The following is a 41915-nucleotide window of genomic DNA, read 5'->3' as shown; positions in this document are numbered from 1 at the left end:
GGATTAAACAATTTTGTTTTGTTAGGAGATAAAGGCTACTTGTCAAAAACGCATCAATTAGATTTATTCACTTCCTGTAATATTAACCTTGCAACTCCCAATAGAAACAACCAGCATATCAAAGAACACTATCCATTTATTTTTAAACGATTCAGAAAAAGAATAGAAACTATTTTCTCTCAGCTCTGCGATCAGTTTATGCTTAAACGTAATTATGTTAAATCGTTCGCTGGACTCACTATTCGGATCCTTTCTAAAATCGCTGCTCTTACATGATTACAATTTATTAATTTTCAAAACAATAAACCCATTAATCATCTTAAATTTGCTCTCGCATGTTAATAGCACAACGGGTTTAAACTATTTATGTTATAAAAAAATCATTTCTTCCTTAACCCTTATCATTTTGATTTTATTTGCCGGTTCAGCAATAGCTCAGCAAACTTCCGCATCAAGTTTACCAACACTGGCAGGAGCTAAAGCATTGATTAACGGAACGAACGGTGGTGAAATCACCATCTCCGAACTGAATGAAGCTACCATCAGCATTGACATTCCGGGCTATAATATTACCTCATTTACAGTAACACTTAATGTAGGTGATGACCTTTGCAATGTAGTGCAAACAGAAGGCAACACCTTGAATAAAAGGCAAACTACCCTGGTTGACAAACAAAACGCCGGAGATAAAGTATATGTTGAAGATATAGTTTGTAAAAATCAACAAGGGCAGGAATTTACGGTATCGTCAATAACCCTGAAAATAAAAAACTAAGGCAATTTAATATCCGGCCTCAGGCGGAAGTTTTGCATAAACTTTCGTATTGCCTTGATGTCTTTTGATTTGGTGCTGTCTTCAGCAAAAGCCGGCACAATTTCTCTGAGTTTATTGTAAATATGCCTGCTGAAACCCGAAAGCCTTTCCTGATATTTCAGATAATCCACGGCCTGTATTAATGTTATCAGTTCGATAGCAAGGACATCATAAGTATTGCCAATCACACGTTTGGCTATCCACGCCGAATTGGTTCCCATGCTCACAATATCCTGATTGTCGTTGTTGCATGAAATACTGTGCACATAATTTGGAAATGAAAGTGTCTGATTTTCTGCCACGCTTGAAGTAGCCGTAAATTGAACACCCTGCATCCCGAAATTCAACCCCAATGTGCCCAGGTTGACAAAGGGCGGAAGCAGCTCGTTGAGGCGGGGGTTCAGCAAATAATTCAGCTGGCGCTCGGCAAGCATGGAAAGTTTTGTGATAACCGTTTTTATTTTATCCATTTCCAGCGAAACATAATCCCCGTGGAAATTTCCACCATGAAAAATGTTTTCGTTTTCCATGTCAATCACGGGATTGTCATTCACTGAATTAAATTCATACACCAGAATTTCTTCGCTGTTTACCAGGGTGTCGTACACAGGCCCAAGTATCTGCGGCACACAACGCAACGAATAATACTCCTGCACCTTATCCGCAAGTATTTCTTCCTTAAACTCCCTGCCGTAAAGATGCTCCTGGCGTTTGCGTATCAGCTTGCTGTCGGAAAGGACATTCCTCATATAACCGGCAATTTTTTCCTGGCCTTTGTGGCGCTTCACCTTATTCAGTTCCTCAGAATAATGGTCGTCAAACGAACATACTATTTCATTGATAAGGCATGAAGCAAACACTGACCAGTTCATCAGGTTGTATGCGTTCATAAGGTTTATCACACCGATTCCCGTCATAACAGAAGTGCCGTTTATCAATGACAAACCTTCCCTGATATGCATAGATACGGGTTTGATTTTTTCAGCCGCAAAAACTTCATGTGTAGACATGATTTTACCTTTATACCAGACGTCTCCTTCTCCGATAAGCATCAATGCAAGGTGCGCTAATTGAACCAGATCACCGCTGGCTCCAACACCACCATGTTCGGGAATGACTGGAGAAATATTTCTGTTAATCAGTAAAGTAAGCAGTTCGATTACTTCAGGGTGTATGCCTGAATATCCACGAAGCTGGGTATTAAGGCGCGACAACATAGCCGCTTTGGCATATTTGTCAGGCAAAGGCTCTCCACATCCGGAGCAATGGCTGCGTATAGCATTATACTGCAACTTCTGGCGGTTTTCTTTTTCTATCTTATACGGAGCCATGGGTCCTAAACCGGTGTTAATGCCGTATATCACCTTATCCTCGCTGAATTCTTTAAGAAAATCATGACAGTCGCTGACTTTTTTCAATGATTCTTCGCTAACGTTTATTTCTTCTTTGTGAAAAACAATACGGTATATTTCTTCCAGCGTGAGATCATGTGAACCTAGTGTAATCATACTTCCGAATATTAAGTTTTAAGGGTTTGTTCTAAGCGAAAACATCTGCAAATTTCGTAAAAAAACGCTTACAAGCAATTTTTTATTTAAAAGACTTTACTTTATAATGGTGAGTGAACCTTTCATGGCTTTCGGGGTTCTGATTATGCCCGCCCTGTCTTCTGTATAAAAAACCACCCAATTGTACACACTTTCTTCTACTATCTTGCCTTTATATTTACCATCCCATTGCTGATAAATATCTTCTGAATGAAATATTAATTCCCCCCAGCGATTATACAAATAAAATTCATAATCCATTATATTCTGGCCAAGTGCAAAAAAGTAATCATTAATTCCGTCACCATTGGGTGTAAAAGAGTTCGGTATAAATAAAGTTATTTTGTCTAAAACAATTATCATCTTACTTATGGTATCCTTGCAACCCTCCTTGTTAGATATTTGCAAAACAACTTTGTATTTCCCTGTATCAGCATAAGTATGAAATGCATCTTTACCATCACTGCCGGTGCCATCCCCAAAATTCCAGTGCCAGTCATTTATCACTCCAAAAGACCAATCCTCAAAACGAAAGGAAGGATTATCAATGGTTGTTACCGGGGGATAGGTTTTAAAATCGGCTTCCGGCCCGGGAATAAGAGGAATATTGAAAGGAACTAACACTTGGCAAAGGCTGTCGGTAACTGTCAAGGAATAATTTCCTTCGTTCAGGCAAGACACAGCAGTTCCATAAATAGAATCGGAAACACTCCAATGATATTGGTAAGGAGGAAAACCACCTAATACCACTACAGATGCAGCTCCTGTTTGTTTATGACAGGTATCGGGATAAATATATTCAAAAAAAACAATAGGCGGCGGAGTATTTGTTATTTCTGCCTGCGCTGTGGCTGTGCATCCGTTAATATCTGTTACCAATACTGAATAATTTCCGGCATGTACACCTGTAAGGTTTTGGCTGTTTTGATTAGACGGAGTCCACAAATAAGAATAAGGAGGGCTGCCTGCTATGGCATGAATGTATATAGCGCCATTGGAATAACTGCACATTTCATTAAGCACACTGTCAATAAATACTTCCGGGTTTGAAGTACCTGTCACAGTTATTGTATCGTAAACAATAAAACAATCGTAAGCATCTACAACCTGAACTATGTACGTACCGGGAGCCAGTCCTTCAATAGTTGGCGAATGCAACCCTGCCGGCTGTAACCAATTGATGGTGTATGGCCCTGTATGCCCGTCCTGTATATAAATAGTGATACTTCCGTCATTTCCCTGGCAACCGGTATTTTGAACGCTAAAGGTAAGTATTGGCGGTCCTGTGCAATTGCTGTTACATACGTGAGGTGTTGGTATCTGCGGGCCAGAAGCCCATTCATCTGAGCCATCATAGGTACGCTGAAACGAAACATTCGTACCTGACTGGCATGCTCCAAGAAATTCAATGTCAGGAATGTTTCGTGCTGCTGCAAGTGATTGTGTTCCGCTACATGAAGTTTGAGTAACCACATTTTGCTGATACTCCGGTTGGAAATTAATATTTGACGGGTTGCCATAAGCATCCCAGTAAACCGCATCGATAACGCTGCCGTCAGGAGCATACAATGCCAACCAACCATATTCATCGCGCAGAAACCATCTGGTTGGGTCACCATCAAGATATTGAACACCGAAAGAATTCTGCCGGTAATAGTTCAGGTTGAAATCCAGTAAGGGCACCTGCGAATTATTGCCTCCCACAATAATGAAACCTAAAGGAGGAATCACAGTGCCAGCCGGAAATGTGAAAGCTCCCCAATTCGGAGTAGTACCGGTGGTTGTTTGCTGAAGCATATTCCCTGCAAGTGTGTAACAACTGATATCGGCACTATTGCAAGGGTGATCATTATATAATTCAATCCATTCTCGGTTATAAGGCGGCTGCTCATCAACCATGATATTATACAAAGAATTAGCATTTATTGTAGAGCCATAAATACCGGGTGCAGGGCTGGTACATATCTCGTTGATGACAACAAACTGTGCCATGACTGTTGATAAAGATATTCTGAGAAAAATGCAGAAAATTACTAAAGGAAATAATTTTTTCAGCATTGGCGCATGAATATTGAATACAAATTTATAATTTTAGCAAATATTAAGGATGAATCTTTTTCATGATATTTTCTGATTACAAAGTAGTAATAAATCTTATACTGCTTTTTATTTTCATTTGTGTAGCCATAGGCAACATACTGGGCTGTGGATTACATAAAATCAAATGGGTGCATATCACAAAACCTTTACTTATGCCCCTATTGCTCATTTATTACCTCTTAAACGCCCCCCAGGCGGAGAGTTATCTTATCATAGCATTAATATTTGCTTTTCTTGGAGATGTTTTTCTTTTATGGCCTCATAAAAAAGCATTTTTCACTTTCGGGCTGGTGTTTTTTCTTGCCATGCAGGTGTTATACCTGATTTTTATCATCACCCATCAGATTGACTTCAGCAAGTCAAACCAGCTTATGATATGGGCTGCAATATTATTCATGATATTGGCATTCATTATCTATGCAAAACTATTTAAACACCTACGTAAAATGAAAATCCCTTTACTGGTGTATACGTTAGTGATTATCGCCGTGGCTTATTTTTGCTTTCTCAATTTTGCAGCAACAATGAATGTAGTTTTTGCACTACAATTTGCCGGAGCTGTATTTTTTATAATTTCCGACACAATTCTTGCTTTCGACAGCTTCAAAAAACCTCTGCACTTTGCTAATGTATGGATAATGTCTACCTACATCACAGCACAACTTTTACTTTTTATAGGATTTATGAATTCATAGAAAATGGAGCAAAATAATTTCACAATAAGTAGCGAAGACAATATACAATTATTTGTTTATTCGTGGCTACCTGATGACATGACGAGTGTAAAAGGTGTTTTTCAGATAGTGCACGGCAAAGCCGAACATGCCGGGCGTTATCATGATTTTGCCTCTTATCTTACAAATCATAGCTTCGCTGTTTTTGCCGGCGACCTCCGCGGACACGGAAAAACCGCAGGTAACGTTGAAAACACCGGCTTTATTGCTAAAAAAAATGGATGGAAATTGATTCTCAGCGACCTGTTAGTTATCAACAATCATATTCAAAACGCTTACCCCGGGAAGCCTCTGATATTGCTCGGGCATAGTATGGGTTCCTTTTACAGCCGTGCTTATACTGACTTGCATCCCGATACTGTATCGGCAGTTATTTTATCAGGCACAGCATGGCAACCCTTATGGCTGCTTAACTTTGGTTTGCTCGTTGCCAAACTTCAAATTATTTTCAAAGGCCACAGAAACCGCAGCCGGCTGCTGGAGTTTTTATCTACAGGAAAACTGAATAACAGGTTCAAGCCCGTACAAACCCCATTCGACTGGTTATGCAGCAACCCTGAAACCTGTAAAAAATACAAATCTGACCCTTATTGTGGTTATGACTGTACCTCATCTCTTTTCACAGATTTGTTTCATGTTCTGAAATACATTCAAAAGCCGTCTTTATACTCAAAAACACAAAAAAACATTCCCATACTGATTTTTTCAGGGGCTATGGACGGTGTGGGAGATTTTTCAAAAGGACCGATAAAATTCAGTAACTTCCTGAAAGAAAAAAATTTCTCAAATGTTACATTGAAACTATATCCTGATGGAAGGCACGAGATGCTGAACGAAAAAAACAAAGAAGAAGTTTATTCTGATGTTGTTACGTGGACAGACACAAACATATCTTCGCACAAATAAACATGATACAAGCATTAGTTTTCGATTGGGGAGATACCATCATGCGCGACTTCCCTGAGAAGCCCGGCCCCATGTATTTATGGGATAAGGTGGAATGGGTACCCGGAGCAGAAGAAGCACTAAAATCTCTTTACAAAAAATACATTATGATTATTGCCACCAATGCCGGAGCATCCAATACTCAGGATATGATAAAAGCTTTGCAAAGGCTGGGGGCCGATAAATATTTTAATTATTTTTTTTCATCAAAAGATTTAGGTTATAGCAAACCTGATGTGCGTTTTTTCAAATCGATTTCTAAAAAAACAGGAATTGCTCCGGAAAAGTGTATTATGATTGGCAATGTTTATGAAAAAGATATTATCGGAGCTAAAAAATCAGGTATGAAGACTGTTTTTTTTAATGAACTTATAATTAAAAGAGATTTTCCAAAGGCAGACAAGATTATTAATAATTTGAATGAACTAGTTTATTCTATAGATTACTTCTGCTAAAATAAACTGACATTATTTTATAAATGTCAGTTGATTTCCTAATTATCAGTTTTTACATAACATATACCTTTTTATATACTAAATATAAAAGGTGTTGAGTTTGCCTGAAATTAATAGTATAATAAACTGCCCTGATATAAGTGTAAAACTTGCAATAGCTTTACAACCCTGATTGTAACATAAACTGTGAAAATTTGCCTTTAAGAATTTCGTTCGAAGAGTATTTTAAAATCGTGGATTGATATAATTCAAGAGCTTCAATATATAAATGATTTTGTTCATAGAATTGGCATAAAAAAATAGCATTGTAGTCTTCTCCGTAATTTAAAGAATTCCTAAAATCACTTAACCTGGCATTTAATTCGTTATAATTTTCAGGAGAACAAATTTCAAACGAATATCTATCGATATCATCAATAAGGTTTTGGTCATGAGTGACTAACCAGGTATAATTCTCACCTGATTTCATTCCACTGGATAAAAGAAATATGGTAACAGAAGTGTCGTTTGTTAAGATTTTGATTACTTCTTTGTTATCCTTGTCTAAGATTATGAAAAACACAGGTTTGTTTTCTGCAATTTTTTGCCAGCAAAAAGTAACAGATGGATTTATTATCAGGCTCGAATCCAAGGGCAGAAGAAGATATTCGTTATCGCTCCTGCCTCTCGAAACTACGCCTTTACCTTTGTTAATTTCTTCATCATGTCCTTTCAAAATTTCCTTTTTGCAGTACTCCAGAAAGTAAGAAGTCACTTTTGGTTTGGCATCATCGGCAAGTTGGTTCAATTTTGAAAAATTATAGATACCTGATGTTTTTACAGTTACAGGTACTCCATCGTTTTGCCTGAAAAGTATCACAGAGGCATTTTCTTTTACTACCAAAATATGGGGGTATTCTATCACATCTTTTCTGACAAGTTGTTTTTCTGTTTTACTGGTTTTTGTATATGCGAATCCGCTTACATCAAACACAAAAAATCCCTGAGCTATAAGCTGGTTAAAAAAAATCAGGAAGCTGATGAGAAAAAATATTCGTTTTAGCATATTTATCAATGTTTTGAAAAATGAGACTTAATTTTAGTTTTCTTTTTCAGGTAGGCAATAATGCCTTCATAAAAATACAAAATGTCAACTGAAAGAATTATTGCAACAATAGCCGGCAGCATATCTATCTTGTAATTATAATATTGAAAAACAAGAAACTCAATCCACAACAGTAATACTGACGTGGTAAGCTGAATGATCTTTGCAACGAGGTGCATCCATTTTGTTTTTTCATTAAAGTAAAATGCAAAAATTATCATGTGCAGGTAACACAGAATAAAGGCCAGCACCCATGCCAGCCAGGGAGACATTATTTTTATATAATCGTCAGCAAGCATTATCGATAGTATGTTGGCGTGAATATAAACCCCATACATATCCGGGTATGATTTCCCGCTGACCTCCGGATTCATAGGTGTGAAATGTGCATCTTCAAGGTCAACGACTTCGCCAAAAGAGGAGCCAGCATATCCCATTAAAATAATTTTATCTTTTAAAAGGCTTAAATCGCTGTTAGTGTCAAAAATTTCTGCAGGGGTATAAGTTCTAAATTTGTCGTGACCGCCTCTGAAATGAATGAACTCGGTTTGTTTTTTACGAGCTGTGAGATTTTTTAATTTATCCGTATCGGCGAAAGATAATATCCTTGCAGTAAAAGAAGTGTCAGTATTACCTTTTTTGTCTGTAAAAGGGCAAAAGCTCCTTGTAGTTGAAGAGCTGTTTTCACCATTAAAATTGATATAACCTTTTGCATACTTACCAAAGTATTAAGCCATGCCGTTGCCATTAATATCACTTGCAACAACAAGGCAAGAGGTTTGCTTGAGGGCTTGTTTTAAAACAGAATCAGATTTTTTTTCTTTTTGTTCAGCAATAAAAATATCAAACCCGATAATTTTCGGACTTTGTTCGTTTATTTTTTGTAACATCAAACCGATAGAATCCCTTTTTAAATGTCCTACGTTAACCACGACAATATTTGTATCCAGCGTTCCCTGATGGGTTCTGATTTTCGAATAATAAATATTCATAAAATCAAAGTCTTTAAAGGCCTTTACAAAGGGATTGAATGCTGAGATGTTAATTACCAGCAAACCCAACAGGCCTATTACAATAAATGTAAATATTGTTGCCAGCAGCGTATCTTTACTGAAAACGTATTTTTTCATAGAAAATAACTTCAGGTTTATATTTTATAAAGTAGGAGCAAATAAAGTAAATATTTCAATACAATAGCGTCCACTTTAAACTAAAAGAGCTTCAGTTGATTATAATTTAGTTCTTTGACATCTTGGTAATTTTGATTTGTAAACAGCTCAATAATAGGTGTTTTGTCAATTAATGAGAAGCTTAATATCTGTAATATTTCGTAAATTGATTTTTCAAGATTTAGTTTACTTTTTATTATTGCCACCAGAGTGTATGTAATGATTGCAATATAGATTTGAATCTTGACAGCATTTTCTGTTGTACCCCAAAAAGATTTTATTTTGAGATGCTGCTTAATCCATCTGAAAAAAATTTCTACATTCCATCGATAGCGATACAACAATGCAATGTCAGTAGAGATAAGCTCCATGTTGTTTGTAAGTACAACAATGTATTTTTTGTTTTCTTCATCGTAGAATTTGACTCTGCGTAGCTTTTCAGGATAATTCTTCAAAGAATAGAACCCAGTCAGTCTTCCAATTTGATCTGAGCAAACAATGGATTGCTTGTTCACGGGAGAGGAATACATTCTTTTGAATTTTAAACTATTTTTTGCTCGCACGATGAAGAAAACCTTTTCTCGATGAATTTTATTCAATCGATAAAAATCAACATAAGCTCTATCGAATATGTAGAAGCCACCTTTTTCATAATCAAGAAAATCAAGCGCATTCACATCATGAGTGAGAGCATCAGTAATATTGCATAATACATAAAAAAACAGCCATTAAACTGAAATGTTTCTGCAATGTTTATGCAGTGCAAAAAAAAATCCTTTGAAACCCTACAGTAACAAAGGAAATTCTTTTTTTTATTGTGCCCGGAACAGGACTCGAACCTGCACATCCTTGCGAATACTAGTCCCTGAAACTAGCGCGTCTACCAATTCCGCCATCCGGGCTTTGCAGTAAGCAGTTAACTGTGAAGTGCCCAGGACAAGACTCGAACTTGCACACCCGTACGGGCACCAGCCCCTCAAGCTGGCGTGTCTACCAATTTCACCACCTGGGCAAAGCGGGGGCAAAGGTAATAAAAAATAAATTTCTACCAAGAAATACTTTACATTTTTCGTTTTTTGCTTCCCGTGCGGCTGTGTATGTGAGATTTTTTTTGTCCGAAATGTTTCAATGGCTGGTATTCAGGTGTTTCTCCGTATTGTCCGGGGACCTTAGCTTTGTGCACTTCATTGCCGAGAAGTTTTTCAATTAAAGAAAATTTTTGCTGTTCCTCGGGGCTGATAAGCGTTACAGCTATACCGTCTGCATCAGCACGGGCAGTTCGCCCAATGCGGTGTATGTAATCCTCTCCGTCGTGAGGTACATCAAAATTTATCACCATGTCAATATCTTCGACATCAATACCGCGTGACAATATGTCGGTAGCTACGAGAATATGCAGCTTACGGTTGCGAAAATCCAGAAGCACCTGCTCCCGTTCTTTTTGTTCCAGATCCGAATGAATATCTTCCACCTGCAGACCTTTTTGTTTCAACTCTCTGCTGAGTTGTTTAGCGCTGATTTTCGTTGAACAAAAAATCAGCACGGTTTTCGTTTTTGATGCACCGAGCAGATGCTTGACCATGGAAATTTTCTGATGGCCATACACGACATAAGCCAGTTGCAGGACATTTTCAGAAGGTTTGGCAAGGGCGATGTTTATCTCAGTAGGGTTGACAAGTATTTTCCTGGCGAGTATGCGTATCTCATCCGGCATGGTGGCTGAAAACATCAGATTCTGACGCTCTTTAGGGATATAGGAAATGATTTGCATAATGTCATCATAGAATCCCATATCGAGCATGCGGTCTGCTTCGTCGAGGATAAGCGTCTTCAGTTCATTAAGATTGACATACCCCTGATTTAAGTGCGCTATCATACGTCCCGGAGTACAAATAATAACATCTGTACCTTCTGTGAAAGAGGTTTTCTCCCTGTCAAATGAAAAACCATCGGTGCCGCCGTACACAGCCAAAGAACTTACTTCAGTAAAATAGGAAAACCCTTCCATCTGCTGATCAATTTGCATGGCAAGTTCGCGTGTGGGGACAATTATCAGGGCTTTTATACAGTCTCTTTTACCTGAGATTAATATTTTGTGTATTAAAGGCAGCAGAAAAGCTGCTGTTTTTCCTGTTCCTGTTTGTGCGGAGCCTATCATGTCCCTTCCCTGCATGATAAGAGGGATGGCTTTTTCTTGTATGGGAGTGGGTTGCTCATAACCCATGCTGTCAATGGCATCCAGAAGGCGTCTATCGAATCCGAATTCCTGAAAGTTCAATCTTGTAAATTTATTGCAAAAGTAGGTAATAAAATCTATTCAAACAGTGTGATGTAACGCTTGCGTGCCAGGGGCATATCAAGGCTCCAGCAGGTGGCTTTGCATTCGTAGATACGGAATAACCCCATGATGTCGTAACCTACCGCTTCTATCCACGAAAGCATAAATGGGCGTGAACTGACGATTTCCTGTTTCAAAGAGATTTCTTCATCTATTTCTATGGCAGTGCCTGTAATACGCACCTGTGTGTTTTCGCTGTAAAAGCAAAGCTCCACCTTTGGATTGGCAATAAGTTGTTTGTAAAAGTCTTTATTTTTTCCCGTAGTGAAAACAATACCTTTATCATCGGTTTTGTGCATCATGATACCGCGTACTCTCGGCTGTTCTTTATCAATGGTTGCAATAAAAAACAAAGGGTAAAGGCGCATAAAATCCAATATTTCTTCTTTAGAGCTTACCATAGTTGTCGAAATTTTTTTAAGCTGTAAATTTTAAAATCTCCTTCAATAAATTTCCCCATACGGTACAAGCTTTCTCCTGCACCACATTCTATGAAACTAGTAATGCCGTTTTTTAACATAAAACTAAATGTTTTATACCAATCGAAACTCTGCTGCAGGTTGTTTACCAGCTCTGAAGCCACTTCTTTTTCGGTACTGATGATTTGCTGGTTAATGCTTGACACATAGGTAAGGCCGCAGCCGGCAATTTTCAGTTCTTTAATCTTCTTTTCAAATTCCTGAGCTGCTTTTTTCATAAACCGGGTATGGTAGGGATGAGCTACGGGCAGCATGCGTGTTTGCATGGCGCCTGTGGCAGTGGCTTCTTTAAGAATGCTTTCAAGTGCTGTGTGTCTGCCTGAAAGCAAAAATGAAAATTCGCTGTTTTGGTTTATGATAAACACATTTTCTTTAAAAGGCTTGGTGAGTGTGATGATGTCTTGCCTGCCTAACCCTCCAATGGCACACATAGAAAATGCTCCGTCAGGAAGATTGTCTTCAATGATTTCGAAGGCATATTTTATCAGTTTCAGTCCTGTGCCGAAGTCAATAGAACGGCAATGGTATAAAGCTGCATAAATGCCCATGCTGTATGAGGCAACAAAAGAGGAAATTTGCCTGTGTGCATGCAGGATGTCGGAGATGCAGCAACTGATGATATAGGTGATATATTGCGACTTAAGCCGGTTATCAAGAAAATTATATTTTAATATGTCGAATGCACTAAGGTTATTACCAGTGATGCAGGAAGCATTTTCAAGATATGAATGGAAATCTGTGCCTGTACTTTCTATCACAGCTGTTTCAATGCCTAAGTATTCAGGGACAAAAGCAGGAAAGAGGTGTGCGGTTTTTTCATGGCTCAGCTTGCTTGCTTTGCTGTGGTTTGTCATGCACGTTGTTTTTAATCCAAATCGGCGATAAAAGTAAGAAATTTTTGCAAGGAAGTTTTCTTTACCTCATCGAAATGAAAATCAATGTTTTCGCGGAAATATGCTTCCTTGTCAAGCCTTGGGGCACCTTGGTTTTTGTATTTTTTTATAACTTGAGGTATATGCTCAAGGCCGTATTGCAGTGCGGAATTAAACAAGGATATTTCTTTCTCTGAAACATGGTTTCTGCAAATCCATACAGCAAAAACAAAAGGTAGCTTGGTAAAACGTTTCCATTCGGCGGCAAAGTCGGCTTGATAAGAAAAGTGTGAAGAGAGCTCTACGGCTTTGTCACCTATCACTACCAAAGCATCTGTTCCGGCTTGTTTGTAATCTTCAGGAATATTTACATGTTCCCAAGCGGGTTTTATGCCCCAAAAGTTTTTGGCAAGGACTTTAACCAGCAAAACCGAAGTTCCTGATTCAGTATCCAGCCCTACTGATTTAATATCTTCAATTTTTTTATGGCTGAGCAATAAAACGGTTTTTACTTCATTATGTGCTCCAATGCAGTATGGACTTATGATGTTATAATCTTTTAATCCGGGCAAAGCTCCTGAAGGCACTAATGCAATATCTGCTTTCCCGGATTCAAATACCGAAGCACATTGAGCAGGGGGCAGGAGAGCCAGATGGTAATCCTTAAGCAGTGCTGAATGCTCTATTCCGTAAACAAAAGGAAAGGTATTAGTGTATGAAACAGCAGCAATACGAAGTGAATCAGGCATGATAATAATAAATTATGAGGCAAAAATATTTATTTTATTGATTGCTAATGATGCATTTTATTCATGGGCATATTGCATAAAGGTTGATATCTCATTTCTTTGAAAGCCTCCGAAATAAATACTATTTTTTTGTTTTACAAGTCAGGGCTTTCTGATTTTTTTATTTTTTTTCGAAATCAAATTACCTGTTTCATAACAGATATTAATAATTTTAAAAACGCGCTCTTCCCTGGCTAATTTTAAAATGGCAAAATCCCCGGTTTTTTTATTCAACAATACTTTTGCTAAAGGTGATATAAATGAAAGTTTGCCTTTAGAAATATTTGCTTCATCAACGCCAACTATTTGAAAAGTCTGAACCTTATTAGTTGCTTCAGTTTTTAGAGTTACTGTTGCCCCGAATCTTATCTCATTTTTCTGTTGGTCATTTAAATAAACAATTTTTGCTGAATTGATTCTGTTATTCAGTAGGATTAATTTTGCATTTATATAGTTCTTCGCTATCCTTTTTTCATTTTCATTTGAAATGTTCAGATTATCTTTTTCATATATCATTTTTTGTTTTTCTGCTAATAGTTCCTTCATTCCTACCTGAGTCACATAGTTTGTCACTCCTTCTGGCAAATAAGCTCTTGGCGGCACCAGCGGAATATCTTCCTGGTCATCTTCTTTAACAAATCCTCTGCTCATAGTTAAATATTTTAAAAAATTTTCAACCCTGCTTAATAAAAATTGTGCGAATCAAGGTTTAAATGAAAAAGCACAAGGTTATTAATTATCAGATTGTTAGTAAATTATAAAAATAATAATCTTATAATATCCTGATAACCAATATTCTTAGAAGAATATTCCACTAAACCAACTAAGATATGATTATCAAGAATAATGAAGTAAAATTAATAGAAATTTATTTTATCATCTGAGGAAAATTTGAGAAAGATTTAAAATATCATTGTCAACGACACAGTAATAATAGCGAACCAGAAATTACAGATCAAGAAACCATGACGATTTATCTTTATACCATATACAAGGAAGAACGTTTTAAATGTAACCAGATTTATCAGTTTGCTGATAACTATTTGCAGTCGTGTTTTCCTAAACTGCCATCATACGCAGCGTTTAATAATAGAATCAATAGATTATCAGAGACATTTATTCACTTGGTCAGTCCGCTGCTTTTATTTAATTTTTTAACCCTTGATTCGCATGAATAGTTTAAATAAAAAAACATTAAAAAAATCACAAAGAAATTTCATCTACTTGTGTTTTATTAAAGAATAAAACAAAAAAAATTATAATTAAAAAAAATTCTAAACTTTTTTTTCCTTCTTTTTTCTTGCTTCTTTTCTCGCAAATATACTGATAAACAAGAGTTGCAAGGGATGATACATCATAATTGGAAGCAGAATAATACCTATATATGGACTACTGGCAAATAATATTTTAGAAATCACACTTGCGTGTACAAGAGATTTGGTGGAACTGCAAAACATGTGAGTGATGGTGTCGGCATAACTAAATTTAAAAGCCCTGGCAATAAGGTAAGTGATACCATAAACAACATAAAATAAGAAAATGACGGTGGCCATAAGTTCAAGTATTAATAATACAGAATAGCCTTCAAAAACCTTTTGGCTAAATGATTCACAGAAAGAGGTGTATATAATCAGCAATATAACGCTCTGGTCGAAATATCGAAGTTTGGGGCGATTCTTGAATGCCCACTTGCCAAAATGCCTGTTGAGCAGCATACCAAGAATAACAGGAAGCACAACCTGCAAAGTTAATTTTAGCAAAATTGTCCTGTAGTCAACATCTACAGTTGCATTGCTCATGTATAAACCGATGAAGAATGGAGTGAGAAACACGCCTATCAAGGTAGATATGCTTGCATTAAAAATGGCAGCCGTAACATTGCCTTTGGCTATAGAAACCATAACCACTGCAGAGGAAACCGTGGATGGCAGGCATGCCAGAAAAAATATCCCGAGCCAAAGCATCTCTTGCCCCTGACCTCCTGCAATAATTTTTGCGCAAATTACTATTATCGGAAACAAAATAAAGGTTGACAACTGTGTGAACAAATGTAGTTTCCAGTTGCTTAAGCCTTTTACAAGTTTCTGCATATTCAGCCCCAGGCCATAAAAGAAAAATATCAAGGACACTCCATATGTTGCAATGTGCGTTAAGGGTATTGCAGAATCCTTTGCGCCGACTAATGGAAAGAAAAATGCAAGTGTTATCATGGCTGCCAGTGCAATAATGAACCAGTCGAGGCCAAAATACCTTAATACATTGAAAATTATCTTCATGAAAGCTATGATACGTTTCAGTGTAAACAAAAATACGTTTTTTGATTCAGCCGCGCTCAAAGAATTAAAATATAGTAATTTTGCATTATTATCTTAATTAACAAAGATGAAAAAGTTTTTTATTGAAATACTGCTCTTGTCTTTATTATTCATTAATGCATACACACAGCCACCACCCGGGTATTATGACAATGCGGCCGGTTTTTCGGGAAATCCTTTAAAAACTGCTTTGCACAATATTATTAAAAATCATACTGTTATTAACTATTCTGATTTGTGGACAGCTTTTCAGACTACCGATGACAAACCCAATGGCAAGGTATGGGATATTTACTCAGATGTTCCGGGAGGTACACCGCCTTATGAATATACTTTTATTTCCGATCAATGTGGTGGTTACAGCACAGAAGGTGACTGTTACAACAGAGAACACTCTTTTCCTGTAAGCTGGTTTGGTGACACCTCCCCTATGAACAGCGACTTGTTTCAAATTTATCCAACAGATGGCTATGTAAACAACAAAAGAGGGAACCTTCCTTATGGAAATGTGGGTACAAGCAGTTGGACATCCTTAAACGGAAGCAAAACAGGAACATGTAATAACCCTGGCTATTTTGGAACTGTTTTTGAACCTATTGATGAATATAAAGGGGACCTGGCTCGTACATATTTTTATATGGCTGTTCGCTATTATACTGAAGATTCTGGTTGGCCAGGAAGCGATATGGTTACAGGAGCTGAGCCAAAAACCTGGGCTATTAATATGTTATTAAACTGGCATAGCGATGATACGGTTAGCGAGAAAGAAATAAATAGAAACAATGCAATTTACACAATACAAAACAACCGCAACCCTTTTATTGACCATCCCGATTGGGTATTAAGTATATGGGGACCAACAGCAGGCATTGAAAAAATTAAAGAGTCGTTACAGATAAAAACTTTTCCCAACCCTGTAACAGAATATTTTTCAATTTCCTGCAATTGTAATATTATGTTTGACAAAATTGAAATTTACAACACAACGGGAATGTTAATAAAAGAATTAATCAATACAAACGGAAATTATATTAATGTTTCTGGCCTCGATGCTGGAGTGTACACGGTCAAAGCATCTTTACCTTCTGTTAATGCAGTAACTAAGATAATTATTATTCCAAAAAACTAATACCTGTTTTCTAAAAAGGAAGAGCCTTTTTTTTAATCGTTAGGCTTATATTCGTTAGTCTTTTTGCTGGGCCCAAATACTGAGAAATTAAGATACCTGCGAGGATTCAGTTTTATATCTTCAATAAGTTCGTTGAGTTCCTTTGATGAATTATTCAGGTTATTGTAAAGACTATCGTTGTTCACGAGCATACCAAGGCTGCCTTCTCCCCTGTTAATTTTTTCCATAATATCAGAAAATTGTTTCAGAGATTTATCTGCATTATCAATGGCACTCGCAATGTTCGACTTAGCAATGGTATCTGTAATATTGGAAAAATTATTAATAATATTGGTTATTTTATCATTATTGTTTTTGATATTATTAGAAATAGACTCAACACTACGAATGATACTCGCTAAATTTCCACGCTGTGAACTTAGAAGCGTGTCAAGGTTATAAGTAGTGTGTTCTAAATTATTAATGGTAAGCCTGATGCTTTCAAAACTTTGTTCAAGGTTACGGCGTGTATTTTCATTAAATACACTTCTGATAATTACTAATACCGAGTCAATTGAAAGCATTACAGTTTCAAACTTTTGTTTAATGGGCTGAAATTGAACATTTACTTCTTCTGTGAGGGTTGCCTGAACATAAGTGTTAAGGGTGTCTCCATCTTCCGCCATGATAGTTGAATTACCTATCTTTAATTCAATAGCCATGGAAGATAATAAGCCCGAACTATAAAGTTTTGCAACAGAATTTATAGGAACCTGAACATCATTATTGGTAACAGAAAATTCAACTATTATCTTTCCTGAATTATCAGGGTGAACGTAAATATCTTTTACCTGCCCAATTCTGAAACCGTTCAGCAATACGGGATTGGCTTTAACCAAACCGTTAATCTGAGGATAAACGGCATAGAAAACTCTTTCTTTATTGAAAATATCCCTTCCTTTAAGAAAATTAATTCCCCAATAGAGTAGTGCCATTCCCACAATAAAAACAATGGCAATTTTAATTTCCTTTGAAGCTTTCAAAATCTGCTTTTTTGATGCAAATATAAATATTTTTTATTGGTGTAAAAATTTTAATGCCTCAGACGGAGAAATTCTCTTTCCATTTAAAAAAGCCACCACAAAAGCATCTTTAAATCCCTTTTCATGAACTACTTGCTGATAATCAGCGGCTTCTTTGAGGGTTTTAAAATCTCCGCAAGTATATTTATATGTGTTGTTCTGAAGGTAAAATTTAACATCTTTTAACCCTTTGTAATCGGCGGTGATATCATTTCTTCTGTGTGGAGCTGTTAAAAACTGTACACTGAAACAAACAACATTTTCTTTCACCGCTACTGTTTGTGTTTTGAGAGTATCGGTAACAATCTTATTAGTGCCCGTATCTTTTGGGATTGATATCTCAACATTATTAGTCTCTTCGTCATCATTCATTGCTCCTGCAACTCCTTCAACGAGGTATTTGTATTCTTTAAATGACCTGTAAATAGCTGAGGCGATAATATCCTGTCCAGCTTCAGACATAATTAATTCTTCTTCCTGAGGGTTTGAAATAAAACCTATCTCAACAAGTGCCGCCGGCATGTATGTTTTATACAGCACAAGAAAGCCTGCCTGTTTCACGCCACGGTCAATTCTTCCCGCTTTTGTTGTGAATTGTTTTTGTATAAAACTTGCCAGTTTGAGGCTTTGTTCAAGGTAGGCATTTTGATACAAGGAAAATATAATGCTTGCTTCTGTGGAATATGGGTCAAAGCCATCATATTGCTCCGAATAATCTTCTTCAAAAAGGATGGCAGCATTTTCCTTTTTAGCTACTTCCAAATTTGCCTGACTTTTGTTAATGCCCATTACCCATGTTTCAGAACCATGCGCCTCTGGATTTTTTGAAGCATTGCAGTGAATAGATATAAATAAATTAGCTTTATTATCATTGGCAATCTTTGCTCTGTTGTATAGTTCAACAAACACATCTGTTTTCCGGGTATAAACAACATCAATTTCGGGAAAGGACTTTTTAATATAGCCGCCAAGTTTTAGAGCTACCTTAAGAGTGATATCTTTTTCTTTGGATTTTTTTCCAACAGCACCAGGATCCTGACCTCCGTGGCCTGCATCAATGACAATCTTTTTTATTTTAATCACGCTGGTATTGACAGAACTGCTGGAGTTGCCCAAAAACATGAACACCAGTATAACAAAAAATAAATTAATACGTTTCATCTGAGTAATTTATTTTAATTAGTTTTGCCAATAAATAAGGTATTTCCCGCAACAAAATTATGCCCTTTTTTACTGAGAAATTTAGAAATATCAAGAAATTGTTAACGAAATTATTAACGAGGAGTAAATTTGCTGGAACTATTGCTTTCATACCTTTATTTTTATTTTTTTCATCCTTAAAAGCTCAGGACACCATTATAAACATAACGACTGACAGTATCCCCGCAGTATCTGATACTATCAAGAATGATTCCATAAATGATTTACGCAAACAAATTTCGCCCGATGCCATTTCATCAAAGATAGATTATCAGTCTGATGACTCTGTCCGGTTTAATCTCGATAAAAATATGGCATATTTGTTCGGGAAAGCTGTGATTATATATGAAGACATCACACTAAATTCGGATTATGTTGAGATTGACTTCAATACGAATCAGCTCTTTGCTGAGGGTCTTCCCGATTCAACTGGGAAAGAAAACGGGAGGCCTGAATATATTCAGGGAGCCAGCTCATTCACATCCAAAACCATTTCATACAATTTTGACACTAAGAAAGGATTAGTGAAAGATATTTTCACCAACGAAGGCGATAGTTATCTTCATGGGAAAATTGTCAAGCGTTTTCCTGACAACACAGCAAATTTCAAAAATGGTTCTTATACTACCTGCGACCTTGAACATCCTCATTATCAAATACGTTTTGGCAAAGCCCGCATGATACCAGACGATAAGTTTGTCTCCGGCCCTGCTTACATGGAAATTGAAGGTGTTCCAACTCCCCTGGTGCTGCCTTTTGGTTTTTTCCCCAACAAAAAAGGGCGTATATCAGGAATTATTATACCTACATGGGGCGAATCAGCCAACCGTGGTTTCTATTTCGAGCGTGGCGGATATTATTGGGGTATTAATGACTATATTGACCTTACACTGCAGGGCGACATTTATACAAGGGGCAGTTGGGCAGTTTATGCATCATCAAATTATAAAAAACGTTACCGTTACGATGGTCATATTCAGGTTTCTTATGCTGAAAACGTCATAAGTGAAAAATTCTTGCCTGACTACAACAAATACAAAGATTTTTCTATCGAATGGATGCACAAGCAAGATCCAAAAGCAAGGCCCAACAGCAGTTTCTCTGCTCAGGTAAAAGCTGCCAGCAATTCCTTCTATAAATACAATCCATCCTCAACAAGCGATTATCTCTCCAATACTTTTGAATCGAGTGTTGCATATCAGGTAAGCCTCTTCCAGGGGGCTGCAAATGTCTCACTCAATCTGGGAAGTAAACAAAATGTTCAAACCAGAGAATTACAACTCTGGCTTCCCCAGGTAAATTTTTCTGTGAATACCCTATATCCATTCAGGAGAAAAAAACCTGCAGGAGCACTTAAATGGTACGAAAATATAAACATCTCATACAACCTCAATGCGCAAAATTTCATCAACACCATTGACACCGCTTTACTCACTATGGCAACTTTCGACAAGATGCAAAATGGCATTCAGCATACCATACCTATCAGAAGCAATATCAAAATACTGAAACATTTAAACTGGACCAATGCCATCAACATAAATGAACGATGGTATTTTCAGTCAATTCAGAAGCAATGGTATAACGACACAGCAAGTTCTTTTATCAGAAGCGACACAAGCAAACGCTTTTATGCAGTCCATGAGTTCAATTATTCTTCACAGCTCACAACAAAAATTTATGGGATGTATCAGTTTAAGAAGGGTGCGCTTAAAGCAATACGACACGTGTTAACACCTACTTTAGGGTTTGTTTATCATCCTGATTTTGGATCAAAATTTTGGGGGTATTATCGCTATGCTCAGGTTGATTCCTCAGGGAGAATGATTCGTTATTCCATTTTTCAAAATGGAATTTATGGTACGCCCCCTGATGGCCTTTCGGCAAAGCTCACACTTAACCTGAACAATAACCTTGAAATGAAAGTGGCTTCCAAAAAAGATACCGTGAGCGGCACCAAAAAAGTAGTTCTGATTGATTATTTTAATATTGGAACCGGTTATGATTTTGCCAAAGACTCATTACGATGGGACTACCTCTCGCTCAACCTGCGAACCAGGCTTTTTAAACGAGTTGACATTTCCTTCAACGGAGCTTGGGACCCTTATGTTATTGATTCTAATGGCAACCGGCTGAACCAATATGAACTGAAAGTGAACCACCGCTTGTTCAGAAGACAAAATTCCGCATGGATGATAGGATTATCTTATTCTCTTAACGATATGGATTTTCAAAAAAAAGATATAACAGGAGAGAAAAAGCCCATATTTCAAAACAAATGGAATGTTAATCTCAGCCTCAATTTTAGCTATTCCAGCCGTTTCGACTACGCTGATATTAAATACATTCCTGATACAATTCTCACAGCCATGATAAATGGGGAATTCTACATTACACCTAAGTGGAAAGTATCATTTACCACAGGTTACGACTTCATTTCCAAAGAATTCGCCTATACATCTTTTACTATACACCGCGACTTGCATTGCTGGGAGATGTTTATGGAATGGATACCTTACGGATTCAGGAAAAGTTATAATTTTACCATTCGTATTAAGTCCTCTATGCTTAAAGACCTTAAACTGACACGCAAGAGCGACTGGAGAGATAATTTTTAAAATTCAGGGAACATGGAAAGCGAGTTTAATCAGTTGACAATGAAAACCGACGCAGGCTTCAGCACACTCCCCACTGAAAGTTACCAACTCTTGCTGGGATTAAACAAGAACTCTTTTCAAATACTTGTTTTTGACCCTGAAAACAACAAGTTTATTGCTTTTGCACAAAAACAATTTACACCATTGGGCGGTGCTAACCTTTACCACGAAAAATTAAAGAACTTCATTTCAGAAAACACCCTGCTTCATAACACATACAATAATGCGTTTCTAATATGGGAAACGCAGCAAGCCACGCTAGTTCCATCAGCATTATATGAAACAAGCGAGCAAAGTGCGTACCTCCGCTTTAATCAAAACATAAATGAAGGAGATAAAATACTTTGTGATAAAATGAAAAATACTGGCACTTTCAATATTTTTTCTTATCCAGATATTTTATCCAACCTTTCTCTTCCTGGAAAGCTACAGGTACATCACCACGCTTCTTCGTTAATAGAATCAATGCTTATTACAAGCAAATCAGACATAGCACAAAAAATTGTTTATGTCAATGTACATCCTTCTTTTTTTGATATAGTAGTTGTTGAATATAACAAACTGACATTTTATAATACTTTCTCATACAAGACTGCTGAAGACTTTGCATATTTTGTATTATTTGTCTTTAACCAAATGAAATTAAACCCTGAACAACAAGGCATTTATTTTTCGGGTGACATCTTAAGAGATTCGCAACTTTACGATATTTCATTTAAGTACATTCGCAACATTGACTTTGTTAAACCACCTGTGCAAATTTCCAACAGTTATATTTTGCAGGATATTGAACCGCACAGGCTTTATTATCTTTATAGCCGTATTTTATGCGAATTATAAGTGGGTATCTTGGTGGCAGAAAGTTGCATCCGCCTGCAAACCTTCCTGTTAGGCCGACAACCGACCTTGCAAAAGAGAGTCTTTTTAATGTTCTTAATAACCTTATTGATTTTGATAACTTAAAAATCCTTGACCTCTTTGCCGGGACAGGAAGTATTTCATTCGAATTTGTGTCACGGGGCTGTTCTGAAGTAACAGCTATTGACATGAACCACAAATGTGTATCATTTATCATCAGAACGTGCCAGGAACTAAAAATTGAAAACCTGAGAGCATACCGCAACGATGTATTTTCATTTATCAACCACAGCAATAAAAAATTTGATGTGATTTTTGCAGACCCTCCTTATGACCTGAATAACATTCACTCTATACCTGATTTAATTTTTTCAAAAAATCTACTCTTCCCTGATGGGTTGCTCATCATTGAGCACCCGAAAAATATTGATTTTTCTTTACACACGTCTTTTTCCCAGCATCGCAATTATGGCAAGGTTAATTTTAGCTTTTTTAGCAACAAAAATTAACTTAAAAATTTATTGACTTAAGTAATATTTTTTATTATTTTTATGCTTAAAATAATATAACATTTTTATTAACTTAAATTTATTAGTGATGAAAAGAAAATTACTTATTATTTTAATTCTTGTGTTTCCGTTTATAAATGATGTTGAAGCACAGATTACTCTGGGAGCAGGGGATTTTCCTTATGCCGGACTTAGTGTTAAATATTGCGTTGCTGACGACGAATCGGGGACAACTTTAACTCCGCTTATAACAATTGGAACCCCTGGCCCAAATGGAGTATATAATTTAAACGGGGCTGCATCACATATAAATGACACCCTAAATATTAATTATAAAGACCCGGCAAATACCCCCTTTCCATCTTTTCAAACCTCATGCAATGTTGCCATGTTTTGGAAAGCATTTACAATTTTTGGAGATACCAGTGTTTGGCAATGGTCATATTTTAATTCCAGTGCAACCGGAATGACATTAAGCAAAGCCGGAGTAATTATGGATACAAGTTATTTTTCACATCTTACCCACGGCCCCCTGCAATACTTTACTCCAAACTTATCAAATCCTCTTGAAGTTATGAGTGCCAATTACGCATTAGGATTCAACTATAACGACAGCACAAAATCTCACATTTTGCTTACAGGCCCCCCGGCACTCGTAATCGCTTCAAAAGTTATTATTGACCTTGAAGTTGATGGATGGGGCACATTAACAACACCTAACGGAACCTATGATGTACTGAGAGTAAAACAAACCCGCACACAGGCTGAAGCCTTTATTCCACCGGCTGATACCAATACCAATTTTGATTACGCTGATTTTGCATATACTTATCAGTATCTTTATTATGCAAAAGGAATTGGCTCACCTATAGCAGAAGTAAATATGAACTCTGCCTTCACGAGTGTAATTAAAGTTAAATACGCAACAACACTTCCGGCGGGTATATGTAAATTATCGGAAACGAACGAATTGAGTATTTGCCCAAACCCTGCATCTGAGCTGGTAAGAATCGGTTTTGACCTGAAAGAAGGGAGACCTTTATCATTTATTATTACGGATATCACTGGAAAAAAAGTGATGGAGAAAAACGAACTTTCATTAAGCAGCATAAATACAATTGAAATTGACATATCAGGCCTGCAAAAAGGAGCATATCTTATAAAAATTCTAACTGAAGGTAAATCCCTTGCTTCAAAGTTTATTAAAATGTAAAATGCATTTTGGAAAAAAGTAAAAAGCCCGGATAATTTTTATCCAGGCTTTTTACTTTTTATCCGCCTGATATTATTTTCTGACAAACGGCAATGAATAATAGCTTCTTTTTTCGCATTCAATAAGTAAAATATATTGCCCCGGCTTTAAGGGAGTTGTATTAATATGTATTTTGCTGCCTGACAAGTTTTCTTTCTGTAATACCAATGCTCCATTAAAATTATATACCTTCAGGTTCTTAACTGTTTTGGGGCCATCAATTTGTATTGTTTCGTTGCATGGGTTTGGTGTCAGGACAAATCCTCCGTTGATTTCGTTATTTCCGCCAATTCCGGACGTTTCAAATTCGATAATGTAATAAATGGTATTGGTAACGCTAATATCATTCCATTCGCCCGTAATACCCAACGATGTTGATCCGTAAGGCCAGCCGGTCAGTGCTATGGCTGCGCCATCCTGGTTCGAGGAAAAGTCATCAGGTTCTTTATATACCGCTGTTGAAGTTCCACCCCAGTTCACATAGGCACCACCGACAGTTGCTCCATTATTTGCTCCTGCAGCCCCCTGCCCTGTCCAGAAGGTCACTCCGGAATCATCACCATTGCCGTCCCACAACCAGGTACCTTCTGTTGCTTTGTCCGTAGCACCAATCCATACATATGAAGTGCCGCCTCCATCCATAACAGGTTTATAGTTGTTGGCAATACCTGAGCTGACAATGCCATTGTAAACCGCTGTCTGTTCTGCCAGGTCGTTTATTTCTACCAGAACACCTCCTCTTTCAACAGCACATGAAGCGGCATCGGACCATGTTTTCTCTTCTTTAACCAATTCATAATTTTTTCCACCGTAACTGAATGAATAAATGTTTGCAGGATTTGCACATTGTGCTGACAGTTTTAATTGAATAAAAACAAAAAATAACATGAATAAAAATAATTTCATATAATCTCCTTTTTTTTGTAAACATTTTGAAAATTATACTATTATACAAACACAAATATATAAAAAAAACAAACAAATTACAAACGCCCTTCTTCCATCCATTTTTTTCTGATCCTCAGAAGTGTTCGGAACATTGGCTCTGAGAGACTCTGTTCTTTTCTTAATGTAATTGCTTCCTGAAGCATGTCAGGTGGTGGTTTTGTTTCCGAAGAGAATAATACATTGTGTTTTCTCCCTTGTTTTTCTTTAAGGTAGTTATAGAGTTCTTCAAGCGGGAATTTATCGGATGTATAAAAAACAGGTCGTAGTAAACTATCTTCCGGGCTGATAAGTTTCTCTTCCATGGCGATGCTGCAGAGCCTTGTACCCGGATAAATCCTCAGGCTTGTGCTAATATGCACCAGATCTTCTTTCGAAACATACTTTTCAATAAAGTCAAAAGTTTCATCAATTGTCTTACAGGTTTCTCCCGGGCCTCCGAAAACAAAGAACCACATCACAGGCAAACCGGACTGCCTGAGGAGTTCGGCTGTTTTTTGCAACTGCACCTGGCTGAAGTTCTTTCTAAGGTTCTTCAGCATCAATGGAGAAGCACTGTCTGGTGTTACATCAATCTGAACAAAACCCGCCTGCTTCATCAGCGCAAAAAGTTCTCCACTAGTATTGGCAGGATTGATGCCCATGGTGCGAAGTCGTACCTTTAGGTTTCTATTAATAATTTCGCGACAAATGCTTTCTGCATGCCCTGCAGGGTCGTTAAAAGTGGAATCAACAAACTCAAAATACACATCGCCAAGACTCTCAGAAACGTGCTTTATTTCTTCTGCAATTTCATCAGGCCTGCGTATCCTGAAATGCTTCCCTTCTATCAAAGGGTATGTGCAATAGATGCATTGGTGGCAACAACCCCGCTTGGTCTGTATTGAATATGCCCCCCGCTCACGATAGTACCCAAAGTCAATAAACTTTTCAATGCCTGAATAATACTTTTTAATAGGGTATGCTGAAGTATTTTTTTTCCTCGACTTAAATGATTCCGATTCTCTTGAAATAACTCCTTTTATCCTGCTTACATCTTCTTTGTTATCAAGCCCTTCAAGCAACTGTAAAAAACTTTCTTCGCCTTCGCCGCAAATGCCGTAATCCAATCCGAAAAAGTCAAGCATTTCGTATGGGTACATACTGAATGCACTTCCGCCGAGTATCACAGGAATATCAGTTATGTTTATAACAGGTGTAATGATTTTTTCTTTTATCGTATCAAGAAAAAATTCAGGCGCTTCCACTGACATATTATCAACATTGCGGATACTGCAACCTATATAATCGGGCTTAAATGATGAAACAACATCGGGCAGTAACTTGCCGTCATCAGCCATGCAGTCATGAACTTTCACTTCATACTTGACTGAAATGCTCTGCGACACAATACATAAACCAATAGGTGGAACCGGGTATGGAACTTTCTCAGTATTGGTGCTTATAAGCAGGACTTTTTTCATCTATCTCTCAAGTTAACTTGTTTTGGGACTAAGTTACAAATTTATATAAATCGTAATAAAAACATAAATCAAAACAAATTCCACTTTACAGATAAAGATAAACAACCATAAATTATTTTTATTATAATAAATTCCTTGCTTATGTCAAATTCAAGAGAAAGTTCTAAACTAATTTTAAAAAATCAATTATTGATTACAAGTTTACAAACTCAAACTCGCCTTTTTTCAATCTCAATTCCACTTCGTTGCCTTTGTTAACCATACCGGCAATTATCTGCTTTGCCAGCTTGTTGACTACTTCTTGCTGTATCACCCTTTTTACAGGCCTTGCGCCATAGTTGGGATCGTAGCCTAATTCAGCAATTTTTTCAAGAGCTGTTTCAGTAACTTTAAGGGTAATGCTATTCTGAGCAAGCATTTTCTGCACATTGCCCAGTTGCAGTTCCACTATTTGTTTTATCTCATCTTTGGTCAGGGGATTGAACATAATGACCTCGTCAATGCGGTTCAGGAACTCCGGACGTATCGTTTGTTTCAGCAATCCGAAAACAAGATTTTTCGTTTCATTAATAATTATATCACGATTCTTTTCGTTCAGTTCCGAAAATTTCTCCTGTATGATATGCGAACCGATGTTGGAAGTCATTATGATTATAGTGTTTTTAAAATCTGCAGTTCTCCCTTTGTTATCTGTAAGCCTGCCGTCGTCGAGCACTTGCAGTAAAATATTAAACACATCCGGATGCGCTTTTTCAATTTCATCCAGAAGCACTACAGAATAAGGTTTTCTTCTAACTGCTTCGGTAAGCTGGCCGCTTTCTTCATAGCCCACGTATCCCGGAGGCGCACCAACCAATCTCGAGACGGTATGCCGTTCCTGATATTCAGACATATCAATACGCACCATGGCATTTTCGTCAGAAAACAAATACTCCGCAAGGGCTTTGGCTAATTCGGTTTTACCTACTCCGGTTGTGCCAAGAAACAAAAATGAGCCAATAGGCTTTCTTGCATCCTGCAGTCCGGCACGGCTGCGGCGTATGGCATCAGAAACAGCTATAATAGCTTCCTCCTGCCCTACGACCCTTTTATGTAATTCATCTTCAAAATGCAATAGCTTTTCTTTTTCGCTTTCAAGCATCTTACTCACAGGTATGCCTGTCCATTTTGACACTATTTCTGCAATCTGCCCGGCGTCCACTTCTTCATTTATCATAGCTGAAGCAGACTGCAACGAATTGAGTTTTGCTTTCAATTCTTCCAGTTTTGTCTCTGCCTGTTTTATTTTTCCATAACGAAGTTCCGCAACTAAACCGTAATTACCGTCTCGTTCAGCGGCATCGGCTTCAAATTTATAACTTTCTATCTCTTTTTTTTGCTGCTGAATGCCTTCCACAATATCTTTTTCCATTTGCCAGCGTGATTTCAGATTATTATGTTCCTCTTTAAGCCCTGCAATCTCTGCATTCAGAGATTCCAGTTTTTCTTTGTCGTTTTCACGTTTTATGGCTTCACGTTCAATCTCAAGCTGGCGTATGCGGCGGTCCACTTCATCCAGTTCTTCAGGAACGGAGTTTATCTCAAGTCTCAAACGTGCCGCAGCTTCGTCAATCAAATCTATAGCCTTGTCGGGAAGAAAACGTTCAGTAATATATCGTTGTGATAGCTCAACAGCCGCAATGATGGCTTCGTCTTTTATCCGCACCTGGTGATGCGTTTCATAACGGGATTTCAGTCCGCGCAATATGGAAATAGAATCGGCTGCCGACGGTTCATCCACCATCACCATTTGGAAACGTCGCTCCAGAGCTTTGTCCTTTTCAAAATATTTCTGGTATTCCTTCAATGTAGTTGCACCAATAGCGCGTAATTCTCCCCGTGAAAGCGCAGGTTTCAGTATATTGGCAGCATCCATAGCGCCTTCACCGCCACCGGCACCTACCAAAGTATGTATCTCATCTATAAAAAGTATGATATCGCCTTCTGAAGAGATGACTTCTTTAATCACGCTTTTCAGGCGTTCTTCAAATTCGCCTTTGTATTTGGCACCGGCTATCAGGGCACCCATATCCAGTGAATATAATTGTTTGCTTTTCAGGTTTTCCGGTATGTCGCCACTGATAATTCGGTGGGCAATACCTTCAGCAATGGCTGTTTTACCAACACCAGGCTCTCCGACAAGGATGGGGTTATTTTTAGTCCTTCGCGACAAAATCTGCAGCACTCTGCGTATCTCATCATCACGGCCAATCACAGGGTCAAGTTTCCCTGAACGAGCCAAATCATTAAGGTTGCGTGCATATTTATTCAGCGAATTATAGGTTTCTTCAGCACTCTGACTATTCGCTTTTGAACCTTTGCGAAGCCCGTCGATAGCTACCCGCAGGTCTTTGGCATTTACGCCGCTATCTTTGAGTAATCGTGCAGCCGTATCATCGCAGGATAATATACCCTGCAACAGATGTTCGATGGTAACAAATTCATCGCCTGACTCTCTGGCTATATCAGAAGCTTTTGTTATGGCAAGGTTTGCATCACGTGAAAGATATTGTTCGCCACCGGCAACTTTTGGAAATGATGCAATGATCTGTTCAAGCGCCCTTGTAAAAATCTGCATGTTGACATTTAGTTTCTGAAGAAGATAGGGTATCACGTTCTCATCCACGCTAAGCATGCCTTTTAGCAAATGAGCATTTTCAATCTGCTGATGCTGAAATGCTGAAGCGATTTCCTGTGCTTTCTGCACGGACTCCTGCGCCTTTATTGTAAAATTATTGAAATTCATCATTTTCATTTTTAACTACATACAGGCCCTGTCAAAAGTAGTGCCTTAGTATAAAAAAGTATTATTTCCTGTCAAAATTTCATTTATTTTGCTTGTTGCGTAGTCAAAATTACAGCCTTGTTTAAAGTGAATATAATAGACATAATGAATTTCATAGCCGTTCTCTTCCTAAAAAACACCTTAAACTTTTTATTGCCTGCCATTAACTTAAAATGCATAAATATGTTTTGCATAAATCCGAAAATTGCAGTTGTATTAACCAAACAACATTTAATATGAAAAAAAACATTAAAAAACACAGGCCGTTCATAATAACTGCCTTGGTGTTGATTGCCGCCTCATTCTTTGCCATTGCATCCATTTCATGCCAAAACAGCACTAAAAACAAAGAAATTGTTGAAAACGACACAGAAGACATTGAAATGCCGCAATTTCCCGGAGGACAGAAAGCGCTGACAAAATTCATTATTGACAATGTGCAATATCCCGAAAAATGCAGAAAAAATGGTATAGAAGGCAAAGTAATGGTGAACTTTACTGTTTCTACATCCGGCCAACTTAACAATATTAAAGTGGCTGAAAAAGTTCATGAACTCCTTGACCAGGAGGCATTGCGAGTGGTGTCTATCATGCCTGTCTGGATTCCCGGCAAAAAAAATGGTGCTGCAATTGATATGGAAATGACACTCCCTATTGCTTTCAAACTGGGAGAAAAAAAGTAGATGGAAGAACATGAACGACTCCAATAGGTGCCGGTTTGTTGAAAATCACATAAGAAAAACTGCAATGCATAGTTTCAAGGCATTTAATAGATTTTTTTGAAAGCGGCACCTATTTTTCGCACAAAATCTTCAACTCTACATTTAGGACTTAAAAATAGCGTTGCTTTTGATAAAATATTCATTCCCTTCCCAGTTGTACCAGGCAAACTGCGCACCAAAGGGCACAGCAATGATTCCATTTTCAACAGATATGGAGTTAATCTCACAGCAATTAAAATAAATTTTAAATGTCTTGGTTTTTTATAAAACTCAGTTTATCCTCCCCAATACTCCTGGTATTTTGGTGTATTCCTTTTATCTCAGGAGCCCGGACTCCGCCGAAGAAAAAACAATTGCCCGTAAATATCCTTGCTTCATCCCAAAAACCATTGTCAATGAAGGATTGCAGGGTTTCTCTCCCGCCTTCAACAATTAGTGAAAGGATATCTCTTTTAAATAAAATTGACAAAATCTGGGTAATAATTTCGTTGTGAAAATCAATTTTAAGCCATTCCACATTATCAATTATTTCGTCTTTTTTAGAATTGAATACTATTGTATCAGCACTTTTATCAAGAACTTTAGAGTTTTTATTTACTAGAAGATTCTCATCTATAACAAGCCGTAAAGGATTATTTCCGCTCCATTCACGGACAGTCAGTTGCGGATTGTCAAGCAATACGGTTTTTGTGCCCGTAAGTATTGCCTGTTCTTCCGAACGCCAGCGGTGCACCAGCATGCGGGTGTTTTTATCCGTTATCCAGTTAATTTTCGGTGCAAGGGTTTTTCTGTCTTTGTCAATGTACCCGTCAAGCGTTTGAGCCCATTTCAATATAACATACGGGCGTTTTTTCGTGTGAAAAGTAAAAAAACGTTTGTTCAATTCCCTGCATTCTTCATCCAATACCCCGAGTTTTATTTCCACTCCTACGCTTTTCATCTTTTCAATTCCCCTGCCTTCTACTTTTTCAGAGGGGTCAGCAGTGCCAATTACCACACGGCGAATACCTTTCTCAAGGATGAAGTCGGCACAGGGTGGCGTTTTCCCAAAGTGGCTGCAGGGTTCCAGGTTCACATATAAAGTACTGAAAGGTAGTAATTCAGTATTTCTGACTGAATTAACAGCATTCACTTCGGCATGAGTACCGCCAAAAACAGCATGGTAGCCTTCCCCGATAATAAGGCCGTTATGAACAATCACGCAACCGACCATAGGGTTGGGAGCTACATTTCCCATACCATTCCCTGCCAGCTCAAGGCAGCGTTTCATAAACAATTCATCCACTTGCATGAGCCCAAAATTAACACAATATTTTTAATAATCTCACGTTTTCAAAAGCAATAGTTGTAAAGAAAAATTTATCTTTGCCTGCAATATAAACCAGCCCCTTGAAAAAACTCACACTGCTTTTTTCAGCCTTGCTTATCTCCGGAAATTTATTTTCGCAAACCGGGGGCAACAATACTTATGAGTTTCTTAATCTGCCGGCTTCTGCCCGCATAGCGGCTCTTGGGACAAATTTTCTGGCTGCCGGCGATGGCGACATTAATCTGGCTATTGCCAACCCTTCGGTAATTGGTGAGAATATCAACAATCAATTGTCGCTGAATTTTGTTGATTATTTTGGGGATGTGAATTACGGCATGGTGGCTTATTCTAAAACTTTTAAAAAAGCCGGAAGTTTTGCCTCTTCCCTGCAGTTTATCAACTATGGCCGTTTTCTGGAAGCAGATGAAACAGGACTTACCTATGGGAATTTCAGCGGCGGGGAATATGCCCTGAATATAGGATGGGGACGAAAGCTTGACAAACACTTCCTGTTGGGAGCAAACCTGAAATTTATTTATTCACACCTTGAAAAATTTAACTCCTTTGGCATGGCTGTGGACGTTGCCGGCTCTTATTTCCATGAAAAAAGTGGCTTCATGGCCAGCGTAATATTTAAAAACATCGGCAGGCAGCTTAAGCCTTATATCAAAGGCTCTATTGACCCCCTGCCCTTTGAAATACAGATAGGTTTGTCGCAACGCTTTAACAAATTACCTTTGAGGTATTCCATCGTTTACAATCATCTGGAAAAATTTGATCTGACATATACCAATCCCTTATCTTCCAATGTTGACCCTGTTTCGGGAGATACAATTACCAGGTCGAAATTCGATGTCTTTGCCGACAAACTGATGAGGCATTTTGTTTTAGGACTGGAGTTTTATCCTCATAAAAGATTTTATATCAGCTTGGGTTACAATTATCAAAGGCGTGCCGAATTGCGCACCGAATTTAAAAAGGGCATTGTTGGTTTCTCCATTGGATGCGGCATACATGTTTACAAATTTCACATCAGCTACTGCTGGTCGAAATACCATCTCGCTGCAGCACCAAATACTTTTACGGTAACAACCAATATCAGCGAATGGTTTTCAAAAAAAGTTACAAAGCCGGAAGTAAATAACAAATAAACTTCCTCAAAAATTTATAACATCTAAAAAGGATGGCCACTGATACTTTGGTATCAGGTTAAAATCTGTATTTCAACCCCATACCCATACCCACAGAAGGTCTGAAAAAATTATCGCTTCCGTCAACGAGCTGTTGATAATCGGCTCCCAGTTGCCCTTTTAGGTAGAGGTGAAATTTATTAAATACCTTATGCTTCTTCGAAAGACGGAAATCAACACCAAAGGGGACATACAACCTGACTAAAACGCTTTTTACAGAATTGCTACTGTTTCTGTCGGTTTGTTCTGCGTGATTGAAATAATTGAAATCATTCCCATTTATTTCATACCCATCCATGGAATAGATGACGTCAATGGTGTTTTTTGTAATCGTCAAATAACGGGAAGTAATTGAGAATCCTGCGTTGAGGCCTGCACCCGCAAACAAACTCACCGTTTTCTCCTGATTGGAACGTGCCAGAAAGGATATGTCAATACCGATAACATTCATCGTGTAATAATTATGAATTTGTGTCAAATCGATGGTATCGGAATTAATTACTCCACTAGGTGAAATAAAATTATCTCCTGCACTGACAACAGATATTGATTTTGTTCCTGCTGCCCAGTCGCCCCTTTCAAAGTTAAAGCCAAAACGTATTTCCATTTTCCGGTTGTAATCGCCAATTTTTTTACAATAGGGTGAAAACCCAGCCCCCAGGTTAATTTGCGTTACATTCATGAAACTGCTGCTCCCTCCCATGTCATGCTTACTTGTTTGAATATTGTTATCTGCAAAGGAAAACTTATCAAAATCAAATAAATCTCCAAGGCTTTGAGAAATAATCATCCTGGTGTTTTCCAGGTAAATTGATGATACTGCAAGTTTGCATTTCTTATTCACCAGATTGGTGTTGGTATCGCTGTTAACATTTTGCCCGTAAATATTTAATGCAAGAAGTAAGATAGGTAATACAAAAATTTTTTTCATACTAGATGATTTAAGTTTATAAATAAAAAATAAAATTATTACTGAGAAAGTAACGTAATTATTTAATTATTATTATAATTCAATTATTCAAATGCATAAATAAAAATATTTAGTTGTGAGTTGATGTATTTCGTAAATTTGCTTTCATTAATAACTAAAAAAAATTTGAACCTATGAAGAAGACAATTTTATTGATAATATCAGTTCTTGCTGTTTCTATAGTAACAGCTCAGTCCCCGCGTAAGGACAAGGTAATTTTTAAGGAATACCAGCCCGGTTATTATCAAAATTATATCCTGAAAGGGATAGAGGAATTTAATAATAAAAGCGAACAACCAAAAACAGAACGCCGTTTTAAGATGGATTTCAGCGGCATAAACCTGCCTACGGATATTGATTTGTATAAAAAATACTGGTATAACGAACCTGTTTCGCAGGGAAACACAGGAACTTGCTGGTGTTTCTCCTCAACTTCCTTCCTTGAATCTGAAATTTTCAGGCAGACAGGCCAAAAAATTAAACTTTCGGAAATGTACACCGTATATTGGGAATACGTTGAAAAAGCAAAATATTTTATTAAAACCCGCGGCGCATCAGCATTTGCAGAAGGTTCAGAAGCCAACGCCGTAACGCGTATGTGGAAAATCTATGGAGTGGTTCCCTTAGAAGCCTATAACGGGATGCTTCCGGGACAAACATACCACAACCACAGCAAGATGTTCGAGGAAATGGAAAGTTGCCTGAAATCACTTAAAACCTCCAATGCATGGAATGAAGAGCTCGCAATCAATACCATTAAAAGCATCATGAATTCCTATATGGGCATACCACCGGCAAAAGTTACTATAAATGGCAAAGAAATGACACCGCAGGAATACCTTAAAAACATCTTAAAACTCAATCCTGATGATTACATTGATGTTACTTCATTAATGGAAAAACCATATTTTACTAAGGTTGAATATAAAGTTCCCGACAACTGGTGGCATAGCGCCGATTATTACAATCTTCCGCTCGACGATTACATGCAGGTGATAAAAAACGCTATCCGTAAAGGTTACACCATAGCCATTGGCGGCGATGTCTCCGAAGCAGGCTTTGAATCCTTTGCACAGGTGGCTATGATACCTACATTTGATATTCCTTCGGAATATATTGACGAAAGTGCGCGGCAGTTCCGTTTCAGCAATCAAACTACCACCGATGACCATGGATTACACATAGTCGGGTATCTTGAAAAAGACGGCAAGGATTGGTACCTTGTTAAAGATTCCGGCTCCGGTTCACGAAATGTCGGCAAACAAAGCAAAAGCTTCGGGTTCTATTTCTTCCACGAAGATTATGTAAAACTTAAGATAATGGATTTTATGATACATAAGGATATGATGAAAGATTACCTGCCGAAGTTTAAATAAATCTCAAATTACAAATTAATTTAAAAATTACAAATTATGAAATTTATTAAAAAATTATTCGTCGCATTACTGGTGCTCATCATCATATTGCTGGTGGTTGCCATATTTCTTCCCTCTAAAAAGCATATAGAAGACTCTGCGAGCATTAAGTCCCCTGCAAAAATTATTTATGAGCAGGTGGTTAAAATGAAAAGCTGGGATAAGTGGTCACCATTTAAAGAAGGTGATACGGCCATGAAAATCACTTACGAAGGTCCTGCACAGGGAGTGGGTTCTATTATGAAATGGGAAAGCAAAAAGCAGGGCAAAGGCATGATGACTATTCTGGAAACAGAGCCTTATAAATATATCAAAACAAAGCTAGAGTTTGAAGGACAAGGAACATCATACAGTAACTGGCTTTTTACTGAAGAAGGTGATTCCACAAAGGTAACCTGGACTATTGACATTGAAGGGCTAAATTATCCTGTTGGAAGGCTTATGGGAGTTTTTATGACAGGAATATTGCACAAAAGTTTTCAGACCGGACTTGACAACCTTAAAAAAGTCAGCGAAGAATATCTAATAGTATTGAACACTTTCAAAACATCAGATATAACTATTAAAGAAATGGAAAAACAATACGCAATATACATAATGGATTCGTCAAAGTGCAGCGAAGTGGATGTTATTATCGGCAAGCTGTTTGGCGAGATTTTCCAGTTTTTAGGTATGAATAAGATTGAATGCACAAGTCCTCCGTTTGCACGTTACCTTGTATGGGATGAGAAAGCCGACAGGAATGTACTGGAAGCAGGAACATTCATTAAAGCCCCTGTTGAAGGAAATGAAAGAGTAAAATTTCAGGAAATTCCCGCACAGAAATATGCCAGAGCTATGCACACAGGGGCTTACGAAACGGTATATAACACATATACTGCCATTGAAAAATACATAAAAGACCATAACCTCACTCCTGCCGGACCTCCCATGGAAATATACATCACCGACCCTGAAAAGGAAACTGATATGACCAAATGGGAAACGGAGGTTTTATATCCGATAAAATAATTTAAATCAAGAAATTTAAAAAGCGGCTGATGCCGCTTTTTAAATAATTATCAGTAGCTCGTTCCGCCTGCAGGAGCATAAACTTCATATTCATAAGTGATGCTCTTTTTATCTTTTCCATTAAAAGGTATTTCCCAGTCTATGCTTACGAAAGGATTCAGTGCACTGTAACGCCCGCTTTTTTCAATTTTCCCGTCATGGCTGGCGCTTAATGCATTGGCAACAAGGTCTTTCTTTATGGTAAGCAATATTTTTTTATCCTGAAGGTTCTCCACATAAATGGTACCTTTAATGGTAACTTTATTATAATATGTCTTACCTATTTTCTTAACATTCTCTTCTTTTTTAACTTCATCTTCTTTGTTTTTAACAACAATATCGCCTGCTTTGGCAAGTTGTACCGATGCGTTGGCTCCTTTGGGTGTATATTTAATGCGGTCTTGTGCCAGCGGCTGAAAAGCTTCATTCTGCACAAAAACGGGAGCCGTCGTAAACGGGTGATTGGTATTGTTGGTTATAAGCAAGGAATGAAATACATCAAATCTTTTTTCGGGGTCGTTGCTGATATAGCTGTATTGTGAATATTGAGCCACATCCCCTATAGTAACCTCATAAACATCTTTATAAGGTATTTTGGCCGCAAATACCTGAAAACTTGTTTTACTTTCTTTCGGCAGATTGACTTTCCCGAGTTTATACATATAAAGGTCATTGGTTTTTTCGCCTTCAGTGGAATAGTCGTAGTATTGGTTGTCAGCCCAGTCCGCAGTTCTTTCTTCAGCAACATAAACATTACTTGTGTAATATGTTTGTGTCTGAGCATAGGGTACTGATGCTGGTTTCACATCATAAAGCGATGTCAGGTAATTATTATATATCGGGTCGAAAGCTGCGCCATAATAAAACTGTGGGTTGCCGACAGTTAGTGTCAGTTCGGCATCTGTAATTTCTTCCGCATAGTTTTCCACCAGAGCTTTCATTTCAAGCTGAAGCTCATTTTCGTTCATTATTTTTATGTTGTAAGAAGGAATCCATTGTATCCCGCTTTGCATATATACCAACCTGAGGTCCGTATTGGCAACATTCTTATCAAAATATACTTTGGCAACCCTTACCAGAGAATCAACTGTGAGCAAGCCGGCACCAGTATCATCAAGGGTAAATTCTATAAGTGAGGATACCGGGAAATAAGTGGTCTTATTATCTGAAAGCCTGATTTTTGCTATGTTTGATGCTTCATAATATTCAACAAGCGTCCCGTTTATTTCCCTGAGGTTTTTTTCATTTCCGGCATAATAAGTAAAACGTACTTTTTTCCCCACCGAGCCTTTGAAAATATCTTTAAAATTCTGTGGTGTTTTTGTCTTTTTAATGGTGTCGGTAATAAAACAAACCCGTGTAATTTTAATGTCTTTTGTAGTATTCATCCAGTAAGTTCCCAGTAAGGGTTTCTGCGGAAGTTCAAGCATGGCATATCCTTTCTTCACATCCACAGCGCCTTCCTTAGCAATAAAATAAGTTCCGTTTTTAAATACATTCAATTGAACAGGCTTTAGATTGCTTTGTGCAAAAGCATAAACTGCCGGGAACAATATTCCCAGCAAAACAATAATTTTTTTCATAAAGCTGGCAGTTTTAATTTATATTTGTTTTGAAAACACTTTGACTATCAAATCTTATGCCAAAAAACATTATACATTCAGATATAAGCTCAGGGAAAGGAAAACTATACCTGATACCTTCATTATTAGGAAACGAATCAGATATCGCAGATGTTATACCACAACACGTTCAACAACGAGTATTGAGCACTAAAGTTTTTATAGTTGAAGAACTCAAAACAGCAAGGCGTTTCCTGAAAAAGCTTCATAAAGAAATTGATATTGACAGTCTGGAATTTCTCGTTTATAATGAGCACACCCTGAAAACATACTTACAGGATTTTATTTATCCCTTGTTGGCAGGAAAAGATGTCGCACTTCTTTCGGAAGCCGGATTGCCCTGTGTCGCAGACCCCGGAAGTGAAATTGTAGCTGAAGCGCACCGGCGTGGAATAGAAGTTATCCCATTAACAGGCCCTTCTTCCATCATGCTTGCACTTATAGCTTCGGGTTTTAACGGGCAGAATTTTGCTTTTCATGGATATTTGCCTGTTGACAAAAACATTAGGGCAAAAAAAATCAGACAACTCGAACAAAAAGCCAACCAAAACCAGCAGACACAGATCTTTATTGAAACTCCATATCGCAATAACCAGTTATTGCAGACGATTCTTGAAAACTGCTGTGATGACACCATGTTATGTATGGCTGCTGATATCACATTGCCATCCCAAAAAATTATTTCTGAAGCAATTAAAATCTGGAAAAAAAAGCCGTTTGATTTTCACAAACGGCCTTCCGTGTTTTTAATATCCAGGTAATTATTTTGTTTTTGTCTGAGTCTCTTTCTGCTTGTCCAGGTTGCTTTTCACATCATTATTTTTTTTCTGTAAATCATCCACTTGTTTTTCCATATCTTCCAGTTCTTTTTTCTTCTTTGCATATTCAGCTTCTGAGATTTTTTTATCTTTTTTCTTTTGCTCCAGCTTGTCTTTTGCTTCTTTTATCTTGGCTTTTGTGTCATCGTTGGTTTTACTAACCTGATCTATGTTGGTTTGGGTATTTGTAACCGCTTCTTTATCATTTTTTGATTTGGCCTCATTTGCCCTGTTCTGTCCGAACTCCCTACCCTGCAGGCTGTCTTTATCTTTACCGTAGGCATGGCCTTTTCCCTGGGTTTCTTTGTCTTTATTCTGACCCTGGTTGCCCTTATCTTTATCCTGCCCCTGCCCGGTAACCTTGTTAGCCTGTTCTTTGTTATCTTTTATCTTGTCGGATTTCTCTTTGTCGGTTTTATTGTTCTCTTTACCAGAGCCATGCTGGGCGTATAAGTTTGTTCCAAATATCAACCCGCAAACTAATGTGAAAATCAATGCTTTTTTCATGGTAATAAGATTTAAATGTTGTTTAATAAGCTGTCTGCTTTTTTGTTCAGGTCTTCCGACTGTGTTTTAATATCGGCAGAAGACTTTTCAATCTGCTGCATTTCAGGCGAAACTATAGTGTCAGTCTGAACTTCATCAGTAGCACCACCGCCACAGGATGTAAGCATAAATGCGCATGCAAGTAGCATTAAAAATTTTTTCATTGTTTTTAAATTTTAGTTAATAATTCTATGACAAAATTAAGCATTTTTGATTTATATATGTATATTTATATATTTTAATAACGCCAGTCTTGTTTTTGTTGTATATACACTGAATCGGGCAAAAACTATTGGAATATATAACAAAATAACCTCTTTTTATCATTGAATATCCTAAAATTCTTTTATCATACGACCCACTATTTTTTTTTAAGAATATGCAGGTGAAACTAATAAAAGTAACAGCCTGTATCTTATATTAAATTATTTAACAGTAATCAATTACGAGTCAAAAATATTTACGAACTTTGACAGGAAATACGGTTTTTCAACACTTGATGAAATGAAAGAGCCATTACAGTCTAAAGCACTTGAAGTCAATCTCACACAAACTCAGCAAAGTGAAATTGTTTTTGAAGAAAAATACGAATGGTTGTTAGGGCTTTCAACCAATTACTGGGGAATCCATGAACGTACATTGATTTTTTTCAATGAATACCACCATACTTATGCTAACCAGAAGTTGATCAGCGATGACCTGAGGCGAATTTTCCTCGGCGACTTCTGGTTTTACTCTCAATGTAGTGAAAATGATAAAGCCCTCAGGATCATTCTGGATATTTTTCAGGAAAGCCTTGAAAAAAATAAGAAAAGTGATGTTTTTGAAACAGTATTCCCCACACTTATTGAATACCTTGCATTAAATGCCAAGCAGGATAAACCAGATGTGGATTTAGTGAGAGATGGTCTCAGTATTGTGAATAAATGGGTTTCGGAAAACCATCCGGTCGTGCTCCGTAATTCAACGTTCATTAAGAACCAGCTTGGCATTTTACATGTCCATGAAATTCTCGGAGATGATTTTTTTCTTTTGTTACACACCCTTGCGGGAAAAGTGATCCATTTCTGGGCAGAAACTTCGGATGTTGAAATATGGTATAATAAAAACAGAGAATATTTAAGCAAAGACTTTAACAGGGAACTGAAAAACATTGGAAAACCATTTTTTGACAAGCTTATCAAAAAGTGGGGAAGCATAAAAAATTTTGAGGAACTCGACAAAGAACTTCCGCTATTTCTTGAGCTAACAGATTATTTCTCAAAACACACGGATGCTTTTGATGTTATCACCGACCGGTTTTATTTTATTTTGTACCTCATGCATATGCCGGGGATGGCGCATATTAAAAACAAGCTACTTGTAGACCTGAACAGCTTGATAAGAAAAATATTTTCAGAAATTAAACCCGAACAGGTCGGACCATTTATGGATAATATTTTTTCGCTTTTCCATGAATTGCATAAAGAACATAGTTCTACTGTTCTTGACTGCATTTCTACGATGGGCAAAGAAATTATCCATTACAACCATGAAGAAATCATACTGAAATTTGTACAAAAATTAATTGCTTTACCGTTTGTTGCTCCCGGCCAGTTAAGACTCAGCACCGAGTGGCGCACTATGGTTGACCCCAGCCATATAAAAAATATAAGGGTATGGCTTGAATTGTTTGAAACGGCGCCGGACAAATATTCTAGGCTGATTGCCGCACTTACTGTAAACCTGAAACTGAAAGGCATTTTTATTTTCGACACGGATCTTTTCCAGAAAGATGTTACTGCATTGTTGAATTCGGATATTCACCCATACTTCAGAATGATTAAACAACTTTGCAGAATATTTCCTGTATATTTTAACGAAATTGGTGCTGAAGGCGAACTAAGGGATATCACAACTGCTATTGATGAGCTTACAGCCCGTCAGGATAAACTGATTCACTTTCTGCGCAAATTGGTACATATTGAAAGCAACAACACCCATATAACACTTACACAAAAGATATTCAATTTTTGGGTAAATGGAGATATAGCAATACTAAAACCTTTATTACCGGCAGACGTAATGGAAAGCATTGATTTGAAAGGGAAATGGGTGTTGCCAATGCAAAACCTCATAGCGAAGGTAGCTGAAAAAGCTCATGTTAAAAATGCAGCCAACTTATTAGAGGAGCACCCTGACAAGATCGACAAATGGGTCAGTACGATCACCGGGGAGTCGCTGGTAAACAAGAAAAGGTTGATGATGTTATGCCGCCTATACTATATTCTCATTGAAAAATATTCATTTAGTGCTGTTAACATTACAAAAAGCGTACGTAAATATAATTTTATCCCGCTTGGTGATGTTGATTTGCTTGAAGATTCGTTGACCAAAAAGAACCGGGAGGCCTCACTGAAGTATATATTCAATTTTATCGCCATACTCAAAAAAATCATCCTTAATGATGAAAAAACTGAAGGTTGGGAAAATATTTATCATAAAAGGCATGTAGCATTTGGTATTCCGTCCATGTATGGTGAATACCATGAACGGCGTTTTGAAGCGCTGGGACTGATCTATAAATTAGAACAGGCCGCCCTCGTGATTATGGAAGAGTGGGTTAAATCAATCAACCTGAATTATATTACAGCAAAGACCCTTGAAAAAATCGATTCTGTTATGGAGCTTTATAAAGAGGGACTCCTGCTTGATGGTATTGAAAATACGGCATTTAATTCCAACCTGAGCATGTT

The 41915-nt window shown here is 37.5% G+C and carries 36 protein-coding genes, 2 tRNA genes and 1 pseudogene (1 of these 39 only partly in view); 16 read left to right on the top strand and 23 right to left on the bottom strand.

Features of this window, described 5'->3' with window-relative positions:
* Together M0R16_08250 and M0R16_08245 are read left to right on the top strand one after the other, a co-directional pair.
* A partial coding sequence (locus M0R16_08250) for a transposase (GenBank protein MCK9612877.1) occupies positions 1-276 on the top strand: 276 nt, incomplete at its 5' end.
* Between the two features lie 130 nt (positions 277-406).
* A complete protein-coding gene (locus M0R16_08245) occupies positions 407-775 on the top strand; it encodes a hypothetical protein (protein ID MCK9612876.1) in 369 nt (122 codons plus the stop codon).
* Here M0R16_08245 and M0R16_08240 read toward each other — a convergent pair.
* Positions 772-2322, bottom strand: a complete 1551-nt coding sequence (locus M0R16_08240; protein ID MCK9612875.1) for an aromatic amino acid ammonia-lyase — start codon at positions 2320-2322, stop codon at positions 772-774. The two genes, M0R16_08245 and M0R16_08240, sit on opposite strands and share 4 nt — an antisense overlap.
* Before the next feature lie 96 nt (positions 2323-2418).
* Positions 2419-4353, bottom strand: coding sequence for a gliding motility-associated C-terminal domain-containing protein (locus tag M0R16_08235; GenBank protein MCK9612874.1), 1935 nt, complete (start codon positions 4351-4353; stop codon positions 2419-2421).
* Between the two features lie 128 nt (positions 4354-4481).
* Here M0R16_08235 and M0R16_08230 point away from each other — a divergent pair, with 128 nt between their 5' ends.
* From M0R16_08230 to M0R16_08220, 3 genes are read left to right on the top strand one after another with little or no spacing between them, the layout of a single operon-like run.
* Positions 4482-5156 (top strand): lysoplasmalogenase, encoded by a 675-nt coding sequence (locus M0R16_08230; GenBank protein MCK9612873.1) that lies wholly within the window; start codon positions 4482-4484, stop codon positions 5154-5156.
* A gap of 3 nt (positions 5157-5159) precedes the next feature.
* On the top strand, positions 5160-6101 hold the full coding sequence (locus M0R16_08225) for a lysophospholipase (GenBank protein MCK9612872.1): 942 nt from the start codon (positions 5160-5162) through the stop codon (positions 6099-6101).
* A gap of 2 nt (positions 6102-6103) precedes the next feature.
* Positions 6104-6595, top strand: coding sequence for an HAD family hydrolase (locus M0R16_08220; protein ID MCK9612871.1), 492 nt, complete (start codon positions 6104-6106; stop codon positions 6593-6595).
* A gap of 160 nt (positions 6596-6755) precedes the next feature.
* On the opposite strand, the gene M0R16_08215 is transcribed toward M0R16_08220, so the two are convergent.
* The 11 genes and pseudogenes from M0R16_08215 to M0R16_08165 all read right to left on the bottom strand — a co-directional run bounded on the left by M0R16_08215 (position 6756) and on the right by M0R16_08165 (position 15631).
* Positions 6756-7640: a hypothetical protein gene (locus M0R16_08215; protein MCK9612870.1), complete on the bottom strand. Its 885-nt coding sequence runs from the start codon at positions 7638-7640 to the stop codon at positions 6756-6758.
* Positions 7641-7645: 5 nt separating this feature from the next.
* Positions 7646-8569, bottom strand: a pseudogene (locus M0R16_08210) (CHASE2 domain-containing protein).
* Between the two features lie 320 nt (positions 8570-8889).
* Positions 8890-9525 carry an IS4 family transposase gene (locus M0R16_08205; GenBank protein MCK9612869.1) on the bottom strand — a complete coding sequence of 212 codons (636 nt, stop codon included), beginning with the start codon at positions 9523-9525 and terminating at the stop codon, positions 8890-8892.
* Positions 9526-9666: 141 nt separating this feature from the next.
* Positions 9667-9750 (bottom strand) — tRNA-Leu (locus M0R16_08200).
* Positions 9751-9776: 26 nt separating this feature from the next.
* Positions 9777-9860, bottom strand: a tRNA-Leu gene (locus tag M0R16_08195).
* A gap of 48 nt (positions 9861-9908) precedes the next feature.
* The gene (locus tag M0R16_08190) at positions 9909-11126 is read right to left on the bottom strand and encodes a DEAD/DEAH box helicase (GenBank protein MCK9612868.1); all 1218 of its coding nucleotides are present in this window, start codon (positions 11124-11126) and stop codon (positions 9909-9911) included.
* 35 nt (positions 11127-11161) lie between these two features.
* The gene (locus tag M0R16_08185; protein ID MCK9612867.1) at positions 11162-11587 is read right to left on the bottom strand and encodes a pyridoxamine 5'-phosphate oxidase family protein; all 426 of its coding nucleotides are present in this window, start codon (positions 11585-11587) and stop codon (positions 11162-11164) included.
* Entirely contained in the window at positions 11581-12519 is a 939-nt protein-coding gene (locus M0R16_08180; protein MCK9612866.1) for a hypothetical protein, read from the bottom strand. The genes M0R16_08185 and M0R16_08180 overlap by 7 nt, the downstream gene beginning before the upstream one ends.
* Before the next feature lie 11 nt (positions 12520-12530).
* Positions 12531-13286 carry a menaquinone biosynthesis protein gene (locus M0R16_08175; GenBank protein ID MCK9612865.1) on the bottom strand — a complete coding sequence of 252 codons (756 nt, stop codon included), beginning with the start codon at positions 13284-13286 and terminating at the stop codon, positions 12531-12533.
* 141 nt (positions 13287-13427) lie between these two features.
* Positions 13428-13976 (bottom strand): GreA/GreB family elongation factor, encoded by a 549-nt coding sequence (locus M0R16_08170; protein ID MCK9612864.1) that lies wholly within the window; start codon positions 13974-13976, stop codon positions 13428-13430.
* Positions 13977-14599: 623 nt separating this feature from the next.
* Positions 14600-15631, bottom strand: a complete 1032-nt coding sequence (locus M0R16_08165; GenBank protein ID MCK9612863.1) for a bile acid:sodium symporter — start codon at positions 15629-15631, stop codon at positions 14600-14602.
* Between the two features lie 76 nt (positions 15632-15707).
* Between M0R16_08165 and M0R16_08160 the strand changes: the two genes are divergently transcribed.
* Positions 15708-16769, top strand: coding sequence for an endonuclease (locus tag M0R16_08160; protein ID MCK9612862.1), 1062 nt, complete (start codon positions 15708-15710; stop codon positions 16767-16769).
* Positions 16770-16801: 32 nt separating this feature from the next.
* On the opposite strand, the gene M0R16_08155 is transcribed toward M0R16_08160, so the two are convergent.
* Positions 16802-17791, bottom strand: coding sequence for an MlaD family protein (locus M0R16_08155; GenBank protein ID MCK9612861.1), 990 nt, complete (start codon positions 17789-17791; stop codon positions 16802-16804).
* Positions 17792-17824: 33 nt separating this feature from the next.
* Positions 17825-18991: an N-acetylmuramoyl-L-alanine amidase gene (locus M0R16_08150; protein MCK9612860.1), complete on the bottom strand. Its 1167-nt coding sequence runs from the start codon at positions 18989-18991 to the stop codon at positions 17825-17827.
* A 59-nt stretch (positions 18992-19050) separates the two neighbouring features.
* Between M0R16_08150 and M0R16_08145 the strand changes: the two genes are divergently transcribed.
* The 4 genes from M0R16_08145 to M0R16_08130 all read left to right on the top strand — a co-directional run bounded on the left by M0R16_08145 (position 19051) and on the right by M0R16_08130 (position 24267).
* Positions 19051-21648 carry a hypothetical protein gene (locus M0R16_08145; GenBank protein ID MCK9612859.1) on the top strand — a complete coding sequence of 866 codons (2598 nt, stop codon included), beginning with the start codon at positions 19051-19053 and terminating at the stop codon, positions 21646-21648.
* Between the two features lie 12 nt (positions 21649-21660).
* Positions 21661-22527, top strand: coding sequence for a DUF3822 family protein (locus M0R16_08140; GenBank protein ID MCK9612858.1), 867 nt, complete (start codon positions 21661-21663; stop codon positions 22525-22527).
* The gene (gene rsmD / locus M0R16_08135; protein ID MCK9612857.1) at positions 22515-23054 is read left to right on the top strand and encodes a 16S rRNA (guanine(966)-N(2))-methyltransferase RsmD; all 540 of its coding nucleotides are present in this window, start codon (positions 22515-22517) and stop codon (positions 23052-23054) included. The genes M0R16_08140 and rsmD overlap by 13 nt, the downstream gene beginning before the upstream one ends.
* A gap of 88 nt (positions 23055-23142) precedes the next feature.
* Positions 23143-24267 (top strand): T9SS type A sorting domain-containing protein, encoded by a 1125-nt coding sequence (locus M0R16_08130; GenBank protein MCK9612856.1) that lies wholly within the window; start codon positions 23143-23145, stop codon positions 24265-24267.
* A 72-nt stretch (positions 24268-24339) separates the two neighbouring features.
* Here M0R16_08130 and M0R16_08125 read toward each other — a convergent pair whose 3' ends face one another.
* From M0R16_08125 to clpB, 3 genes are all read right to left on the bottom strand, one after another.
* A complete protein-coding gene (locus tag M0R16_08125; GenBank protein MCK9612855.1) occupies positions 24340-25212 on the bottom strand; it encodes a T9SS type A sorting domain-containing protein in 873 nt (290 codons plus the stop codon).
* A 77-nt stretch (positions 25213-25289) separates the two neighbouring features.
* Positions 25290-26714 carry a radical SAM protein gene (locus M0R16_08120; GenBank protein MCK9612854.1) on the bottom strand — a complete coding sequence of 475 codons (1425 nt, stop codon included), beginning with the start codon at positions 26712-26714 and terminating at the stop codon, positions 25290-25292.
* 193 nt (positions 26715-26907) lie between these two features.
* The gene (gene clpB, locus M0R16_08115; protein ID MCK9612853.1) at positions 26908-29499 is read right to left on the bottom strand and encodes an ATP-dependent chaperone ClpB; all 2592 of its coding nucleotides are present in this window, start codon (positions 29497-29499) and stop codon (positions 26908-26910) included.
* Positions 29500-29774: 275 nt separating this feature from the next.
* Here clpB and M0R16_08110 point away from each other — a divergent pair, with 275 nt between their 5' ends.
* Positions 29775-30221, top strand: coding sequence for an energy transducer TonB (locus M0R16_08110; GenBank protein MCK9612852.1), 447 nt, complete (start codon positions 29775-29777; stop codon positions 30219-30221).
* 283 nt (positions 30222-30504) lie between these two features.
* Here the strand turns inward: M0R16_08110 and ribD are convergent, their stop codons facing one another.
* The gene (gene ribD / locus M0R16_08105) at positions 30505-31530 is read right to left on the bottom strand and encodes a bifunctional diaminohydroxyphosphoribosylaminopyrimidine deaminase/5-amino-6-(5-phosphoribosylamino)uracil reductase RibD (protein MCK9612851.1); all 1026 of its coding nucleotides are present in this window, start codon (positions 31528-31530) and stop codon (positions 30505-30507) included.
* A gap of 119 nt (positions 31531-31649) precedes the next feature.
* Between ribD and porQ the strand changes: the two genes are divergently transcribed.
* Positions 31650-32720 carry a type IX secretion system protein PorQ gene (gene porQ / locus M0R16_08100; protein MCK9612850.1) on the top strand — a complete coding sequence of 357 codons (1071 nt, stop codon included), beginning with the start codon at positions 31650-31652 and terminating at the stop codon, positions 32718-32720.
* A 58-nt stretch (positions 32721-32778) separates the two neighbouring features.
* On the opposite strand, the gene M0R16_08095 is transcribed toward porQ, so the two are convergent.
* Positions 32779-33690 carry a hypothetical protein gene (locus tag M0R16_08095; protein ID MCK9612849.1) on the bottom strand — a complete coding sequence of 304 codons (912 nt, stop codon included), beginning with the start codon at positions 33688-33690 and terminating at the stop codon, positions 32779-32781.
* A gap of 173 nt (positions 33691-33863) precedes the next feature.
* Here M0R16_08095 and M0R16_08090 point away from each other — a divergent pair, with 173 nt between their 5' ends.
* Both M0R16_08090 and M0R16_08085 read left to right on the top strand, forming a co-directional pair.
* Positions 33864-35105, top strand: a complete 1242-nt coding sequence (locus M0R16_08090) for a hypothetical protein (protein MCK9612848.1) — start codon at positions 33864-33866, stop codon at positions 35103-35105.
* Positions 35106-35141: 36 nt separating this feature from the next.
* Positions 35142-36155: a GyrI-like domain-containing protein gene (locus tag M0R16_08085; protein MCK9612847.1), complete on the top strand. Its 1014-nt coding sequence runs from the start codon at positions 35142-35144 to the stop codon at positions 36153-36155.
* A gap of 50 nt (positions 36156-36205) precedes the next feature.
* Here M0R16_08085 and M0R16_08080 read toward each other — a convergent pair whose 3' ends face one another.
* Complete coding sequence (locus M0R16_08080) at positions 36206-37777, bottom strand: hypothetical protein (GenBank protein MCK9612846.1); 1572 nt, start codon at positions 37775-37777, stop codon at positions 36206-36208.
* Between the two features lie 56 nt (positions 37778-37833).
* Here M0R16_08080 and M0R16_08075 point away from each other — a divergent pair, with 56 nt between their 5' ends.
* The gene (locus tag M0R16_08075) at positions 37834-38577 is read left to right on the top strand and encodes an SAM-dependent methyltransferase (protein MCK9612845.1); all 744 of its coding nucleotides are present in this window, start codon (positions 37834-37836) and stop codon (positions 38575-38577) included.
* Here M0R16_08075 and M0R16_08070 read toward each other — a convergent pair whose 3' ends face one another.
* Together M0R16_08070 and M0R16_08065 are read right to left on the bottom strand one after the other, a co-directional pair.
* Positions 38578-39141, bottom strand: a complete 564-nt coding sequence (locus tag M0R16_08070) for a hypothetical protein (GenBank protein MCK9612844.1) — start codon at positions 39139-39141, stop codon at positions 38578-38580. It abuts the gene before it with no gap.
* A gap of 11 nt (positions 39142-39152) precedes the next feature.
* The gene (locus M0R16_08065) at positions 39153-39344 is read right to left on the bottom strand and encodes a hypothetical protein (GenBank protein MCK9612843.1); all 192 of its coding nucleotides are present in this window, start codon (positions 39342-39344) and stop codon (positions 39153-39155) included.
* Between the two features lie 340 nt (positions 39345-39684).
* Between M0R16_08065 and M0R16_08060 the strand changes: the two genes are divergently transcribed.
* Positions 39685-41915, top strand: the 5' portion of a protein-coding gene (locus M0R16_08060) for a PEP-utilizing enzyme (GenBank protein ID MCK9612842.1). Its footprint extends 1858 nt past the window's final position; only the first 2231 of its 4089 coding nucleotides appear in the window; the start codon lies at positions 39685-39687; its stop codon lies off the right edge, out of view.

It is taken from the genome of Bacteroidales bacterium (assembly GCA_023228145.1).
In the GTDB taxonomy this organism is placed as follows: domain Bacteria; phylum Bacteroidota; class Bacteroidia; order Bacteroidales; family CAIWKO01; genus CAIWKO01.
The sequence above is the reverse complement of the archived record's forward strand: the minus strand, read 5'-3'. Positions and strand labels throughout refer to the sequence as shown.

Coding starts and splice junctions, on each gene's coding strand:
- M0R16_08140 (MCK9612858.1), top strand. CDS start 21,661: ATGGAAAGCGAGTTTAATCAGTTGACAATGAAAACCGACGCAGGCTTC.
- M0R16_08220 (MCK9612871.1), top strand. CDS start 6,104: ATGATACAAGCATTAGTTTTCGATTGGGGAGATACCATCATGCGCGAC.
- M0R16_08075 (MCK9612845.1), top strand. CDS start 37,834: ATGCCAAAAAACATTATACATTCAGATATAAGCTCAGGGAAAGGAAAA.
- M0R16_08065 (MCK9612843.1), bottom strand. CDS start 39,344: ATGAAAAAATTTTTAATGCTACTTGCATGCGCATTTATGCTTACATCC.
- M0R16_08235 (MCK9612874.1), bottom strand. CDS start 4,353: ATGGCACAGTTTGTTGTCATCAACGAGATATGTACCAGCCCTGCACCC.
- M0R16_08120 (MCK9612854.1), bottom strand. CDS start 26,714: ATGAAAAAAGTCCTGCTTATAAGCACCAATACTGAGAAAGTTCCATAC.
- M0R16_08080 (MCK9612846.1), bottom strand. CDS start 37,777: ATGAAAAAAATTATTGTTTTGCTGGGAATATTGTTCCCGGCAGTTTAT.
- M0R16_08160 (MCK9612862.1), top strand. CDS start 15,708: ATGAAAAAGTTTTTTATTGAAATACTGCTCTTGTCTTTATTATTCATT.
- M0R16_08150 (MCK9612860.1), bottom strand. CDS start 18,991: ATGAAACGTATTAATTTATTTTTTGTTATACTGGTGTTCATGTTTTTG.
- rsmD (MCK9612857.1), top strand. CDS start 22,515: ATGCGAATTATAAGTGGGTATCTTGGTGGCAGAAAGTTGCATCCGCCT.
- M0R16_08070 (MCK9612844.1), bottom strand. CDS start 39,141: ATGAAAAAAGCATTGATTTTCACATTAGTTTGCGGGTTGATATTTGGA.
- M0R16_08095 (MCK9612849.1), bottom strand. CDS start 33,690: ATGAAAAAAATTTTTGTATTACCTATCTTACTTCTTGCATTAAATATT.
- M0R16_08110 (MCK9612852.1), top strand. CDS start 29,775: ATGAAAAAAAACATTAAAAAACACAGGCCGTTCATAATAACTGCCTTG.
- M0R16_08130 (MCK9612856.1), top strand. CDS start 23,143: ATGAAAAGAAAATTACTTATTATTTTAATTCTTGTGTTTCCGTTTATA.
- M0R16_08085 (MCK9612847.1), top strand. CDS start 35,142: ATGAAATTTATTAAAAAATTATTCGTCGCATTACTGGTGCTCATCATC.
- M0R16_08185 (MCK9612867.1), bottom strand. CDS start 11,587: ATGGTAAGCTCTAAAGAAGAAATATTGGATTTTATGCGCCTTTACCCT.
- M0R16_08170 (MCK9612864.1), bottom strand. CDS start 13,976: ATGAGCAGAGGATTTGTTAAAGAAGATGACCAGGAAGATATTCCGCTG.
- M0R16_08175 (MCK9612865.1), bottom strand. CDS start 13,286: ATGCCTGATTCACTTCGTATTGCTGCTGTTTCATACACTAATACCTTT.
- M0R16_08180 (MCK9612866.1), bottom strand. CDS start 12,519: ATGACAAACCACAGCAAAGCAAGCAAGCTGAGCCATGAAAAAACCGCA.
- M0R16_08145 (MCK9612859.1), top strand. CDS start 19,051: ATGCCCTTTTTTACTGAGAAATTTAGAAATATCAAGAAATTGTTAACG.
- M0R16_08225 (MCK9612872.1), top strand. CDS start 5,160: ATGGAGCAAAATAATTTCACAATAAGTAGCGAAGACAATATACAATTA.
- M0R16_08125 (MCK9612855.1), bottom strand. CDS start 25,212: ATGAAATTATTTTTATTCATGTTATTTTTTGTTTTTATTCAATTAAAA.
- ribD (MCK9612851.1), bottom strand. CDS start 31,530: ATGAAACGCTGCCTTGAGCTGGCAGGGAATGGTATGGGAAATGTAGCT.
- M0R16_08240 (MCK9612875.1), bottom strand. CDS start 2,322: ATGATTACACTAGGTTCACATGATCTCACGCTGGAAGAAATATACCGT.
- M0R16_08090 (MCK9612848.1), top strand. CDS start 33,864: ATGAAGAAGACAATTTTATTGATAATATCAGTTCTTGCTGTTTCTATA.
- clpB (MCK9612853.1), bottom strand. CDS start 29,499: ATGAATTTCAATAATTTTACAATAAAGGCGCAGGAGTCCGTGCAGAAA.
- M0R16_08230 (MCK9612873.1), top strand. CDS start 4,482: ATGATATTTTCTGATTACAAAGTAGTAATAAATCTTATACTGCTTTTT.
- M0R16_08215 (MCK9612870.1), bottom strand. CDS start 7,640: ATGCTAAAACGAATATTTTTTCTCATCAGCTTCCTGATTTTTTTTAAC.